Annotated in this window: 51 protein-coding genes and 1 tRNA gene (1 of these 52 running past the window's edge); 13 read left to right on the top strand and 39 right to left on the bottom strand. The window is 67.8% G+C overall.

Annotated elements, in window-relative coordinates:
* Positions 1-4 precede the first annotated feature (4 nt).
* The gene (locus AC1DGD_RS07960; RefSeq protein WP_476856449.1) at positions 5-1705 is read left to right on the top strand and encodes an NAD(P)H-dependent oxidoreductase subunit E; all 1701 of its coding nucleotides are present in this window, start codon (positions 5-7) and stop codon (positions 1703-1705) included.
* Complete coding sequence (fdhF, locus tag AC1DGD_RS07965; RefSeq protein ID WP_476856450.1) at positions 1693-4368, top strand: formate dehydrogenase subunit alpha; 2676 nt, start codon at positions 1693-1695, stop codon at positions 4366-4368. The genes AC1DGD_RS07960 and fdhF overlap by 13 nt, the downstream gene beginning before the upstream one ends.
* A gap of 17 nt (positions 4369-4385) precedes the next feature.
* Here fdhF and AC1DGD_RS07970 read toward each other — a convergent pair whose 3' ends face one another.
* The 12 genes from AC1DGD_RS07970 to dxr form a co-directional block, all read right to left on the bottom strand.
* Positions 4386-5798, bottom strand: coding sequence for a pyridoxal phosphate-dependent decarboxylase family protein (locus AC1DGD_RS07970; RefSeq protein ID WP_476856451.1), 1413 nt, complete (start codon positions 5796-5798; stop codon positions 4386-4388).
* A 67-nt stretch (positions 5799-5865) separates the two neighbouring features.
* Complete coding sequence (locus AC1DGD_RS07975; RefSeq protein WP_028277113.1) at positions 5866-6660, bottom strand: sulfite exporter TauE/SafE family protein; 795 nt, start codon at positions 6658-6660, stop codon at positions 5866-5868.
* 41 nt (positions 6661-6701) lie between these two features.
* Positions 6702-8513: a proline--tRNA ligase gene (locus tag AC1DGD_RS07980; protein WP_476856452.1), complete on the bottom strand. Its 1812-nt coding sequence runs from the start codon at positions 8511-8513 to the stop codon at positions 6702-6704.
* Between the two features lie 434 nt (positions 8514-8947).
* Positions 8948-9178, bottom strand: a complete 231-nt coding sequence (locus tag AC1DGD_RS07985) for a hypothetical protein (protein ID WP_476856453.1) — start codon at positions 9176-9178, stop codon at positions 8948-8950.
* The gene (locus AC1DGD_RS07990) at positions 9163-9717 is read right to left on the bottom strand and encodes a hypothetical protein (RefSeq protein ID WP_476856454.1); all 555 of its coding nucleotides are present in this window, start codon (positions 9715-9717) and stop codon (positions 9163-9165) included. The genes AC1DGD_RS07985 and AC1DGD_RS07990 overlap by 16 nt, the downstream gene beginning before the upstream one ends.
* Positions 9718-9759: 42 nt before the next feature.
* Positions 9760-10647 carry a GNAT family N-acetyltransferase gene (locus AC1DGD_RS07995; protein WP_223914221.1) on the bottom strand — a complete coding sequence of 296 codons (888 nt, stop codon included), beginning with the start codon at positions 10645-10647 and terminating at the stop codon, positions 9760-9762.
* Complete coding sequence (gene ispG / locus AC1DGD_RS08000; protein WP_476856455.1) at positions 10610-11776, bottom strand: flavodoxin-dependent (E)-4-hydroxy-3-methylbut-2-enyl-diphosphate synthase; 1167 nt, start codon at positions 11774-11776, stop codon at positions 10610-10612. Before ispG ends, AC1DGD_RS07995 begins: the two co-directional genes overlap by 38 nt.
* Positions 11777-11825: 49 nt before the next feature.
* A complete protein-coding gene (locus tag AC1DGD_RS08005; RefSeq protein WP_476856456.1) occupies positions 11826-12116 on the bottom strand; it encodes a YciI family protein in 291 nt (96 codons plus the stop codon).
* Between the two features lie 58 nt (positions 12117-12174).
* Entirely contained in the window at positions 12175-12681 is a 507-nt protein-coding gene (locus AC1DGD_RS08010) for a hypothetical protein (protein ID WP_476856457.1), read from the bottom strand.
* Positions 12678-13373, bottom strand: coding sequence for a MarR family transcriptional regulator (locus tag AC1DGD_RS08015; protein WP_476856458.1), 696 nt, complete (start codon positions 13371-13373; stop codon positions 12678-12680). The genes AC1DGD_RS08010 and AC1DGD_RS08015 overlap by 4 nt, the downstream gene beginning before the upstream one ends.
* A gap of 119 nt (positions 13374-13492) precedes the next feature.
* On the bottom strand, positions 13493-14824 hold the full coding sequence (locus AC1DGD_RS08020; RefSeq protein ID WP_476856459.1) for a M50 family metallopeptidase: 1332 nt from the start codon (positions 14822-14824) through the stop codon (positions 13493-13495).
* An 18-nt stretch (positions 14825-14842) separates the two neighbouring features.
* Positions 14843-16027, bottom strand: a complete 1185-nt coding sequence (dxr, locus tag AC1DGD_RS08025) for a 1-deoxy-D-xylulose-5-phosphate reductoisomerase (protein ID WP_476856460.1) — start codon at positions 16025-16027, stop codon at positions 14843-14845.
* Between the two features lie 164 nt (positions 16028-16191).
* Here dxr and AC1DGD_RS08030 point away from each other — a divergent pair, with 164 nt between their 5' ends.
* Positions 16192-17706, top strand: coding sequence for a lipase maturation factor family protein (locus tag AC1DGD_RS08030; protein ID WP_476856461.1), 1515 nt, complete (start codon positions 16192-16194; stop codon positions 17704-17706).
* 135 nt (positions 17707-17841) lie between these two features.
* On the opposite strand, the gene AC1DGD_RS08035 is transcribed toward AC1DGD_RS08030, so the two are convergent.
* Genes AC1DGD_RS08035 through AC1DGD_RS08045 form a run of 3 tightly spaced genes read right to left on the bottom strand, consistent with a single transcriptional unit; the run spans position 17842 to position 20967 of the window.
* Positions 17842-19374 carry a tripartite tricarboxylate transporter permease gene (locus AC1DGD_RS08035; RefSeq protein WP_476856462.1) on the bottom strand — a complete coding sequence of 511 codons (1533 nt, stop codon included), beginning with the start codon at positions 19372-19374 and terminating at the stop codon, positions 17842-17844.
* Positions 19367-19918 carry a tripartite tricarboxylate transporter TctB family protein gene (locus tag AC1DGD_RS08040; protein ID WP_230009576.1) on the bottom strand — a complete coding sequence of 184 codons (552 nt, stop codon included), beginning with the start codon at positions 19916-19918 and terminating at the stop codon, positions 19367-19369. Before AC1DGD_RS08040 ends, AC1DGD_RS08035 begins: the two co-directional genes overlap by 8 nt.
* 2 nt (positions 19919-19920) lie before the next feature.
* On the bottom strand, positions 19921-20967 hold the full coding sequence (locus AC1DGD_RS08045; RefSeq protein ID WP_476849412.1) for a Bug family tripartite tricarboxylate transporter substrate binding protein: 1047 nt from the start codon (positions 20965-20967) through the stop codon (positions 19921-19923).
* Between the two features lie 172 nt (positions 20968-21139).
* Between AC1DGD_RS08045 and AC1DGD_RS08050 the strand changes: the two genes are divergently transcribed.
* The gene (locus AC1DGD_RS08050) at positions 21140-22720 is read left to right on the top strand and encodes an ATP-binding protein (RefSeq protein WP_476856463.1); all 1581 of its coding nucleotides are present in this window, start codon (positions 21140-21142) and stop codon (positions 22718-22720) included.
* Positions 22717-23445: a response regulator gene (locus tag AC1DGD_RS08055; RefSeq protein ID WP_476849410.1), complete on the top strand. Its 729-nt coding sequence runs from the start codon at positions 22717-22719 to the stop codon at positions 23443-23445. The genes AC1DGD_RS08050 and AC1DGD_RS08055 overlap by 4 nt, the downstream gene beginning before the upstream one ends.
* A gap of 888 nt (positions 23446-24333) precedes the next feature.
* Here AC1DGD_RS08055 and AC1DGD_RS08060 read toward each other — a convergent pair.
* The 7 genes from AC1DGD_RS08060 to AC1DGD_RS08090 form a co-directional block, all read right to left on the bottom strand.
* Complete coding sequence (locus AC1DGD_RS08060; protein WP_476849409.1) at positions 24334-25176, bottom strand: HpcH/HpaI aldolase/citrate lyase family protein; 843 nt, start codon at positions 25174-25176, stop codon at positions 24334-24336.
* Entirely contained in the window at positions 25173-25745 is a 573-nt protein-coding gene (locus AC1DGD_RS08065; protein WP_476856464.1) for a MaoC family dehydratase, read from the bottom strand. The genes AC1DGD_RS08060 and AC1DGD_RS08065 overlap by 4 nt, the downstream gene beginning before the upstream one ends.
* The gene (locus AC1DGD_RS08070; protein ID WP_476856465.1) at positions 25742-26503 is read right to left on the bottom strand and encodes a CoA transferase subunit B; all 762 of its coding nucleotides are present in this window, start codon (positions 26501-26503) and stop codon (positions 25742-25744) included. Before AC1DGD_RS08070 ends, AC1DGD_RS08065 begins: the two co-directional genes overlap by 4 nt.
* A 2-nt stretch (positions 26504-26505) precedes the next feature.
* The gene (locus AC1DGD_RS08075) at positions 26506-27306 is read right to left on the bottom strand and encodes a CoA transferase subunit A (protein ID WP_476856466.1); all 801 of its coding nucleotides are present in this window, start codon (positions 27304-27306) and stop codon (positions 26506-26508) included.
* A gap of 19 nt (positions 27307-27325) precedes the next feature.
* On the bottom strand, positions 27326-28489 hold the full coding sequence (locus tag AC1DGD_RS08080; RefSeq protein WP_223914042.1) for an acyl-CoA dehydrogenase family protein: 1164 nt from the start codon (positions 28487-28489) through the stop codon (positions 27326-27328).
* A 104-nt stretch (positions 28490-28593) separates the two neighbouring features.
* Positions 28594-30819, bottom strand: coding sequence for an acetyl/propionyl/methylcrotonyl-CoA carboxylase subunit alpha (locus AC1DGD_RS08085; RefSeq protein WP_476856467.1), 2226 nt, complete (start codon positions 30817-30819; stop codon positions 28594-28596).
* Positions 30820-30826: 7 nt separating this feature from the next.
* Entirely contained in the window at positions 30827-32434 is a 1608-nt protein-coding gene (locus tag AC1DGD_RS08090; RefSeq protein ID WP_476856468.1) for a carboxyl transferase domain-containing protein, read from the bottom strand.
* Between the two features lie 160 nt (positions 32435-32594).
* Here AC1DGD_RS08090 and AC1DGD_RS08095 point away from each other — a divergent pair, with 160 nt between their 5' ends.
* The gene (locus tag AC1DGD_RS08095; protein ID WP_476856469.1) at positions 32595-33266 is read left to right on the top strand and encodes an SACE_7040 family transcriptional regulator; all 672 of its coding nucleotides are present in this window, start codon (positions 32595-32597) and stop codon (positions 33264-33266) included.
* Positions 33267-33495: 229 nt separating this feature from the next.
* Here the strand turns inward: AC1DGD_RS08095 and AC1DGD_RS08100 are convergent, their stop codons facing one another.
* The 3 genes from AC1DGD_RS08100 to pdhA are packed head-to-tail and all read right to left on the bottom strand — an operon-like array spanning position 33496 to position 37093.
* Complete coding sequence (locus AC1DGD_RS08100; protein ID WP_476856470.1) at positions 33496-34908, bottom strand: dihydrolipoamide acetyltransferase family protein; 1413 nt, start codon at positions 34906-34908, stop codon at positions 33496-33498.
* Entirely contained in the window at positions 34905-35915 is a 1011-nt protein-coding gene (locus AC1DGD_RS08105; protein ID WP_476856471.1) for an alpha-ketoacid dehydrogenase subunit beta, read from the bottom strand. The genes AC1DGD_RS08100 and AC1DGD_RS08105 overlap by 4 nt, the downstream gene beginning before the upstream one ends.
* Positions 35915-37093 carry a pyruvate dehydrogenase (acetyl-transferring) E1 component subunit alpha gene (gene pdhA, locus AC1DGD_RS08110; RefSeq protein ID WP_374706662.1) on the bottom strand — a complete coding sequence of 393 codons (1179 nt, stop codon included), beginning with the start codon at positions 37091-37093 and terminating at the stop codon, positions 35915-35917. The genes AC1DGD_RS08105 and pdhA overlap by 1 nt, the downstream gene beginning before the upstream one ends.
* Before the next feature lie 195 nt (positions 37094-37288).
* On the opposite strand from pdhA, the gene AC1DGD_RS08115 reads away from it, so the two are divergent.
* Both AC1DGD_RS08115 and AC1DGD_RS08120 read left to right on the top strand, forming a co-directional pair.
* Complete coding sequence (locus AC1DGD_RS08115) at positions 37289-37762, top strand: Lrp/AsnC family transcriptional regulator (protein ID WP_026266622.1); 474 nt, start codon at positions 37289-37291, stop codon at positions 37760-37762.
* Positions 37763-37897: 135 nt separating this feature from the next.
* Positions 37898-38611, top strand: coding sequence for a hypothetical protein (locus AC1DGD_RS08120; RefSeq protein ID WP_476856472.1), 714 nt, complete (start codon positions 37898-37900; stop codon positions 38609-38611).
* 84 nt (positions 38612-38695) lie between these two features.
* Here AC1DGD_RS08120 and AC1DGD_RS08125 read toward each other — a convergent pair whose 3' ends face one another.
* A complete protein-coding gene (locus AC1DGD_RS08125) occupies positions 38696-40312 on the bottom strand; it encodes a solute symporter family protein (RefSeq protein WP_476856473.1) in 1617 nt (538 codons plus the stop codon).
* Positions 40309-40689: a DUF485 domain-containing protein gene (locus AC1DGD_RS08130; RefSeq protein ID WP_476856474.1), complete on the bottom strand. Its 381-nt coding sequence runs from the start codon at positions 40687-40689 to the stop codon at positions 40309-40311. The genes AC1DGD_RS08125 and AC1DGD_RS08130 overlap by 4 nt, the downstream gene beginning before the upstream one ends.
* 260 nt (positions 40690-40949) lie before the next feature.
* Here AC1DGD_RS08130 and AC1DGD_RS08135 point away from each other — a divergent pair, with 260 nt between their 5' ends.
* From AC1DGD_RS08135 to AC1DGD_RS08150, 4 genes are all read left to right on the top strand, one after another.
* Positions 40950-42167, top strand: a complete 1218-nt coding sequence (locus tag AC1DGD_RS08135; protein WP_476856475.1) for a sensor histidine kinase — start codon at positions 40950-40952, stop codon at positions 42165-42167.
* A 41-nt stretch (positions 42168-42208) separates the two neighbouring features.
* Complete coding sequence (locus AC1DGD_RS08140) at positions 42209-42928, top strand: LytR/AlgR family response regulator transcription factor (protein WP_476856476.1); 720 nt, start codon at positions 42209-42211, stop codon at positions 42926-42928.
* The gene (locus AC1DGD_RS08145) at positions 42925-43347 is read left to right on the top strand and encodes a DUF485 domain-containing protein (RefSeq protein WP_230012025.1); all 423 of its coding nucleotides are present in this window, start codon (positions 42925-42927) and stop codon (positions 43345-43347) included. The genes AC1DGD_RS08140 and AC1DGD_RS08145 overlap by 4 nt, the downstream gene beginning before the upstream one ends.
* Before the next feature lie 91 nt (positions 43348-43438).
* Positions 43439-44905 carry a sodium/solute symporter gene (locus AC1DGD_RS08150; protein WP_476856477.1) on the top strand — a complete coding sequence of 489 codons (1467 nt, stop codon included), beginning with the start codon at positions 43439-43441 and terminating at the stop codon, positions 44903-44905.
* Positions 44906-45026: 121 nt separating this feature from the next.
* On the opposite strand, the gene AC1DGD_RS08155 is transcribed toward AC1DGD_RS08150, so the two are convergent.
* The 6 genes from AC1DGD_RS08155 to rpsB all read right to left on the bottom strand — a co-directional run bounded on the left by AC1DGD_RS08155 (position 45027) and on the right by rpsB (position 50077).
* Positions 45027-45653, bottom strand: coding sequence for a DivIVA domain-containing protein (locus AC1DGD_RS08155; protein WP_051082302.1), 627 nt, complete (start codon positions 45651-45653; stop codon positions 45027-45029).
* Between the two features lie 31 nt (positions 45654-45684).
* Entirely contained in the window at positions 45685-46605 is a 921-nt protein-coding gene (locus AC1DGD_RS08160; protein WP_079551459.1) for a phosphatidate cytidylyltransferase, read from the bottom strand.
* Positions 46605-47162 carry a ribosome recycling factor gene (frr, locus tag AC1DGD_RS08165; RefSeq protein WP_018774548.1) on the bottom strand — a complete coding sequence of 186 codons (558 nt, stop codon included), beginning with the start codon at positions 47160-47162 and terminating at the stop codon, positions 46605-46607. Before frr ends, AC1DGD_RS08160 begins: the two co-directional genes overlap by 1 nt.
* Before the next feature lie 133 nt (positions 47163-47295).
* Complete coding sequence (pyrH, locus tag AC1DGD_RS08170; RefSeq protein ID WP_018774549.1) at positions 47296-48033, bottom strand: UMP kinase; 738 nt, start codon at positions 48031-48033, stop codon at positions 47296-47298.
* A 174-nt stretch (positions 48034-48207) separates the two neighbouring features.
* Entirely contained in the window at positions 48208-49044 is an 837-nt protein-coding gene (gene tsf / locus AC1DGD_RS08175; protein WP_026538253.1) for a translation elongation factor Ts, read from the bottom strand.
* 133 nt (positions 49045-49177) lie between these two features.
* Positions 49178-50077, bottom strand: a complete 900-nt coding sequence (gene rpsB, locus AC1DGD_RS08180; RefSeq protein WP_476849393.1) for a 30S ribosomal protein S2 — start codon at positions 50075-50077, stop codon at positions 49178-49180.
* 476 nt (positions 50078-50553) lie between these two features.
* Here rpsB and AC1DGD_RS08185 point away from each other — a divergent pair, with 476 nt between their 5' ends.
* Positions 50554-51291, top strand: a complete 738-nt coding sequence (locus tag AC1DGD_RS08185) for a M23 family metallopeptidase (RefSeq protein ID WP_476856478.1) — start codon at positions 50554-50556, stop codon at positions 51289-51291.
* A 90-nt stretch (positions 51292-51381) separates the two neighbouring features.
* Here the strand turns inward: AC1DGD_RS08185 and AC1DGD_RS08190 are convergent, their stop codons facing one another.
* The 6 genes from AC1DGD_RS08190 to AC1DGD_RS08215 all read right to left on the bottom strand — a co-directional run.
* Complete coding sequence (locus AC1DGD_RS08190) at positions 51382-52572, bottom strand: acyl-CoA dehydrogenase family protein (RefSeq protein ID WP_223914058.1); 1191 nt, start codon at positions 52570-52572, stop codon at positions 51382-51384.
* A 213-nt stretch (positions 52573-52785) separates the two neighbouring features.
* Positions 52786-52859: transfer RNA gene (locus tag AC1DGD_RS08195), tRNA-Ile, on the bottom strand.
* Between the two features lie 194 nt (positions 52860-53053).
* On the bottom strand, positions 53054-54250 hold the full coding sequence (locus AC1DGD_RS08200) for a glycosyltransferase (protein WP_476856479.1): 1197 nt from the start codon (positions 54248-54250) through the stop codon (positions 53054-53056).
* Positions 54251-54355: 105 nt separating this feature from the next.
* Positions 54356-55258: a DMT family transporter gene (locus AC1DGD_RS08205; protein WP_223914060.1), complete on the bottom strand. Its 903-nt coding sequence runs from the start codon at positions 55256-55258 to the stop codon at positions 54356-54358.
* Positions 55258-55881 (bottom strand): CDP-alcohol phosphatidyltransferase family protein, encoded by a 624-nt coding sequence (locus AC1DGD_RS08210; protein WP_476849388.1) that lies wholly within the window; start codon positions 55879-55881, stop codon positions 55258-55260. The genes AC1DGD_RS08205 and AC1DGD_RS08210 overlap by 1 nt, the downstream gene beginning before the upstream one ends.
* 55 nt (positions 55882-55936) lie before the next feature.
* Positions 55937-56584, bottom strand: partial view of a phage holin family protein gene (locus tag AC1DGD_RS08215; RefSeq protein ID WP_476856480.1) — the 3' portion only. The gene runs 231 nt beyond the window's last position; 648 of the gene's 879 nt are visible here — the last part of the coding sequence; the start codon falls outside the window, past its right edge; its stop codon occupies positions 55937-55939.

A 56584-nucleotide genomic window follows, 5' to 3' on the forward strand; every position in this document is an offset into this window, starting at 1 on the left:
ACACATGCACGAACCCCGTGGCGGGCGCTCAGCCGCCGAACCTGCCGGGCAGGAGGGTCGGGACAATGACGATCCTTTCCTCCGGTATGCCGCCCGCTTCGAGCGGCCCATCGTGGAGATCAAGAGTATGCTCCGCGGCTCCGTTACCTCCCCGGCCGAGATCGCCCGTGCGCTCGGCTTGCCCGCCGCAGCGGCCGAGGGACCGGCATCGTTTTTCGCCGACTTCTCCGCTCCGCGCGGAACCCGGCACATCCGGGCCTGCGGTGCAGCCGCCTGCTTCGCGGCGTCCGGCGGCAGGCACATGGCGGAAGTGGAAGCGGCGCTGGGAGTGGAAGCGGGGAGCCGAAGCGCGGACGGCGCCGTATCGCTCCAGGAAGTGCGCTGCCTGGGCTACTGCTTCGGCGGACCGGCAGCCCTCGACGGCGGGGACGCGTGTGCTGGGCCCGACCTGGCGGCCCAGTTGCAGGGAACGTCACCGCGGAAGGCGCCGCCCATCCCGGTGTCCTGTGACAGTGCGTACCCTGTGGTGACCGCCGGGCTGCTCGGAGCATCGACGCCATGGTCGGCCTGGCCCGGGGTCGTCGCCGCAGGAACACCTGAAGATGTCCTCAGCCAGGTCGAATCCGCCCGGCTGAAGGGACGGGGCGGAGCCGGCTTCCGCGTCGCCGCCAAATGGCGGGCCGCACTGGAACACCCTGCACCGCGGGTGGTTGTGGCCAACGGTGATGAGGGCGACCCCGGTTCCTTTGCGGACCGCTTGCTCATGGAACAGGACCCGCACCGTGTGCTCGAAGGCCTCGCCCTGGCCTGCTTCGCTGTCCGCGCGGAAACCGGCGTCGTGTTTGTCCGCTCAGAGTATCCCGACGCCGTCGCCCGCCTGCAGGAAGCGCTGCTCGAGGCACGCGCTGCCGGGCACCTCGGCCCGGACGCGGGAGGCAGCGGATTCAGCCTGGAGATCCACGTAGCTGTTGGCGCGGGGTCGTATGTCTCCGGCGAGGAAACGGCCCTGTTGAACGGGCTCGAAGGCCTGCGCGGCGTCGTGCGGCCCCGCCCGCCGTTTCCCACCGCACGGGGGCTCCACGGACGGCCCACCGTAGTCAACAACGTGGAAACACTCAGTGCGGTGCCGTGGATAGTGCAGCACGGCGGAGCCGCATACGCGGCGATGGGGACCGCGGACGAGGCCGGCACGGTGGTCGCCTGCCTGTCCGAACGGTTTCTGCGGCCCGGCGCCTACGAGGTGGAGATCGGCACGCCGGTCCGGCGGATCGTGGAAGATCTCGGCGGCGGGCTTCGGGACGGGGCAGCGATGCGTGCACTGCAAATCGGCGGCCCCCTGGGCGGCTTCCTCGGCCCCGCCGACCTGGACGTGCCCCTGAGCGATACCGCCCTCACCAGCCGGGGAGCGGCCCTCGGCCACGCAGGGATCGTCGCCTTCGATGACAGGCTTTCGGGCGAGCAGGTGCTGCGGAACCTGTGGGACTTTGCGGCAGCGGAGAGCTGCGGGCAGTGCTCGCCCTGCCGGGTGGGGACATGGCGCGGCCGGGCCCTGTCGGAGCGGCCTGACGGGCCGGATATCCGCCGGGAACGCGGCGAGGTGCTGCGCACGTTGGCGGCGGGCAGCCTGTGCGCTTTCGGCCGGCGGGTGCCGTCCGCGGTGTTAAGCCTCGCCCGCGTCTACGGCCTGGACGGATGGCCGTCGTGAAACTCGTTGTCGACGGCCGACTGGTCGAGGTCGCGGCCGGAGCCACGCTGCTCGATGCTGTGCGGGCGGCCGGCCTGGCCCTCCCGACGTTGTGCCACGATGACCGGCTCACCACCGTGGCCTCGTGCCGTACGTGCCTGGTCGACATCACCGGCCGGGGCCCGGCCGCCGCCTGCAGCACCCCGGCGGAGGACGGATTGCGCGTCGCCGTCGAGGCGTCCCGGGCGTTGCGGCGGGATGCCCTGCGGGCCATCGTCGCGGGGCTGCCGACGCGGGCGCTGGACGTCCCGGCCGACCGCAGCGAACTGGCCCGGCAATGCGCCGACTACGGGGTGACTGCACCGTCTGGTGCCGTCACGCCGCCGGAGCGCGGACTTGACCACTCCCACCCGTACGTCAAGCTTGACCGCGATCTCTGTATTGCCTGCGGGCGGTGTGTCCGCGCCTGCGCGGAGATCCAGGGCACGTTCGCCCTGACCCTCACGGGCCGCGGAGCCGGCACGGTGGTGGCGCCGGGCACCGGTGGTCCCTGGGCGGAGTCCGACTGTGTCTCGTGCGGGGCGTGCGTGGATACGTGTCCCACCGGCGCCCTGTCCGAGCCCGGGCTGCTCAACCTGCTGCCGATCGAACGGCAGACCCGGACCACCTGCGGGTATTGTGGCGTCGGCTGCACCCTGGAGGTCTCCACCCGTGACAACGTGATCATGACCGTCCGGCCCGCCGGTGAGGGCTCAGTGAATCGCGGCCACGCGTGTGTCAAGGGACGGTTCGCCCACGGGTTCCTGGGTTCAACAGACCGTCTGACAACCCCGCTGATCCGCAGGAACGGAACCCTGGCGCCCGCGTCGTGGGAGGCCGCAACGGGTTACGTGGCCGCCAGGCTTGCCGGGATCCGGGACGCGGACCCGGGCGGATTCGCCGTCATCTCCTCGGCCCGGGCCACCAACGAGGAGAACTATCTGGCCCAGAAATTCGCCCGGGCAGTCATGGGGACAAACAACGTGGACAACTGCGCCCGGCTCTGTCACGCCCCCTCGGCGGCCGGCTTGGCCGCCACGTTTGGCCTGGGCGGCGGCACGAATGCATTCGATGACCTCGACCGGTGCGACGTGATCCTCCTGGTTGGCGCGAATCCGACGGCGGCGCACCCCGTTGTCGGTTCACGGATCTTCCAGCGGGTCATGGACGGCGCCCGCCTGCTGGTGGTGGATCCCCGGCGCACGTTCCTGGCCCGGCACGCCGACGTCCACCTGCGGCCCCGGCCGGGAACCAACGTGGCCGTGTTCAACGGCCTGGCCCACGTCCTGGTCCGCGAGGGGCTCGTGGACTCCGCCTTCCTTGATACCCACACCAACGGCTATGACGAGCTGCTCGGGTTGCTCGAGGACTACCCGCCGGAACGCGTAGCCGAAATCTCCGGTGTCCCGGCGCACGACCTCGTGCGCGCCGCCGTGATGTACGGTCAGGCACTGGTCCCGGCGATCTTCTACGGACTCGGCGTGACCGAACACCGGCACGGCACGGACGGTGTCCGGACCCTGTCCAACCTGGCACTCCTGCGCGGTGCCGTCGGGCCGGGTGCCGGCGGTGGGGTGAACCCGCTGCGCGGGCAAAACAACGTCCAGGGTGCGTCTGACATGGGGGCTCTGCCTGACCTGCTGCCCGGCTACCAGAAGGTCTTGGACCCGGCAGCGCGGACCCGCTGCGCCGAGGCCTGGCGGGCCGATGTGCCGTCGCGGCCAGGGCTTCGGATCCCGCAGATGTTCGCGGCCGCCCGGGACGGGGCGTTGCAGGCGCTGTGGGTGATCGGGGAGGACGTGCTCGCCACCGATCCTGACAGCGCTTCGGTGCGGGCGGCCCTGGCTGCCTGCCCGCTGGTGATCTGCAACGATCTGTTCCTCTCCCCCACGGCCGCCGCAGCGGACGTCGTCTTTCCCGTGGCCGCCTGGCTCGAGAAGGACGGCACGTTCGTCAACTTCGACCGGCGCTTCCAGCGGGTCAGGGCCGCCGTGGCGCCCCCGGCCGGCGTCCGCACAGACTTCGCGGTGCTGCACGCCGTCGCGGCCGTCATGGGGGCGGACCTTGGATGCCCCACACCGGAGGAGGCCATGGCGGAGTGCGCCAGCCTGGCGCCGCTGTTCGGCGGAATATCCCACGCACGCCTGGACCGGGACGGCCCGCTGCATTGGCCGTGCGGGTCCGCCGTTTCCCCCGGAACACCTCGGCTCTATCAGGACCGGTTCGCCACCCCGGACGGTCTGGCACACCTGGCCGCGCGGCCGTACCTGCCGCCGGGCGAGCAGTGCGACGCGGCCTATCCGTACCTTCTCGTCACCGGGCGCAGGGCGGAGCATTACAACTCCGGCAGCATGACCCGCCGGACCGACAACCTGGTCCTGCTCCCCGACGAAACGATCGACGTCGAGCCCGGGGACGCGGCGGCGCTGGGACTGAATGATGGCGATACTGTCCGGCTGGACAGCCGGCATGGAATGGCGGTCCTGCGGCTCAGGATCACGGACGATGTGGAACCCGGTCAGGTGTTCGCGGGCTTCCATTTCCCCGGCGCAACAGTCAACAGCCTCACCTCTGCCGTGGAGGACGAGGTAACGGGGTGCCCTGAATACAAGGTGACCGCGGTCCGCATCTCCGCGCACGCGTAACTCGCTAACCCCCGCAGTCAGCCCCGCACCGCCGCCAGCGCGTCGCGGACGGCGTCGACGGCGACTCTGACGTCGGCGTCGTCCGTGCTCCAGTTGCTCACCGAAATCCGCAGGATATCGCGGTCCTGCCAGCGTGACCCGGACATCCAGACCCGGCCATCAGCCATGACCCTCTCCGTCACGGCCCGGGTCACGGCGTCGTCGCCAAACGCCAGGGACACCTGGGTGTAGTCGACGTCGTTGAGCACCTCCACGCCGTCCAGCGCCCCGAGCTGCTCGGCCAACTGCGCGGCCCGCTGCACGAGCGTGCGGACCTGGCTGGCGACGCCGTCGCGGCCCAGGGATTTCAGCGCCGCCCACACCGGGACGCCCCGCGCGCGGCGGGAGAGCTCAGGCACGGACTCGAACGGGTCCCCGGCACCGTCCGCGGCCTGGATCAGGTAGCTGGTGTGCAGCCCCATCGCCGACCGCAGGGCCTGGGCGTCGCGCACGATCACGATCCCGCAGTCGTACGGGACGTTGAGGGTCTTGTGCGCATCCGTCCCCCACGAATCGGCCAGCCCGAGTCCCGCGGTCAGGGCGGACAACTCGGGCACGGCGGCCGCCCAGAGTCCGAAAGCCCCGTCCACGTGCACCCAGGCGCCGTGCGCCTTCGCGACGGCGATGGCCTCGGCGAAGGGGTCGAAGGCGCCCGAATGCAGGTTGCCGGCCTGCAGGCACACCAGGGCCGGGACCGGGCGGCCGTCCTCCCCCGCACGGAGCGCAAGGTCCAGGGCGCAATCCAGCTCGGCCGGGATGATGCGCCCCTGGCGGTCGGACGGCACCACGGTGGGACGTCCCAGGCCCAGGTAGCGCAGGCCGAGGTCGATGGTGTCGTGCCGTTCCTGCCCCGCAAAGCAGCGGATCCGGGGCGCACCGGCGAGGCCGTCGCCGTCGAGGTCCCAGCCGGCGTCGGCCATGAGCCGCCAGCGGGCGGCGGCGAGGCCGGTGAAGTTGGCCATGGTGGCGCCGGTGGCGAAGCCGACGTCGGACTCCCCGGGCAGACCCAGCAGCTCAAGGATCCATTTGCCGGCGGCTTCCTCGATCGCGGCGGTGGCGGGCGTGGCGAAGCGCAGCCCCGCGTTTTGGTCCCAGGCGCTGAGCAGCCAGTCGGCCGCCAGCGCCGCCGGCAGCGTGCCGCCGATGACCCAGCCGAAGAACCGCCCGGACGGCATGGCCATCAGCCCGGGTTCGGCCTTGGCCGCAAGATAGTCCACCACTTCCGCCGCCGGCATGCCCTCTTTGGGCAGCGGTCCGCCGAAGTCGGCCGCCAGCTCGGCCGCCGTGACCTGCGGCCCGATTCGGCGTGTTCCCTGGCTCTCAAGCCACCGGCGTGCGTGTCCGGCCGCGGCCTCGAGGGCATCCCGGTAGCGTTCCTCACCTGCTGACATAGCTGCATGCTACGCCCGGGGCCAGCGGACCGGGAGTCCCATGCGGGTTGCCGCGGAACCAAGCGGCTTAGGACAGGTTGTCCTGCCAGACGTCGGAACCGAGCTTGATGATCAGCGCGCCCACCACCACCAGGAACACGATCCGGATGAACTTGCTCCCCTGCCGGACCGCAGTCCGGGCACCGAGGTAGCCGCCGGCCATGTTCGCCATGCCCAGCAGCAGCCCGAGCCCCCACAGCACGGCGCCGTGCGGAACAAAGAACAGCAGGGCGCCGGCGTTGGTGGCCACGTTCACGATCTTGGCCTTGGCGCTGGCCTCCAGGAAGGCGTAGCCCATGGCCGAGACGAGGGCGATGATCAGGAACGAACCGGTGCCGGGACCGATCAGGCCGTCGTAGAAGCCGATCACGCCGCCGATCAGGCAGGCCACCACGTAGTGCCGGTGCCCCTCGTGGCGCAGCTTGGTCAGCTCACCGATGCCGGGCTGGAAGGCGGTGAAGAGCGCGACGGCGATCAGCGCCAGCACGATGATCGGCTTGAACACGCTGGCCGGCAGGTTGGCGGCCAGCGCCGCACCGCCGTAGCTGCCCGCCAGCGCGATCGCTGCCATGGGCAGGGCGGTGCGCAGATCGGGCCGGACGCGGCGGTAGTACGTGGCCGCGCTGGTGCTGGTGCCGAAGATGGACCCCATCTTGTTGGTCGCCAGTGCCTGGACCGGGCTGATGCCCGGCACCAGGAGCATCGCCGGGAGCTGGATGAGCCCGCCGCCGCCGACGACGGCGTCGACCCATCCGGCCGCCAGGCCGGCCACGACGATCAGGATGACAGTTCCGAGCTGGATCGATTCGAGTCCGGAGACCATTACTTAGTACGGCTTAGTACGGCGCCCGGGACGGCGCGGCATCAGCTGTTGCGCACGGCGTTGACCACGTAGTCAACAGCCTTGTCAACGGCTACATTCTCGGCACTGCCGCTGCGGCGGTCCTTGATCTCCACGACGCCGTCCACGAGTCCGCGTCCGACGGCGAGGATGGTGGGGACGCCGACGAGTTCGGCGTCGCCGAACTTCACGCCGGGGGAAACCTTGGGGCGGTCGTCATAGATGACGTCCAGGCCGGCAGCCTCGAGCTCCAGGGACAGTTTTTCGGCGGCGGCGAAGATCTCCTCGCCGCGGCCCACGGCCACAACGTGGACGTCGGCGGGGGCGACGGCGCGCGGCCAGACCAGGCCCCGGTCGTCGTGGTTGGACTCTGCCAGGGCCGCCACGGCGCGGGTGACGCCGACGCCGTAGGAGCCCATGGTCACCACCACCTGCTTGCCGTTCTGGTCCAGGACTTTCAGGTCCAGGGCGGCGGCGTACTTCCGGCCCAGCTGGAAGATGTGGCCCATTTCGATGCCGCGGGCGGTTTCGAGGGGACCGGAACCGTCGGGAGCCTCGTCGCCGGCGCGCACCTCGGTGCACTCGATGACTCCGTCCCAGCCGAAGTCGCGTCCGGCGACGAGGCCGAAGACGTGCTTGCCGGCCTCGTTGGCGCCGGTGACCCAGGCAGAGCCGCTGACGACGCGGGGATCCACGAGGTAGAGCAGCTTTGCGGCGCCCTCGCTGCCCAGCAGCGGCGCGTCCAGGGACATGCCGGGGCCGAGGTAGCCCTTGACGATCAGGGGCTGCTTCTTGAGGTCGTCCTCATTGGCGGCTTCGAGCGTGATCTCGCCGGCAATCGGCAGGAAGGACCCGATGTTCGCCTCGACGCGCTTGAGGTCCACACCGCGGTCTCCGGGGAGGCCGATGACGACGATCTGGCGTTCGCCGGTGAGCAGCGTCACGGCGAGGACGACGTTCTTGAGCGTGTCGGCGGCGGTCCAGGGGCCGCCGTCGGCCTCTGTGCGCGGAACCAGCACGTTGGCGGCGTCGACGAGGGTTTCGATGGTGGGGGTGTCCGGGGTGTCCCGGACTTCGGCGGCCGGGGCGTTGCTGAAGTCGATGTCCGCGGGGACCACTGTGGTGACGGCCTCGACGTTGGCCGCGTAGCCGCCGGCCGAGCGCACGAAGGTGTCCTCACCGATCTCGGTGGGGTGCAGGAATTCCTCGCTCTTGGACCCGCCCATGGCGCCGGCGGTGGCAGCAACCGGAATCACTTCGAGGCCGAGGCGCTCGAAGATCTTCAGGTACGCGCCGCGGTGGGCGGCGTAGCTGTCGTCCAGGCCGGCGTCGTCGACGTCGAAGGAGTAGGAATCCTTCATGATGAATTCGCGGCCGCGCAGCAGGCCTGCGCGCGGACGCGCCTCGTCGCGGTACTTGTTCTGGATCTGATAGATGCTCAGCGGCAGGTCCTTATACGAGGAGTACAGGTCCTTGACCAGCAGGGTGAACATTTCCTCGTGCGTGGGGGCCAGAAGGTAGTCGTTGCCCTTGCGGTCCTTGAGCCGGAAGATGCCCTCGCCGTATTCGGTCCAGCGGTTCGTGGCCTCGTAGGGTTCCTTGGGCAGCAACGCCGGGAAGTGGACTTCCTGGGCTCCGATGGCGGTCATTTCCTCGCGGATGACCTGCTCCACCTTGCGCAGCACACTGAGCCCCAGCGGCAGCCAGGTGTAGATGCCGGGCGCGGCCCGCCGGATGTAGCCGGCGCGGACCAGGAGCCGGTGGCTGGCCACCTCGGCGTCGGCGGGATCTTCGCGCAGGGTGCGCAGGAACAGCTTGGAGAGTCGAAGGACCACAGGTGGGGTATCCGTTTCTGGGGAAGTGCGGGCAAAGCCTAAGAAAAGCATCTAGGTACTAATCTACCGTCCGGAGCGCACCGCTTTGCCGCGCCGGCCCCGCTGCGGCCCCGCTTCTCCTCCGCTTCTCCCCCGCTTCTGCGGAGCGCGGCGCATGGAAGAGCCACGCCATAACTGATGGAAGCCCCTGGCCGTTTTCCGGCTGGTCATCCCGTCATGGCGTGGCTCCGTGGCCCCAGCACCCCCAGATCTCAGGCTGCGAGCTACTTGGTGTCGTCTCCAGGCGTTGTCTTCCCCGGAAAATGCGTTGGGGAGTGTGCGCGCCTATGCGACACGGCTAGGTAGAACCTATGTGACATGCGGCCGGGAAGCAATAGTCTGCAACCGGATATTTTCGACATGTCGTTGCGGATCCATGCGCGGCGGCAATCGGGCTACTTCCCGACGAGCGCGGCGGCCTGATCCAGTAATTTTCCGGCCCGGGAGATGGCGTCGGCCTCGCTGCCGCCACCTGCCGCGCTGACGGTGATGAGAACGCCGTCCTGGATCACCTGTCCGGTGATCGCAGATTGCTTCCGGCCACCCGGCAGTGCGGTGTCTGTCCGGTACGCGACGGTGCCCGGGGTTGAGCCGACTCCGGCCAGCTTGGTCAGTTTGAGGTCCACTTTGGTGCCATTGGTCGTGAATGAAAGGGCTGAGCACTTATTGAGTCCTCGCCCTGGGCGAGTCCCTTCTTGAGGAGCTTGGCGTCAGCCCGGAACGCCAGGGAGACACCCGTGGAAGCGCCCGTCCCGGCATCTTGGGCCACCCCCGCCGCGACCGCCGTGCCCTCGGTCGAGGCTGCCTGGCCACCAAGGGCCAGAGCCGCGCACTCCGCGGGTTCCACCGAGATCGATGCCAGCAAGGACTTTGCCTGTTCGACCGACTTCTTGAGATCGGCAAGCGGCATCACGGTGAGCGGCTTGCCGTGCGCATCCTTCAACTGTGCCACGAGGGCCGTCAGTTCATCGCTCGTGTAAGCCTTGGCTTGCGTCTGGGTGGGAGTAGGCGTCGTGGCCGCGCTGGGAACCGTGGTTGCGGCCTGGGCTTGCGCACTCTTGGCTGTATCCGGCGAGCCGGTGGGCGTGCCACATGCGGCCAATCCCATGGCGCCCCAGGCGAGGAGCGCCGAGGCCCCGAAAATGCGCAGCACTGATGTCTTCATGTTTCCCCCAAAAAACTAGACCGGCCAGCCGGCATTTGCCCGCTAGAAGAGCACTGTAGCGAACGTGCCCACCTGGCGAAAGCCCACCCGATCGTAGGTGGCGCGTGCCTTGGCGTTGAACCCGTTGACGTACAGGCTGGTCACCGGCGCGAGGGTCTGGGCGAGGACGACGACGGCGGCCATGTAGCCCGCGCTCAGTCCCAGTCCGCGGAAGTCGGGATTCATCCAGACGCCCTGGACCTGGGTCACTTCCGGCGTGACGGCGCCGAGTTCGGCCTTGAAGACGACATCGCCGGCGGCGTTCACGTGCACGAGGGAATGGCCCTGGCGGATGAGGCTCTTGACGCGCCGGCTGTAATACTCCCTGCCGCCGAGGTAGGGCGAATAGCCCACTTCTTCCTCAAACATTGCGGCGCATGCGGGCAGGATCTTGTCGAAGTCAGCCAGCTGGCCAAAGCCGAGTGCGGGCTCGGGCCGGACGGCGGGCGGCCCCGCAATCGTCAGCAGGGGCTGGTGGTCCCGGACTTCGTGGGCCGTCTGGCCGAGCTGCTCCAGCGCCGCGTAGAGAGCCAGCACAGTTTCGGCGGGGCCAAAGATCGAGGCGTAGCGGCGCCCGGAGCGGTGCGCGGCCATCGCAATGAGGCCGGCGAGCTCGGGCGCCAGCTCGATCGGCACCAGGTTGGCACCGGCCCAGCAGGCACCGAGGAGGGTGCCGCCGTCGAACACGCCAAGAATGCTGGCGCCCCCGGCCGTGGGAGACGCCGTACCGGCGGTCTCCAGGTGCGAGAGGATGAAGACATTGGCGACGGCGTCCCGGTGCGCCAGCGCCAGCAGTTGTCCGGTGTCCGCGCCGCCAAGGACCCGGACGACGACGCCGGGAGCGGCGTCGTCCTTACGAGACGCTAACCACGGGGCTACCCTTGACAGCATCTTCGCCATCGGCGTCCCCCATCTCTTCTGCGATACGCATGGCTTCTTCGATCAGTGTCTCAACAATCTGATCCTCCGGGACAGTCTTGATGACCTCGCCCCTGACAAAGATCTGGCCCTTGCCGTTGCCGGAGGCGACGCCGAGATCGGCCTCGCGGGCCTCGCCGGGACCATTGACCACGCAGCCCATGACTGCCACGCGCAGCGGGACTTCCATGCCTTCCAGGCCAGCGGTGACCTGCTCGGCGAGCGTGTAGACGTCCACCTGGGCGCGGCCGCAGGACGGGCAGGAGACGATTTCCAGCTTGCGGGGGCGCAGGTTGAGCGACTGCAGGATCTGGTTGCCCACCTTGATTTCCTCGACCGGCGGGGCCGAGAGGGAGACGCGGATGGTGTCGCCGATCCCGCGGGAGAGCAGGGCGCCAAACGCCGTGGCGGACTTGATGGTGCCCTGGAAGGCCGGTCCGGCCTCGGTGACGCCGAGGTGCAGGGGCCAGTCGCCCTTTTCGGCCAGCATCTCGTAGGCGGCAACCATGATGACCGGGTCGTTGTGCTTGACGGAGATCTTGAAGTCGTGGAAACCGTGCTCCTCGAAGAGGGACGCCTCCCAAACGGCGGATTCCACGAGGGCTTCCGGGGTGGCCTTGCCGTATTTCTTCATGATGCCAGGTTCCAGGGATCCGGCGTTGACGCCGATCCGGATGGAGGTGCCGTGGTCCTTGGCGGCGCGGGCGATCTCCTTGACCTGGTCATCGAACTTGCGGATGTTGCCCGGGTTCACGCGCACGGCGGCACAGCCGGCCTCGATCGCGGCGAAGACGTACTTCGGCTGGAAGTGGATGTCCGCGATCACCGGGATCTGGGACTTCTTGGCGATGATCGGCAGCGCCGCGGCGTCATCGGCCGACGGGCAGGCGACGCGCACGATGTCGCAGCCGGAGGCCGTGAGTTCCGCGATCTGCTGCAAGGTGGCGTTGATGTCGGTCGTCGGCGTCGTGGTCATGGACTGGACGCTGATGGGCGAATCGGAGCCGACGCCGACTGATCCCACCTTGATCTGGCGCGTCTTGCGGCGGGGGGCAAGGACGGGGGGCGGTGCTGACGGCATTCCCAGGCTGACCGAGGTCACATGGACTCCCTTTTAGAATTCGAAGTTGCGAAGGTGCGGGCGGGACGGGCTAGGCGTGCTCGGCCAGAAGACCGGTCAGCGGCGCCCACACGGTGGTGCGGGTGCCCGAGATGGCACCGGCGGCTGCGAAGGGGTCCTGCCGCAGAAGGTCATTCAAGGCCGCCTCATCGGCGGCCTTGAAGATGAGCAGCGCGCCTGCACCGTCGCCGTAGGGGCCGCTGGCCAGCAGGGCGCCGTCACGGGCAAGATCCGCGGTCCATTCGCGGTGTGCCGGGCGGCTGGCATCGCGGACCTCGGATGATTCGGCGTCGTACACGTACTCCACAGCAAAAACAGTCATATGGATACACTATCGCCCTGTTTGCCCGGTTCCCATCCGGAGGCTCCGGGGCACGCGGTCAGCCGAGGAAGAGGACCTTGGCCAGGGCGGCGACACCGGCTGCCCAGAGCATGGAGGTGAGGGTTCCGATGATGAACCGCTCGGCCGCCACCGGGGTGGCTTTCAACTCGGCAAACCGGCCGAGGCCCTTGATGGCCACGACGTAGGCGATGGCGACGGGCTGGCCGGCCAGGATCGCCAGGCACACGGCGAACCGTTCCAGGATGCCGATAATGGCGCCGCCGCGCAGGATGCGCACGCTGCTGACGGTCTCGGCGGGCGGCGCGGCGGCCGCCGCTGCCGGGGTAGGCGCTGCTGCGTCCGGCCCGGCCGGCTCCGGGGCCGCCTGGAGGTCGGGGTCCGTGGTGGAGTCGGCGGCGGGGTCCTCGGCCGCGTCCCCGCCGGCGCCGACGCCGGCGCCGGCCCGGTCATCAATGGTGCGGGCGAGGCGGAACACCCAGGCAGTGACCGGCCAGCCGACGAATCCTGCGGTGAGCAGGGCCAGCGTGATCCACAGGGCGTTCACTTCTCTCCTTCGGTGCTGTCGTGGGCGAGGGTCAGCAGCAGTTCTGCGGCCGGCCTCGCGGCCCATTCTTCCTGCCAGCCCGAGCGGAGGACTGCGCGGCTCACCGACTGCTCCGTGATTCCGAGTTTCTGTGCCGCTATTTTTTGGCTGCCGTGGGTTCCGTGGGTGTCTTGCCGCACCGAGCGCAGCACGTCCACCACCTTCCATTGCGCCGCGGTCCGGTCCTGGACCAGGCGGCCAATCAGGCGGAGCACCGCCTCCGCATTGGCGCAGGCCCTGGCCCCCTGGGATCCGCTGGCGCCGTCCGCGGCCGTGGTTGCCGCATTTGCATTTGCCCGCCGGCGGTCGCGGCCGGCAACCACGGCGAGGGGAACATGGGCGGCCGCCCCCTTGGCCCGGTCGACGGCGGACCGGGCCGCCACGAAGGCGGGACCGGAGCCTTCGCGCGGGCTGGCGGGCAGCGGCAGGTCCACCTCCCCCACTCCGATCCCGACATACCAGCGGCCGCTGCGCAGGGCGTGAAGGGCGATCTCCACCACCTCGTCGGCCCGTTCCACGACGCCCTGGACCTCGTCGCCCACCGAACGCTCAAAGCGCCCGGCGGTGGAGAGTGCGCTGAGCCCCTTCAGGAGGCCGGGGACCCGGTCGATGTCGCCCGTGCTGCCGCGCTGGTCGATTGTCATGACGTACATGACCCCAGCCTAGGGAGCTGATCCGGAATAATCAACCGTTTTCAACTGATTACTTAAAATCAGCCTAAATAGGCTTATGAATGATAGTCAGCGGAATTTGGCTGAAATACCAGCCGGGCCTATCCGAAGAGGTTGACCGGCTTGACGATGTCGGCGTAGATCAGCAGCGCGCCCATGCCCATCAGCAGCACCGCCACCACATACGTCACCGGGAGCAGCTTGGCGATATCGAAGGCGCCGGGATCCGGGCGGCCGAACAGCTTGGCGATCTGGCGCCGGGCCCCCTCGTACAGCGCGCCCGCGATGTGGCCGCCGTCGAGCGGCAGCAGCGGAATGAGGTTGAAGACGGCCAGGGCGAAGTTGAGTCCGGCCAGCAGACCCACCAGGGCGGCGAAGCGGGACTGCAGCGGGACTTCCTCCATCGCGGCGACCTCGCCGGCCACGCGGCCCACGCCCACCACGCTGATGGGGCCGTTGGGGTCCCGGGGTTCCTCGCTGAAGGCTGCCTTGGCCACACCGGCCACGCGCTCCGGCAGGTTCACCACCACACCGGCGACCTGCTTGATGTTCTCCCCCGCCATCGGCAGCACGGCCGACGCCGGCTGCTGCACGAGTGCCGTCTGGGCGCCGATGCCCAGGAAGCCGACGTCCTGGTATTGGAGGCTTCCGTCAGCGGCCTTGGCCTGGCGGCCGTCGGGACCGAGAACCGGGCGGGCGGAGAGCACGGGCGTGACGGTTGTCGAGACGGTGGCGCCGCCGCGCTCCACGGTGATGCTCACCTGCCGGCCCGCCGAGGCGCGGATCCAGCCGGTGAGTTCGTCCCACCTGGTGACGGCCTTGCCGTCGAAAGAGGTGATGGTGTCATTCGGCAACAGGCCCGCGGCCGCGGCCGGGGTGGGCTTGCAGTCGGCGGAGTCCGGGTCCACGGTCTCGCCGGCCTTGACCTGGCATTTGGAGACGTCCGCGATCGTGGTGGTCTGGCTGGCGGTGCCGAATCCCATCAGCAGCACCGCGGTCAGCACGACGCCGATCAGCAGGTTCATCGCGGGCCCGCCGAGCATGATGATGATCTTTTTCCAGACCGGCAGCCGGTAGAAGACCCGGGTTTCGTCGCCGGGGCCGATTTCCTCGTGGGCCAGGGAGCGGGCATCGGATGCCAGTGACTGGAACATTCCGGTGCTGGAGGTGCGGACGGTGCCGTCTTCCTTGTTCGGCGGGTACATCCCGATCATGGACACGTAGCCGCCCAGCGGGATGGCTTTGAGGCCGTACTCGGTTTCGCCCCTTTTCTTCGACCAGACGGTGGGTCCGAACCCGATCATGTATTTGGTCACGCGGACCTTGAAGAGCTTGGCCGGGAGCAGGTGCCCGACTTCATGCAGGGCAATGGACACGGCGATGCCGATCGCCACGAAGACGACACCGAGGACAAAGAGGAGGACGGGGCTCATACTGTGATCTGCTGCTTCCTAGACGCTTCTTACGGCTAAACGTTCGTGGGTGCGGGCGCGTGCCCATCTTTCAGCATCCAGTACGGACTCCACCGTCAGCCCGGAGGAGCCTGAGTGTTCGCTGAGGACGGCATCGATGGTGTCCACAATGTCGGTGAACCGGATCTGCCCGGCGTGGAAGGCCATCACCGCTTCCTCGTTCGCGGCATTGAACACGGCCGGGAAGGTGCTGCCCTGCGTGGCGGCCGCCTTCGCGAGGTCGACGGCGGGGAACGCCACGGTGTCCAGCGGCTCGAACGTCCAGCTGGTGGCCTTGCTCCAGTCACAGGCCCTGGCGGATCCGGGGACCCGGTCCGGCCAGCCGAGGCCGAGGGCGATGGGCAGGCGCATGTCCGGCGGCGAGGCTTGGGCGATCGTGGAGCCGTCGACGAACTGGACCATGGAATGCACCACAGACTGCGGGTGGACCACGACGTCGATCTTCTCCAGGGGGATGTCGAAGAGCAGGTGCGCCTCGATCACCTCCAGGCCCTTGTTGACCAGGCTGGCGGAGTTGGTGGTGACCATCAGGCCCATGTCCCACGTGGGGTGGGCCAGGGCGTCCTGCGGTGAGACGTCGTGCAGTTCGTCCCGGGTCTTGCCGCGGAACGGCCCGCCCGATGCCGTCAGGATCAGCCGGTCCACTTCCGCGGCGGAGCCGGAGCGCAGGCACTGTGCAATGGCCGAGTGCTCCGAATCCACGGGGACGATCTGCCCTTCGCGGGCCGCGGCCTTGACCAGGGCGCCGCCGACGATCAGGGACTCCTTGTTGGCCAGTGCCAGCGTTGCCCCGGAGGCGAGGGCGGCCAGGGTGGGGGCAAGTCCGATGGAGCCGGTGATGCCGTTGAGGACGACGTCGGCGGTGATTTCCGCGACCCGGGTGGAGGCGTCGGGGCCGGTGATGAGTTCGGGGCTGTACCCGATGAGTCCTGCCGCGCGGGCGGCGTCGTCGATCATGTCCCGGAGGGCGGAGGCATCCCCGGAGGCGACACCGACAGCCTGGGCGCGGGTGTGGACGGCCTGCCGGGCCAGGAGTTCGAGGTTGCCGCCGCCGGCGCTGAGCGCGACGACCTCAAAAAGGTGCGGGGCGCCGTCGACGACGTCAATCGCCTGTGTGCCGATGGAACCGGTGGACCCGAGGAGGACGATTTTGCGCGGCTGCATGATTCAAGTATCCCGCACCGCGCCGGTGCGCCGCGTTCGCCTCGAGGTGGCACTTCACGGCAGTCGCGGCGTGCAGCAGTGCCGTGAAGTGCCAGCTCGACGCCGTCGGGTTGAGTCTTCCGCCGCTCGTTGACGCAGCAGGGCGGAGGCGTAACGTGGAAAACGTGGAGTGGACCGCGTGGTTCGACGCGCCGGAGTACGAGTTCGCCCGGCAGGTGCTGCAGCGCAGCACCGCCACCCTGTATTTCGTGGCCTTCCTCTCCTCGCTGAACCAGTTCCCGGCCCTCCTCGGCGAGCGCGGCCTGTTGCCGGTGCCGGCGTATCTCGAGGGCTTCAACCGTTTGGGCCGGCCCAGCCTGTTCCGCTGGCGCTACTCGGACCGGCTGCTGCGGACGGTGTGCTGGAGCGGCATGGCCATTGCCGCCACGCTCATCGCCGGGCTGCCGCAGCTCGGGCCGCCGTGGGTTCCGCTCATCGCGTTCCTGGCCCTGTGGCTGTTGTACATGTCGATCGTGAACGTGGGGCAGACGTTCTACGGCTTCGGCTGGGAAATGCTGCTGCTGGAGGCCGGGTTCACGGTGGCCTTCCTCGGTTCCGACCAGACTCCCCCGCCCCGGACCATCCTGATCCTGCTGGTCTGGCTGGTGTTCCGGCTGGAGTTCGGGGCAGGCCTGATCAAGATCCGGGGAGGCCAGGAATGGCGGGACCTGACGGCGCTGTACTACCACCACGAGACCCAGCCGATGCCGGGGCCGCTGAGCCGGCAGGCCCACCTGCTCCCCAAGGCCTGGCACCGGCTGGAGGTCCTGGGCAACCACTTCGCCCAACTGGTGGTGCCCTTCTTCCTCTTTGCCCCGCAGCCCCTGGCCAGCGCCGCCGCCGGAATCATCATCTTCACCCAGCTGTGGCTGGTGGCGAGCGGAAATTTCGCCTGGCTGAACTGGATGGCGATCATCCTGGCCTTCGCGGCGGTCAGCGATCCCGTGGCGCACGCCGTGATTCCGGCGATCCCGCTGGACTGGCATGCGGCGTCCCCGTCCGCAGGAACCGGAGCAGGAGCGGCGGTGGGCGCAGCCGGGGTGGGCAGCCAGGCGCCGGTTCCTTGGCTGGTGGTGGTCCTGGTGGCCACCGTGCTGCTGGTGGTGCTCAGCTACCGGCCCATCGAGAACCTCTTCTCCCACCACCAGTTGATGAACGCATCCTTCAACCGCTGGCAGCTGGTCAACACCTACGGCGCGTTCGGCACCGTCACGAAGCGGCGGATCGAGATCGTGGTGGAGGGAACCCTCGACGAGGACCCCGGCGACGACGCGGACTGGCGGGAGTATGGGTTCAAGGGCAAGCCCGGCGACGTCCGGCGCATCCCGCGCCAGTACGCCCCATACCACCTGCGGCTGGATTGGCTGATGTGGTTCCTGCCGCTGCGTACCGTGCACGAGGAGTGGTTCTACGCGTTTCTGGCCAAACTGCTGGCGGCGGACCGGCCCACGCTGCGGCTGCTGCGCGACGACCCGTTCGCCGGCGGACGGCCGCACTGGATACGTGCCACCAGCTACCTCTACCATTTCTCCACCCGGGCCGAGTTCCGCGCGACGGGCCAGCGCTGGATCCGGACCCCGCTGTATGTCGTCATCCCGCCGTCCCGGCTCCCGGCGCCGCGCCCGACGTCGGAGGCGTGAGGCCCGGCGTCGTGAGGCCCGGCGCGGTGCGTTGCGGCCCGGGGCGGTGCGTTCCCGTGGGCCCGTTTACCGCAAATGGCCGGAATGAGTGTCGTCATTCCGGCCATTTGCGGCAATTCAGTTCAACGCCCGCGCTTAGACGGACACCGCTTCCTTCGCCGGCGCAGCCTCCAACGTTGCCTGGCGGCGGCGCAGCCACCACGAGGCGGCGAAGATCAGTGCCATGGAGACGTACACCACCAGGGCGAACGGCGAGGCGAACAGGGCCGTGGGGTCGTTTTGCGAGAGCTGCAGCGAACGCCGCAACTGCACCTCGAACATCGGCCCCAGGATCATCGCCACCACCATGGGCGCCACGGGATAGCCGTAGCGGCGCATGAAGTAGCCCAGGATGCCCACTATCAGCAGGATGCCGACGTCGCTCGGGGAGAAGTTCACCGAGAAGGCGCCGAGGGCGGCGAAGACCAGGATGCCGGCGTAGAGGTAGGGCCGCGGGATCTGCAGGATCTTCACCCACAGGCCCACCAGAGGCAGGTTCAGCACCAGGAGCATGAGGTTGCCGACGTACAGCGACGCGATCAGGGTCCAGACAAGCGCGCCCTGGTTTTCGAACAGGAGCGGGCCGGGCTGGATCTGGTAGCGCTGGAACGCCGTGAGCATCATGGCCGCCGTCGCCGTCGTCGGGATTCCGAGGGTCAGCAACGGCACCAGGACACCGGCGGCCGCGGCGTTGTTGGCCGCTTCCGGTCCGGCGACGCCTTCGATCGCGCCTTTGCCGAACTGGGCCTTGTTGGCGCCCTTGGCCAGCTTCCGCTCGGCGGCGTAGGACAGGAATGTGGAGACGTCCGCGCCGCCGGCCGGGACGGTGCCGATCGGGAACCCGATGAAGGTTCCGCGCAGCCACGGCTTCCAGGACCGCTTCCAGTCCTCCTTGGACAGCCAGGCGTTCTTGCCCTTGCTGACGGGGATCAGCTCCACCGGGCCGTGCCGCAGCTTCGATGCGACATAAAGCGCCTCGCCGAGGGCAAAGAGGCCCACGGCCACGAGGACCATGTCGACGCCGTCAACCAGGGTGGGGTTGTCGAACGTGAAGCGCTGCTGGGCCGTGCTGTCATCGATACCGATCAGGCCGATGAACAGCCCGAGCGCCAGGGATGCCAGGCCGCGCAGGACGGAGGCGCCCAGCAGCGCACCGACGGTCAGGAAGGCCACCACCATGAGGGCCACGTAGTCCACGGGGCCGAGGCCGACGGCGAAGTCGGCCACGACGGGCGCCAGGAAGGTCAGCAGGACCGTCGCGATGGTGCCCGCGATGAAGGATCCGATCGCCGCCGTCGCCAGGGCTGCCGCTCCCCTGCCGGCCTTGGCCATCTTGTTTCCTTCGAGCGCCGTGACGATCGATGAGGACTCGCCCGGCGTGTTCAGCAGGATGGAGGTGGTGGAACCGCCGTACATGCCGCCGTAGTAGATCCCGGCGAACACGATCAACGCAGCCGCGGGGTCCAGGGCATAGGTGATGGGCATGAGCAGGGCCACGGTCATGGCGGGGCCAATGCCGGGCAGCACGCCGACGGCGGTGCCGACGAAGACCCCGCCCAGGGCGTAGAGCAGGTAGACGGGCTGGAGCGCGGTGGAGAATCCTTCGAGCAGGAGCATGAAGCTATCCATGGAAGAACGGCACCCCCTCGAACAGCGGCCCTGGCGGCAGGGAAACACCGAGCAGGCCGCCGAAGACGTACTGCAGCACCAGCGCCAGGATCACGGACACGGCGATCGCCTTCCAGAGGGGTTTGGCGTCCAGGGACCAGGCGGCACCGCTGAAGAGCACGGCGGCGGCCACCGGCCAGCCGGCCGGCTCGATCAGGAAGATGTGCAGCACCACGAAACCCACGAGTTTGGCCAGGGCCACCCAGTCGGTCTTGGCGGTCACGTCCAGGTCTTCGCTGTCCTCGGCCTGCCCGACTTTGCCGCGGAGGACCTGCAGGACCACCCCGGCGCCGCACAGCACCAGCAAGCCGCACACGATGTAGGGGAAGGCACGCGGGCCGATGCCGGTCTCCGACGGCGGGATCGGAATGGATCCCGCCGTCGCCAGGCCCGCGACGCCCACGCTGACGAACACGAGGGCGAACAGGATCTCCCCGGTCGGCCGCTTGGCGGGCGCCGCAGGGGGCGCCGCGGCGGGTGCAGACGTTGATGCGAGGTCAGACACTGTTACTTGACCAGGCCGATCTGGGTCAGGGTGGTCTTGACCTTGGCGATGTCCTCGGTCAGGAAGGTCTTGAAGCCGTCACCGGCCAGGAACGCGTCGTCCCAGTTGTTCTTGGTCAGGGTGGACTTCCAGGCCTCTGACGCGTGCAGCTTGGTGACGACGTCGGTCAGCTTCGCTCGCTGGGCGTCGTCGATGGACCCGGGGGCCACCACGCCGCGCCAGTTGGTCAGCACGACGTCGATCCCCTGGTCCTTGAGCGGCTTGATCCCGGGAAGCGCCGGGGCCTCGGCCTTTCCGGAGACGGCGAGCGCCCGGACCTTGCCGGCCTTGACCTGTTCGGCATACTCGCCCACGCCGGAGATGCCGGCCTGGACCTTGTTGCCGAGCAGCGCCGCGATGGACTCGCCGCCGCCGGAGTAGCCGATGTAGTTCAGCTTGTCCGCCTCCACGCCCTGGGATTTCAGGATCTGCCCGGCCAGGATGTGGTCCGCGCCCCCGGCCGAGCCACCCGTGATGGCCACGCCCTTGCCGTTGGCCTTGATGTCCGCGACGAGGTCGGCGACCGACTGGTATTTCGACGACGCCGGCACCACGAGAACCAGCGGCTCTTCAGTGAGCCGCGCGATCGGGGTGGTGTCTTCGAGCCGGGTCTTGGCGCCATTGGTCTCGACCGCACCCACCATGACGTAGCCCATCACCATGAGGGTGTTGACGTCCTTCTCGGTGGCGAGCTTGGCGAGGCCGTTGGTCCCGCCGCCGCCGCCAATGTTGGTGACCTGGGCGGAGGAGACGAGCTTGTTGGTCTGCAGGTCCTGCTGCATGGCACGTCCGGTCTGGTCCCAGCCACCGCCGGGGTTGGCCGGGACGATGATGCTGAGCTTCTTGATCGGATCGGCGCCCGCGGACCCGCCGGCAGCGGTGCCGGTTCCGCTTCCCGCGCAGGCGGACATGGCCAGGACGACTCCGGCGGCGCCGGCAATGAGGGCGGCGCGACGTGTGTGGGTGGGACGCGTGAAAGCGGGCCGCGTGAAAAAGTTCTGGGAAGTCATGGTTTCTCCTAGGGCGAATGTGATGCACATCATTGGAATCACGTCACTGACCCTAGGAGCGCCCGCCGAACGGCAACAGCATTTGGCCGTAGAGGTAGTAGTGGTCATATTGGTCACGGCCCCGGCCGTCTTTTTGGCGGGCGGGCTGCGCCCCCAATGGGAAACTTGTGACATGTTTCACAAGATTCCCCTTCGGTTCCAGCTGGTCGCATTGCAGCTGGGCATCGTGCTGGCTGTCCTCACGGTGGTGGGGGCCGTGACCATCCGGATGCAGGAACAACAGCTCCGTGACGCCTACAAGGGCCGGCTGATCGGCGTCGCCGAAAGTGTTGCCCAGCTGCCCTCGGTCATCAACGCGTTCGGCACATCGTCGCCGGCCCAGACAATCCAGCCGATCGCGGAAGTCATCCGGCAGGCATCCAACGTCACCTATGTGGTGGTGACGGACCGGCACGGGGTCCGTCAGTCGCACCCCAATCCGGCGGAAATCGGCCGGCCGGTCTCCACCGATCCGTCCGTGCCGCTGTCCGGGGAGATCTACGTGGGTACCCAGACGGGCACGCTCGGTGAGTCCTGGCGGGTGAAGGTTCCCATCTTCGATGCGGCCGGCGCCGTGATCGGCTCCGCATCCGTGGGGGTGCTGGAGAGCACCCTGGCCGCCGACCTCCATGAGGACATGCCGCAGCTATTCGGCTGGCTGCTCGGGGCGGCACTGCTGAGTTCGCTGGGCGCGATGTATGTCTCGAAACTGGTGTGGCGGCGGATCTACAAACTCGAGCCCGAGGACATCGCTGCCCTGCTCGAAACGCGCGACGCCATGCTCCACGGCCTGGGTGAAGGACTCGTGGCGGTGGACGCCGACGGCAGGGTCGCGCTGGTCAACGATGAGGCACGCCGCCTGCTCGCCCTGGCCGGGGACATCACCGGGACCCCTGCAGCGGCAAGCCTGGAACCGGCGGTCCTCCGCTTGCTCTCGGCCGGGTCCGCCACGGAGGAACTGGTGCTCTCGGGTGAACGGATTCTGCTGGGCAAGGTCAATGCGGCCACCGTCGACGGCCGCGAAGTCGGCAAGGTGCTGATCCTGCGCGACCGCACGGAGCTCCACACCGTCCTGCGTGACCGCGACGGCGCCGTGGACGTGACGCAGGCACTCCGCGCCCAGGCGCACGAATTTGCCAACAAACTGCACGTCATCTCCGGGCTGCTGGAGCTCGGAAAGCAAGACAAAGCCATCGAATACCTGGGCCGCAGCCACAACGACGCCGTCTTCGCGAACCGGCCGCTGGCGGCCGGAATCACCGACCACGGGGTCCAGGCGCTGCTGATCGCCAAGTCCACGGTCTGCGCCGAGCGCGGCATCGAGATCATCGTCAGCCCGGATTCGCTGTGCTCGGTTGATGACTCGGGCGACGTCATCACGGTGCTGGGCAACCTGATCGACAACGCTGTGGACGCTGCGGGTTACGACAGCACTGTTGCCATCCGGCTGGGCGAGAGCGCCGACGGCGGGCGGACAATCGTGGTGGAGGACGACGGACCCGGCGTCCCGGTTCCTGAACGCGCTAAAGTGTTCGAGCCCGGCGTGACCAGCAAGGAGTCCGAGGGAATCAACAGCCGCGGGTTTGGGCTTGCCCTGGTCCAGCGGGTTGCCCTCCGGCGCGGAGGCCGGGCGGCAGTATCCTCATCGGCGTTGGGCGGAGCCTGCTTCTCGGTAGTGCTCAGAACAAAAGAGGCGGAACTACAAAACCAATGAACGCCATACGCACCCTCATCATTGACGATGACGTAGCAGTGGCCGGGATCCATCACGGGTTCCTACTGGCACGCGGCGGATTCGACGTCGTGGCCATGGCCCACACCGGGCAGCAGGGCATCGATCTGGCCGCGGAGCTGGGCCCGGAGCTGGTGTTGCTGGACATCCATCTGCCGGACATGTCCGGCCTGGACGTCCTGCAGCGGCTGCGCGCGCGCCGGCGGCCGGTGGATGTCCTCGTGATCACCGCGTCCCGGGAGCTGGACACGGTCCGCGGCGCGATGGCCGGCGGGGTGCTGCACTACTTGGTCAAGCCCTTCTCCTCGCAGGCATTGAATGAACGGCTCGACGAGTACGTCATGCTGCGGGACGATCTGGCCTCCGGCGCTTCCGGGCCGCTTGACCAGGCGAGCATCGACCGCCTTGTCGCGCCCTCCCGCCGGTCCGCGGTGGCGGAAACCCCGGCGGGTCAGCCCGCCCAGCCAGACCAGGCCGCCGTACGGCTGCCCAAGGGACTGTCGCGCCCCACCCTGGACGCGGTCATCGAGGCACTGAAGGCCAGTCCGGAGGACGTCTCCGCGGCCGGCCTGGCGCTGCAACTGGGCCTGTCCCGGGTCAGCGCCCGCCGCTACCTCGAGTACCTCGTGGTTCACGGCCATGCCCGGCTGACGCCCCGGTACGGAGCCGCGGGCCGGCCGGAGAACCGTTACCTCTGGCGCCGCTGAACATGTCCGGTTCTTGGAGGCAGCAATGAGCAAGTCCAGTTCATGACGGCCACACAGAGCATGTCCAGTTCATGACGGCCACACAGAGCATGTCCAGTTCATGACGGCCACACAGAGCATGTCCAGTTCATGACGGCCACACTGAGCATGTCCAGTTCATGACGGCCACACTGAGCAGGTCCAGTTCATGACGGCCACACGGGACACGTGGCACAAATGCGGGGCACGGGCCTGGGGTTGCGCGGCACAGGGCACCCATTTGACGCAGATGGCCGCAATACGATCAGCCAATCCGGCCATCTGTGGCGAATCGGCGAAGTCCAGCCCGGCAGAGTCCCACCTCGGCACCCACGAAGTTGCCCGGCGCCAGCCCCGGGACGCCGGCAGCCGCCCAGGGACCCATCGGCACAAGGCCTCGGAGAATGGTCGAGGATTCAGAGCCACAGGGCACCCAATTGACGCAGATGGCCGCAATACGATCAGCCAATCCGGCCATCTGTGGCGAATCGGCGAAGTCCAGCCCGGCAGGATCCCACCTCGGCACCCACGAAGTTGCCCGGCGCCAGCCCCGGGACGCCGGCCACCCAGGGACGCATCGGCACAAGGCCTCGGCACCCACGAACATGCCCGGCGCCAGCCCCGGGACGCCGGCCACCCAGGGACCCATCGGAACAAGGCCTCGGAGAATGGTCGAGGATTCAGAGCCACAGGGCACCCAATTGACGCAGATGGCCGCAATACGATCAGCCAATCCGGCCATCTGTGGCGAATCGGCGAGTTTCACACGGCAGAGCTTCACCCGGGCACACGCTGGTGGGCACACGCTGGTGGGCACACGCTGGTGGGCACACGTTGGTGGGCACGTGTCGATGGGCAGCCGGCCCGCGGTCAGGACCCGACGCGGCCCGCGCGGCGCAGTGTGGACGCGGCGTGCTTGAGGATGGGCCCGTCGACCATCTTGCCCTTGAACTGGAAGACGCCCGAGCCTGCCGCGGAGGCGGCATCGAGCAACTCCGCGGCTGCCGAGACGTCGGCCTCCGAGGGTGCATAGGCTTCGCGGACCACGGCCACCTGGTCCGGATGGATGCAGGCCTTGGACGAGAATCCGGACGCCACCGCGTCACGTGATTCAAGTGCCAGTCCGGCCAGATCCGGGATGTTGACGTAGACGGCGTCGATCGCGTCCTTGCCGAAGGCGCCGGCGGCCAGCAGCACGCTGGAACGGGCGTGCAGCGCGACGGCCCGGTAGCTGCCGTCCTCCGCCCGGCTGGAGGTTCCGCCGAGCGATGCCAGCAGGTCCTCCGCACCCCACATCAGGGCCACCACATTGGGCTCGGCGGCGATGGCGGCGGCGTTGAGGACGCCGGCGGCCGTCTCGCAGAGGGCAATCACGCTGTAGCCCTCGAGTTCCCTCAGCTGGGCAGCGCTCTCCGCCTTGGCCAGCATGATGTGCCGGTACGGCGTGTGCTTGAGGCAGTGCATGTCCTTCTCGAACTCGTCCGTGCCGGCCGGGTTGACCCGGACGATCGTGCGGGACGGATCCAGTTCCGGGACGTCGCCGGTGGCGCCAAGCTGGGCAAGGATGGCGCCGCGGGCCCGCTGCTTGTCGGCAGGGGCGACGGCGTCCTCAAGGTCCACGATCACGGTATCGGCGCGTTCCGCGGCTTTTTGGTACCGCTCGGGGCGGTCGGCGGGGCAGAACAGCAGGGCAGGGCCCATCAGGAAACTCATGTCTCTATTCTCCCCTTTTGCGCCGCTTCCAGCTCGGCAGCGGCGTGGGCCTCGCGTGTCCACATCAGGCAGCTGCGGGCGGCGAGCGCCACCACGTCCCCGTGCTGGTTCCGTCCGGTGTGCTGCATGGTCACGATGCCCTGCCCCGGGCGGGACGCGGACAGCCTCTTCCCGGTCACCACCGTCTCCGTGTACAGGGTGTCCCCGTGGTACAGCGGGTGCGGAAAAGACACATCCGTCAGGCCGACCTGGGCGATGATGGTGCCCTGGGTCAGCTGCGGCACGGACTGGCCCACCACGGTGGCCAGGGTGAACATCGAATTCATCAGCCGCTGGCCGAAGGGCTGCCCGGCGCTCCAGGCCGCGTCGAGGTGCAGGGCCTGGGTGTTCATGGTCATGGTGGTGAAGAGGACGTTATCCGTCTCCGTGAGCGTCCGGCCCGGCCGGTGGGCGTAGACCACGCCCTCCTCCAGCTCATCGAAATATAGCCCGCGCTGCTCGATCACCCGGGGGGTGCCGGTACCCGGGTGTGCGCCTGTGCCCGGTGAAGTCGTGCCTGCATCACTCATACGGTCAGTTCCTGGTCTTCCTCAAAGAGTTCGGCTCCGGTGGCCGCCACGACGTCCTCCACGGACACGTTCGGCGCCAGTTCGCGCAGCACCAGCCGGGACTTCCCGCCCTCGGTCACGACGTCGATCACGGCGAGGTCGGTGATGATCCGGTCCACGCAGCCCTTGCCGGTCAACGGCAGCGTGCAGGATTCCACGATTTTCGGCTTGCCGTTGCGGTCCACGTGATCCATCATCACGATCACCTTCTTGGCCCCGAACACCAGGTCCATCGCGCCGCCCATGCCCTTGACCATCTTGCCCGGGATCATCCAGTTGGCGAGGTCGCCGTTGACGGCGACCTCCATCGCGCCGAGCACGGCCACGTCGACGTGGCCGCCCCGGATCATGCCGAAGGAGGCGGCGGAATCGAAGAACGCCGCGCCCTTGTTGACCGTGACGGTTTCCTTGCCGGCATTGATCAGGTCCGGGTCGACTTCATCCTCGGCCGGGTACGGCCCGACGCCCAGGATGCCGTTTTCCGAATGCAGCACCACCTCGACGCCGGCCGGAATGTAGTTGGGTATCAGCGTCGGCATGCCGATGCCGAGGTTGACGTACTGGCCGTTGTGCAGTTCCTGCGCCACGCGGGCCGCGAGTTCATTGCGGGTCCAGCCCTTGCCCTCAGTACCGGCGGCGTGTTCGACCGCGGAGCGCCGGTATTCGTGGCGCACGGCCTCGGGACGGGGCGGGGCCTCTGCGGCTTTGTTCGTTTCCACGGCTAGGCTCCTGCCTGCTCTGGCGACAGTTTTGGTGCGCCGGAGGCACCGGTGGCCACCGCAACCGTCCGCTTCTCAATGCGTTTCTCGCCCTGCGGGGCAAGAACCACGCGCTGGACGAAGATCCCTGGGACGTGGACGTGCTCCGGGTCCAGCTCCCCCGGCTGCACGAGCTCCTCGACCTCGGCGATGGTGATCTTCCCTGCCATGGCGCACAGCGGGTTGAAGTTCATGGCCGTGGCGTGGAAGACGAGGTTGCCGTGGCGGTCACCCTTCCAGGCGTGCACGAGGCCGAAGTCCGGGGTCAGCGATTCCTCCAGCACGTACTCGGCGCCGTGGAAGCTGCGGACTTCCTTGGGCGCGGAGGCAATCGCGACGTTGCCCTCGGCGTCGTACTTCTGCGGCAGGCCGCCGTCGGACACCTGGGTGCCGACGCCGGCCGGGGTGTAGAACGCCGGGATACCCGCGCCGCCGGCGCGCAGCTTTTCGGCCAGCGTGCCCTGAGGGGTGAGGACCACCTCCAGCTCGCCGGAAAGGTATTGCCGGGCGAACTCCTTGTTCTCCCCCACGTAGGAGCTGATGGTGCGCCGGATCCGGCCGTCCTTGAGCAGGATCCCGAGGCCCCAGTCGTCGACGCCGCAGTTGTTGCTGACGGTTTCCAGGTCCGTGGCACCGCGCTCATGCAGGGCCTCGATCAGCGTCACGGGAATGCCGCACAGCCCGAACCCGCCGACGGCGAGGGAGGCGCCGTCGTGAATGTCCGCGACAGCCTCGGCGGCGCTGGCAACAACTTTGTTGATCATCGGTGATCCTTCCGGCCGGCTACAGTCCCAGTTCGCGGGCGATCAGCATCAGCTGGACCTCCGTGGTGCCCTCGCCGACTTCAAGGATCTTGGAGTCGCGGTAGTGGCGCGCCACGGTGAATTCGTTGATGAAGCCATAGCCGCCGAACACCTGGGTGGCGTCCCGCGCGTTGTCCATGGCTGCCTCGCCTGCGACCATCTTAGCGATGGCCGCCTGCGTCTTGAACGGCTTGCCGGCAAGCATCCGGGCGGCCGCGTCGTAGTAGGCCAGGCGGGCCGTGTGGGCGCGGGCTTCCATCCGGGCGATCTTGAATGCGATGGCCTGGTATTTGCCGATGTTCTGCCCGAACGCGCTGCGTTCCTTGGCGTATTTCACCGACTGGTCCACGCAGCCTTGGGCCGCGCCGACGGCCAGGGCCGCGATCGCGATCCGGCCTTCGTCCAGGATGGAGAGGAAGTTGGCGTAGCCGCGGCCCTGGGTGCCGAGCAGGTTTTCCTCGGGGACGTGGACGTTGTTGAACGTCAGCGGGTGGGTGTCCGAGGCGTTCCAGCCGACCTTGTTGTAGGCCTTTTCCGCGGTGAAGCCCGGAGTGTTGGTGGGCACCAGGATGGTGGAGATTTCCTTCTTGATGCTGCCGTCCGCGCGTTCCTCCTGGCCGGTCACCGCGGTGACGGTGACGAGCCTGGTGATGTCCGTGCCGGAGTTGGTGATGAACTCCTTGTTGCCGTTGATGACCCACTCACCACCGCCCAGCTTGGCGGTGGTCTTGGTGCCGCCGGCGTCCGAACCGGCTTCCGGCTCGGTCAGGCCGAAGCCGGCGAGCGCCTTGCCGGAGGCCAGCAGCGGCAGCCATTCCTGCTTCTGCGCCTCATTCCCGAAGCGGTGGATCGGCATCGCACCGAGCGAGACGCCGGCCTCGAGGGTGATCGCGACAGACTGGTCCACCCGGCCGAGCTGCTCCAGGGCCAGGGCCAGGGCGAAGTAGTCCCCGCCCATGCCGCCGAACTCCTCCGGGAACGGCAGGCCGAACAGGCCCATGTCCGCCATCTGGGAGACGACCTCGTAGGGGAAGCTGTGCTCTTCGTCGTGCTTGGCGGAGACCGGGGCCACCACTTCGTCGGCGAATTCGCGGACGGTGTCGCTAAGGATCTGGTAGTCCTCGCTGAGTTCAAAATCTGCCATGGGGTGACTCCTGTTTCTGAGGTACATCTGTGGTCTGTTGAAAGGTGTTGGGTGCGCCGGGGTTGGTGAGCCGGGGTGGCGGCGGTGAGATCAGTGCGGTTCCGTCATTCGGCCGCGCCCATCGCGATGACGGCTTCCTCGATCGTGTCCTCCGCTTTCGAGGGTTCAGTCGGAACAGCGGGGTGGATCGTTGCCACCACCTGATCGGCCTTGACGAGGTCGCCGGAGCCGACGCTGATGTGGACAGTTCCGTCCAGGGGCGCCACGAGCTGGTGCTCCATCTTCATGGCTTCCACCGAGAGCAGGACCTGGCCGGCCTCCACGGCGTCGGCGTTGCCGACGGACACCGACACCACGGTGCCGGGCATCGGCGAGCGCACCGCCGGGTCGGCGGCGCCTTCCTCGCGTTCGATCGCGGCGAGCACCCGGGCGAGCCGGATCTCCCGGGTGAGCACCTCGAGCCGGCAGGACCAGCCCTCGTTGCCGAGGAACACTTCCGTTGGCATCGGGTTGCCGGGGCCAGGGGGGACGGGCCCGCGGTGGACAGGCGCCAGCGCGTAGCTGCGGGATTCGTCGCCCAGAGTCAACTCCGCGGCGCCTCGCTTGGTGGACCGAAATGATGCCGGGCGTCGCGGGCCGCCGTTGACCGCCACGGCCGCCGTCCCCCGCGCCAAGGAGCCGGATACCTGCACCGTGGCGATACCGCCGTCGGGGGTCCCCAGGCTGATCCGGCGCGGGGCAGCTGCACCGAGCCGCCACCCGTTACCGAGATGCCAGGGGCCTGTCCCGGCGTCCTGCGTTTCATGCTCGTGCATCGCAGCGGCGAAGACGGCAGCAGCGGCCACCTCGAAGTCGCCCGGGTGCCGGAAGGAGAACTCCGGCATTTTCCGTTCGATCAGGCCGGTGTCGAGCCGTCCGGCGCGGACGTCGGCGTCGTTGATCAGCAGCCGCAGGTATTCGACATTGGTGTCGATGCCCAGCGCGGTATACCCGGCGAGCGCCTCATCGAGGGTGTCCAAAGCCTCAGCCCGGTCCTCGCCCCACGCGATGACCTTGGAAATCATCGGGTCGTAGCTGCTCGAGATTTGGAGGCCCTCCAGCAGGGCCGAGTCGACACGGACCTTGCCACTCGCGGTGTCCGGCAGTTCGTCCAGCAGCACGACCTGTCCGATGGACGGCAGGAAGTTCTTCTCTGGCACCTCAGCGTAGACGCGTGCCTCCACCGAGTGGCCGGTCAGCACGACGTCGGCCTGGGTCACCGTGAGTTCCTCGCCGGCGGCGATGCGCACCTGCCATTCGACGAGGTCAATGCCGGTGACCATCTCGGTGACGGGGTGTTCGACCTGCAGGCGGGTGTTCATCTCCATGAAGAAGAACTCGTCCGGGGCGGCGTCCGAGACCAGGAATTCCACGGTCCCGGCGCCGGAGTAGTGGACGCTGCGCGCGGCCTGGCAGGCGGCTTCGCCGATCCGGGCGCGGATCTCCGCCCCGTCGGGCAGGGATTCCAGCAGCGGGGACGGTGCTTCCTCGATGACCTTCTGGTGGCGGCGCTGCAGCGAGCACTCGCGCTCCCCGAGGTGGATGACGTTGCCGTGATTGTCCGCCAGGATCTGGACCTCGATGTGCCGCGGGGTGAGCACGAGCCGTTCCAGGAACAAGGTGTCGTCGCCGAAAGCACTCGCGGCGACCCGGCGTGCGGTGGCCAGGGTGGCTTCCAGGTCCTCGGCGCGTTCGACGATGTGCATGCCCTTGCCGCCGCCGCCGGCGGAGGGCTTGATCAGCAATGGGAAGCCGACGCCGGCCGCGGCCTCGATCAGCTGCGCGTCGGTCATGCCGGGTTCAGCGATGCCCGGGACCACGGGGACGCCGTAGCCGGTGACGTGGTTCTTGGAGCGGATCTTGTCGCCCATGACGTTCAGGGATTCGACGCCGGGGCCGATGAACGTGATGCCGGCGGCTTCGAGGGCGCGGGCAAAGTCGACGTTCTCGCTCAGGAAGCCGTAGCCGGGGTGCACGGCCTCGGCGCCGGTGTCGCGGCAGGCCTGGATGATGGCCTCGATCTTGAGGTAGCTCTCGGTGGCCGCGGCGGGCCCGATCCGGACCGCCAAGTCGGCTTCCCGCACGTGCCGCGCGTCGGCGTCGGCGTCGGAATAGACGGCGACCGAACGGATGCCGAGGGCGCGCAGGGTCCGGATGACGCGGCAGGCGATTTCGCCGCGGTTGGCGACGAGCACGGTGCCGAACAGCGGGGTGCCGGTTGTGGGGGTGGCTGGAGGGGTGGCCACGGAAGGCGTGGTGGGCGAAGAGATGGTCGGCGAAGAAAGATTCATGGCTGGCTCACATCCGGAAGAGGCCGAAGGAGGTCTCCGGCAGCGGGGTGCGGGAGACGACGTCGAGCGCCAGTCCCAGGACGGTGCGGGTGTCCGCGGGGTCGATCACGCCGTCGTCCCAGAGGCGGGCGGTGGAGTAGTAGGGGCTGCCCTGGTCCTCGTATTGGGCCTTGATCGGGGCCTTGAAGGCTTCCTCGTCCGCGGCGGACCATTCCTCGCCGCGGGCCTCGTACTGGTCCCGCTTCACGGTGGCGAGCACGCTGGAGGCCTGGTTGCCGCCCATGACGGAGATCCGCGACGCCGGCCACATCCAGAGGAAGCGCGGGGAGTAGGCGCGTCCGCACATTGAGTAGTTGCCGGCGCCGAAGGACCCGCCGATCACGACGGTCAACTTGGGGACCCTGGCGGTGGCGACGGCGGTGACCATCTTGGCGCCGTTCTTGGCGATGCCGCCCTGCTCGTAGTCCTTGCCGACCATGAAGCCGGAGAGGTTCTGCAGGAAGATCAGCGGGATCCCGCGCTGGTCGCACAGTTCGATGAAGTGCGCGCCCTTGAGCGAGGACTCGCTGAACAGCACGCCGTTGTTCGCCACGATGCCCACCGGGTGGCCGTGCAGCTTGGCGAAGCCCGTGACCAGGGTGGTGCCGTAGTTCTTCTTGAACTCGTGGAACCGGCTGCCATCGACCAGCCGGGCGATGACCTCACGCACGTCGTACTGGGCGTTGACGTCCGTGGGCACGGCACCGTAGAGCTCATCCGGGTCGGCAACGGGCTCGACGACGGTGTCCACGTTCCAGACTGGCGCGGAGGGCTTCGGCAGGGTGGAGACGATGTCCCGGACGATCTGGAGGGCATGCTCATCGTTCTCGGCCAGGTGGTCCGTGACCCCGGAGATCTTCGAGTGCACGTCGCCTCCGCCGAGTTCCTCCGCCGTGACGATCTCGCCGATCGCGGCCTTCACCAGCGGCGGGCCGCCCAGGAAGATGGTGCCCTGGTTGCGGACAATCACGGTCTCGTCGCTCATCGCGGGGACGTAGGCGCCGCCGGCGGTGCAGGAGCCCATGACCGAGGCGATCTGCGGGATCTTCGCCGCGGACATCCTCGCCTGGTTGAAGAAGATCCGGCCGAAGTGTTCCTTGTCCGGGAAGACCTCGTCCTGCTTGGGCAGGAACGCCCCGCCGGAGTCCACGAGGTAGATGCAGGGCAGCCGGTTCTCCAGGGCGATTTCCTGCGCGCGGAGGTGCTTCTTCACCGTCATCGGATAATAGGTGCCGCCTTTGACCGTGGCGTCGTTGGAAATGACCAGCACCTGGCGGCCGTGCACCAGCCCGATGCCGGCAATGACGCCGGCACCGGGCGAGTCGCCGTCGTACATGCCGTCCGCGGCCAGCGGGGCGATCTCCAGGAAGGGGCTGCCATCGTCGAGCAGCTGGTCAATGCGCTCGCGCGGCAGGAGCTTGCCGCGCGCCACGTGGCGTTCCCGGGACTTCGCGGGCCCGCCCAGCGCGGCGGTGGCGAGCCGTTCCCTCAGCTCGCCGGCCAGCCCCAGTTGGGCCTCCCGGTTCGCGGCGTAGGCGGTGCTCGTCGCATCCACCCGGCTGGCGATTGTCTCCATTGACTGTTTCCGTTCCCTGACCTGCGCGGACTTGCGCGCCGGAGCGGCAACTCAGGCCGCCCGACTATTTCGGTTAGTACCGCATAACTGAGATTTAGGTTAGTCTCTATTAACTGTGATGTCCAACACAGGGATCATTTTGTAAAGAGGGGATGCGCCGGTGACCGAGCCCAGCCAGACTGCCCAGCTTCCGTCAGCGCAGGCAGCCCCGCCCCAGGCAGCCTCAACCCAGCGCAGCCAGGCCAAGGCGAACAGACGGCAGGCCCTCCTGTCCGCCGCCGCTGCGCTCTTTGCCCTGGAGGGCTTCAACCGCGTTTCCCTGGAGGATCTCGGGGCCGCGGCCGGCGTCAGCGGACCGGCGGTCTACCGTCACTTCGCCGGCAAGCAGGCCGTCCTCGGCGCCCTGCTGCTCAGTGTCAGCCAGGACCTGCTCGACGGCGGCCGCAGGGTGGTGGCCGATTCCGACGGCGATCTGGCGGCGTTGGGCGGGCTGGTGGCCTTCCACGTCGACTTTGCGCTGAGCAACCCGGACGTCATCCGGGTCCAGGACCAGGACTTCAGCAACCTGGCCGGCGAGGACCAGGCCGAGGTCCGCACGCTTCAGCGCAACTATGTTGAACTCTGGGTGGACGTGCTGGCCGGACTGCACGAGGGCACGGAGGCCGCCGAACTGCGGATGCGCGCGCATGCCACGTTCGGGCTGATCAACTCGACCCCGCACTCGGTGCGCAGCCACGGGCGCCGGATCGGGGTCCGCCGCGCGAGGCCGCTGCTGGAAAGCATGGCGCTGGCCGCGCTCCTGGCACCGGCTCCCACCGAGCCGCTCGGCTAAGCAACTCCCCCCGCCCCGGGCGCCCTCCCGGGTCCACGTGTCCACCGCCCACGTGTCCACCCCATGGCGACTTAGGCACGGAGACGCCGTCAACGGGGCCGCCGCCGTCGAAATTGTCCTCCATGCGCCCCGGGACGGCGACAACCCCGCCCAAAGGAGCCCGCACACCACGAAGCTGCCGGCTGCCCCTTCCTTTCGGACGGGGCAGCCGGCAGCTGTGTAGAGGGACCTAGACCATCGCGAGGACCATGCCCGGATCGGCCAGCATGGCGCCGAGGTCCTGGAGGAACCGCGAGCCCTGCTCGCCGTCGACCAGACGGTGGTCGAAAGACAGGCTGAGCGTCATGACCTGGCGCAGCGCGACCTCGTCCTTGTACTCCCACGGCATCTTCCGGACCGCGCCGAGGGCCAGGATGGCTGCCTCGCCCGGATTCAGGATGGGCGTGCCGGCGTCAATGCCGAAGACGCCGATGTTCGTGATGGAGATCGTGCCGCCGGAGAGCGCCTCAGGGCTTGTCTTCCCGGCCCTGGCCGTGTCCGTCAGTTCCGTCAGGGCCAAGGAGAGATCCATGAGGGACATCCGGTCCGCGTCCTTGATGTTCGGAACCGTCAGCCCCCGCGGGGTCGCGGCCGCGATGCCCAGGTTCACGTAGTTGAACTGGACGATCTCCTGGTTGGCCTCGTCCCAGCGGGCGTTGAGGGTCGGGTGGTTGCGCAACGCAATCAGCACGGCCTTGGACACGAGCGTCAGCGGGGTGAGCTTGTACCCGGCGAACGCGCGACTGGCCTTGAGCCGTGCCAGCAGCTCCATCGTGGGCGTGACGTCGACGGTCAGGAACTCGGTGACGTGCGGCGCGGTGAAGGCACTGGCCACCATGGCGGCGGCCGTGAACTTCCGCACGCCCTTGATCGGCGTGCGGGTCTCGCGCTCGCCCGGGGCCTGGACAAGCCCTGCGGCCTGCGCCGTCGCACCGGCGGGCTCCTGGGCGGCCGCGGGCAGGTCCCCGCCGCCGACGAAGTTCAGCACATCGTCGCGGGTGATGAGCCCGCGCTCCCCGGTACCGGGCACGGCCTCAAGGTCGACGCCGAGATCCTTGGCCAGCTTGCGCACCGGAGGCGTGGACCGCGGGCGCTCCCCCGGCGCGGATGCCGCCGAGGTTTCGACCGCCTTGGATTCGGCCGGCTCGGCCGCGCGGACTGGTGCCACCAGCTCGGCCGCGACGGCCGGAGGGGCCGCTGGGGCCGCTGGGGCCGCGAAGGTGCGGGCGCGGCGGGCCGGCCGACCGGAGGCTTCCAGGACGGCGCCATAGCCCACGAGGTTCGGCTCACGCTTGCCGCCTGCGGCCCCGTCCGCACCAACACCGCCGCCGGAATCGGCGGCGCCGTCGTCGCCCTCGATCTCGAAGGAGACGATCGGCTTCCCGACCTCAACAACGGTGCCGGGCTGTTCGTGCAGGGCCGCGACAACGCCGGCAAACGGCGAGGGCAGCTCGACGACGGCCTTGGCCGTCTCTACCTCGGCGATAATCTGGTTGAGGGTGACGGTATCCCCTACCGCGACCTTCCAGGCGACGATTTCCGATTCCGTCAGTCCCTCGCCGAGGTCCGGGAGCCTGAATTCCTTGATCATGGTGGCGCTCATCCTTCCAGCCCGCTGAGGGAGTTGGGGCGGCCGAGGGCACGGTCGACGCCGTCGAGAATCCTGTCAAGGCCCGGCAGGTGGTGCATTTCCAGCTTGGAGTAAGGGTAGGGAACATCGAAGCCGGTCACGCGGACGGGAGCGGCCTCGAGGTGGTAGAAGCAGCGCTCGGTGATGCTCGCGGCGACTTCGGCGCCGAGGCCGCCGGACTGGCTGGCCTCGTGCGTGATGACCAGACGGCCGGTCTTGCGGACCGAGGCCTCAAGGGTGGCGAAGTCCAGTGGTGCCAGCGAGCGCAGGTCGACGACCTCAACCGAGATGCCTTCGTCGGCGGCCGCCATGGCGGCGTCGCGGGCGGTCTTGACCAGCGGGCCGTAGGCCACGAGGGTGACGTCCGTGCCCTCGGTGACAACACGGGCCTTTTCCATGGACAGGGCAGAGCTCAGGTCGACGCTCTCGTCCACCTCGCCCTTGTCGTGGTAGCGCCGCTTGGGCTCGAAGTACAGGACGGGATCGTCGGAGGCGATGGCTTGCTGGATCATGGTGTAGGCGTCCTGGGGGTTGGACACGCTGATCACGCGCAGCCCCGAGGTGTGGGTGAAGTAGGCCTCGGGCGATTCCGAGTGGTGCTCCGGCGAGCCGATGCCGCCGCCGAACGGGACGCGGATGGTGATGGGCATCTTGACCGCGCCCTGGGTGCGGTAGTGCATCTTGGCGACCTGGCTGACGATCTGGTCGAACGCCGGGTAGATGAAACCGTCGAACTGGATCTCCACCACCGGACGGTACCCGCGGTATGCCAGGCCGACGGCGGTGCCCATGATGCCGGACTCGGCGAGCGGGGTGTCCACGACGCGGTGCTTGCCGAAGTCTTTCTGCAGCCCGTCGGTGACACGGAAGACACCGCCAAGGGCGCCGATGTCCTCGCCCATCAGGACCACCTTGGGATCGTTTTCGAGGGACTTGCGCAGGCCCGAATTGATGGCTCGGGCAAAGGTCATCTGCGTCATCAGCGTGCACCTTCTTCAGAAGCGGCTTCTGCGGGATCGCCGAAGGAAGCCAGGTAACGGGAGTAGTGCTCCTGCTGGCGGTCCAGCCAGGAGTTGGGCGTGCTGTACACGTGCTTGAAGATATCCAGCGGCTGCGGCTCGGGCATGTTGATGGTGCCGGCCCGGAGTTCCTTGGCCACTGCGTCAGCTTGCGCGGCGACGGCGGCCTCGAGGTCCGCGGTCAGCAGTCCCTTGCGCTCGAGCAGCGACTTCATCCGGCTGATCGGGTCCTTGGCGGCCCAGTCTTCGAGTTCGTTGGCATCCCGGTAGCGGGTGGGGTCGTCCGCCGTCGTGTGCGGGCCCATCCGGTAGGTCACGGCCTCGATGAAGGTGGGGCCGCCGCCGCGCCGGGCACGGTCCAGGGCAATGCGGGTGGCTGCCATGACGGCGAGGACATCGTTGCCGTCGACCCGCATGCTGGGGATGCCGAAGCCTGAGGCGCGGTCCGCGAGCTGGATGTGCGACTGCAGCCGGACGGGTTCGGAAATGGCCCAGTGGTTGTTCTGGCAGATGAAGACGACGGGCGCCTGGAAGCTCGCGGCGAAGACCATGGCTTCGTTGACGTCGCCTTCGCTCGTGGCGCCGTCGCCGAAGTAGGCCACGGCGACACAGTCGGCGCCGTCGTTCTGGATGCCCATGGCGTAGCCCGTGGCGTGCAGGCTCTGCGCGCCGATGATGATCTGCTGGGTGGCAACGTTGACGGTGAACGGGTCCCAGCCGGCGGAGGCGTTGCCACGCCAGGCACGGACGAGGTCCTCCGGCTTCACTCCCCGGCAGTAGGCGACACCGTTGTCGCGGTAGCTCGGGAAGACAAAGTCGTCCTCGCGGAGGGCGCGGGCCGAGCCGATCTGGGATGCTTCCTGGCCGAGCAGTGGCGGCCACAGTGCCAGTTCGCCCTGCCGCTGGAGGGCCGTGGCTTCAGCATCGATCCGGCGGATGACCACCATGTCCTCATAGAGCGCGCAGAGCTGCTCATCGCTGACGTCCTGGAGCCAGGGATCGAACTCGGGATGGCTGATGCGCTCGCCCGCCGGGGTGATGAGCTGGACGAGGTCGCCGCCCGTCCGCCTCATAGAATTTTCACTGTTTCCGGGGCCCCCGGCGGCAATGCCGCCCTTGCCCGCGTCGTCGGTAAACACTGTTGTCCGCACCTTCTGACGTCGTCTGACCGGAACTCGCAGGACTCGTGATCCCGCGGCGCGCCAGCCGCCCGGGCGCCGTTGCCCCGGATAATTGTGACCCTACTCACAATGCTCATCGGGTACAACCACCCGCAAAAATATTGAGCATTATGCCCTGTTTGGTGTCCGCCAACCGTGCTAATCTTGCGCATTATGCAAACCTTGGATGGCACTGACACCCGCCTGCTTTCGGCCATGGCGCGGGACCCCCGCCGGACCGTGGTTGCCCTCGCCCAGAAGCTCGGACTCTCGCGCAATACGGTGCAGGCCAGGATGGCCCAGCTGGAGAAGAAGCACGTGTTCCTCTCCTTCGAGCGGCGGATCAACCCGGTGTCCCTGGGGTACCCGCTGATGGCTTTCATCTCCGTCCACGTCCAGCAGCAGAAGCTCGGCCCCCTCGCCGTCGAGCTCGCCGGGATTCCGGAAATCCTGGAGGGCTACGGCCTGACGGGCTCGGCGGATCTGCTCCTGCGGGTGGTGGCGCTCGACGCCGAGGACCTGTTCCGGATCAACGGCAAGATCCTGGCGTGCGACGGCGTGGACCGGACCGATACCGCACTGGCGATGGGCGAGCTGATCCCGTTCCGGATCCAGCCCCTGCTGGAGCGCGGATCCGCCGATAACTGATCCGCTTTTCGTCTGTGCCGTGGGCGGCCGCGGCGCTAGGCTGTGTCCGTTGGGTCCCCCTGAGTCCTTGGGTCCGCGCACGCGGCCCAGTGCAACAGGCAGTGGCTTGTCTGGACTGCCGGAAAGGCTTGAACCGTGAGCAGTCCCGAGGAACCACACCGCCCCGTACCGCCGCAGCCCGGGCATGAGCCTGCAGCCGGCCACCCGGCGCCCGGCCAGCCGCCCGTTCCGTACTACGCCCCGCCGCCCGGGCCACCCGCCGACGCCGCGGTGCCCAACTACGCGGCACCCAGCTACCCGCCACCCGCGACCGGCGCGGCACCCAGCTACCCGCCACCCGCCGACGGCGCACCTCCGTACTACGGCGGTCCGGGGCAGCCGCCGCCCTACTACGGCGGCGCCGCCCTGCCGCCCCCGAAAAAGAGCCGCAAGGCCCTGTGGATTGTCCTCGGGATCGTCGGCGGTGTGCTCCTGCTGGTAAGTGCCGGCGCCGTCGTCCTGCTCAACGTGGTGGGCGGAGCCACCAACCAGGCACGGGGCATCGCTGACGATTTCACGAAGATGCTCATCGCCGGTGAGGTCAGCACCGCCTACGAGAAGTACCTGGATCCGGCCCTCATGCGGAAGATTTCGCCGGAGGAGTTCGCCGCGGGGGTGCAGAGCCTGGAGCTTGACGGCAGCTGTAAACCGAACTTTTCAAGCCTCAACGTCAGCTCCAACAACGGCTCCAACGCCGCCGACGTGGCCGGAACGATCGACTGCGACACGAAAAGTGTGGAGCTGGCCTACCGTTTCGAGGGCCACGACGAGCTGAAGATGGTGAACATTCGGCTGAGGCCTCAGCGCTGACCTCGAAAAACCCTGTCGAAGCGCCCATCCACAAGAGAAGCTCCCGTGCTGCTGCACGGGAGCTTCTCTGCTGGTGCAGCCTTCCTAGTGGTTGGTAGCCTTTTCGGCGCCCACCCCGGTCAGGGAACGGACCTCCATTTCGGCCTGCTTTGTGGCGTCTTCCTTCCGCTTGTCCAGGACGGTGCCCAGCCAGCCCAGGAAGAACGCGAGCGGGATGGAGACGATGCCCGGGTTGCTCAGCGGGAAGATGGCGAAGTTGGCGCCGGGGATCATCGACGTCTTGGCCCCGGAGACCACCGGGGAGAGCGCAATTAGGATGATGGCCGCGGACAATCCGCCGTACATGCTCCACAGGGCTCCCTGGGTGGTGAACCGGCGCCAGAACAGCGAGTAGAGGATGGTCGGAAGGTTGGCGGAGGCAGCCACGGCGAAGGCGAGCGCGACGAGGAACGCGACATTTTGTCCGTTGGCGAAGATGCCGCCGGCGATGGCCAGCAGCCCGATCACCACCACGGTGCGGCGGGCAACCTTGACCTCGGTGGCGGCGTCGGCCTTCCCCTTGGCGATGACGCTGGCGTAGATGTCGTGGGCGAAGGATGCCGCCGCGGTGATCGTCAGGCCGGCGACGACGGCCAGGATGGTCGCGAAGGCCACCGCCGAGATGAAGCCCAGGAGCAGCGGACCGCCGAGGTGGAAGGCGAGCAGCGGCGCAGCCGAGTTGACGCCGCCCGGGGCTGCCTTGATGGTGTCGGCACCCACCAGCGCAGCTGCGCCGTAGCCCAGGACCAGGGTGAACAGGTAGAAGATGCCGATGAGCCAGATGGACCACACCACCGACTTGCGGGCTTCCTTTGCGGTCGGAACCGTGTAGAAGCGCATCAGCACGTGCGGCAGGGCTGCGGTGCCGAGCACCAGGGCCAGGCCGAGGGACAGGAAGTCGACCTTGGAGGTCTCCGTCTTGCCGTACTGCAGTCCCGGGTTGAGCAGGTTCGGGTTGCCCGAGGTTTCCACCGCGCCGCCCAGCAGGTCGGAGAGGTTGAAGCCGTAGATCGCGAGGACCCAGAAGGTCATGACTGCCGCGCCGGCGATCAGGAGCATGGCCTTGATGATCTGAACCCAGGTGGTGCCCTTCATGCCGCCGATCAGGACGTACATGATCATCAGGGCGCCGACGACGATGATCACCAGGGCTTGTCCGCCCCAGTCGCTGATGCCCAGGAGCAGTGAGATGAGGCTGCCGGCACCGGCCATCTGGGCCAGCAGGTAGAAGAAGCAGACGGCCAGCGTGGAGATGGCTGCCGCGATGCGCACGGGGCGCTGCTTGAGCCGGAAGGAGAGGACATCGGCCATGGTGAACTTGCCGGTGTTGCGGAGCAGCTCGGCGACGAGCAGCAGGGCGACGAGCCAGGCGACGAGGAACCCGATGGAATACATGAAGCCGTCGTAGCCGTTGATGGCGATGGCTCCGGTGATGCCCAGGAAGGACGCTGCGGAGAGGTAGTCGCCGGCGATGGCGGTGCCGTTCTGCGGGCCTGTGAAGGAACGTCCGGCCGCGTAGTAGTCGGCCGCCGTCTTGTTGTTGCGGCTGGCCCTGATCACAATGACCATGGTGATCGCGACGAAGAGGGCGAAGATGCCCATGTTCAGCAGGGTGGTGTCCTTGAGATCCGCAACGTTTACTGAGGGAACCATGAATGTCATTTTGCTGTCCCCCCAACCGGGTTGCCGTGCTTGTCGAATTCGTGCCCCTCGATTTCCTGGCGGATCGCGGAGGCAATGGGGTCCAGCTTGCGGTTCGAATAGCTGACGTACCAGCCGGTGATCGCGAACGTGGAGACAAACTGCAGCAGGCCCAGGATCAGGCCCACGTTGATGTTGCCCCAAAGCTTGATCGACATGAATCCGACCGCGTAGTCGGCCAGCAGGACATAGGCGAAGTACCAGAGCAGAAAGGCAATGGATAGCGGGAAGACAAAGCTGCGGTGACGGGTGCGCAGTTCCTGGAACTGCTCCGTCGACTGGACTTCCTTGAAGTCCACGGCCGCCGCAGCGTCCGTTTCTTGGGCGTCGTGACCCATCGGTTCCTCCTCATTGAGACTGGTGAGTCCACACCGGTTGCCGTGGTCTGCGCGGGACGCACCCTGCAACCCATCCTGCCGATGTGACTGCAATCACTGTGCACCGTGACGTGGGCTACCTACCACAGCCGGGGCAGCCTGCGTCGCTCAGCGGTCCCGGCGCTGCGCCAAACGGCGCCCGATACACCTGTTTCGCGGCCATCGGTGTCCGGGCACGTGCCAGAGCCGTCAGCCCCGGCACCGGCGGTAGGCTGGGCATCATGCCGGACTCTCCCCTGTTCACCGCCGCCGCCGTCGCGGTGATCGCCATGGCGATCACGGTGGTTGTCGCCGTCGGGCTCCAGGTCCTCCGCTCCTTCCGCGACCTCGGCACCGATGCCGAGCGCGCCACTTACACGACGCTCCACGCCGCGTCCCGGGCCGGCCAGTACCTGCGGACCGGCCTGAACCCTGCCGGTGCGGCCAAGGCCAGCCGGCAACTGCGCAGCATCCTGGGCTGCGATGCCCTCGCCATCACCGACACAACCGGCGTGCTCGCGTGGGACGGCGCCGCCGAGGAGCTCAAGCCTGCCCTGATGGGGCTCGCGTCAAAAGTGTTCGACGGCGGCCACCTCGCCGTCATTCCGGCGGGCGAACTCCAGCTCCTGGCCGCTGGCGTCGGCGGCATGACGCTGGCGCCGGAGGTGGAGCGCGCCGTCGTGATCGCCCCGATCAAAACCGGCACGCGTGTGGTGGGTGTGGTGGCCGCCTTCGCGCCGGCCGCCGGGGCGGGACTGGTCCGCGCCACCGGGGAGGTGGCTGACTGGGTGGCCACGCAGGTGGAACTGGCCGAGCTCGACGCCTCCCGCACGCTCCTGATGGAAGCCGAGGTCCGCGCCCTCCGCGCCCAGATCAGTCCGCACTTCATCTACAACTCGCTCAACGCGATCGCATCCTTCATCAACACGGATCCGGTCCGGGCGCGCGAGCTCGTGGTGGAGTTCGCCGATTTCACCCGCTACTCCTTCCGCCGCCACGGCGACTTCACCACCCTGGCCGAGGAACTGCGCTGCATCGACCGCTACCTGCTCCTGGAGCGGGCCCGGTTCGGGGACCGCGTCCAGGTCAGCCTGCGGATCGCTCCCGAGGTGCTCAGCACCGTGATCCCCTTCCTGAGCCTGCAGCCGCTCGTGGAAAACGCGGTCCGGCACGGGCTGGAGGCCAAGGAGGGCCCGGGCCACATCTCCATCACTGCGAATGACTCCGGTGCCTTCGCGGAAGTGACGATCGAGGACGACGGCGTGGGCATGGACCCCGACCAGCTGCGCGCTGTCCTTGCCGGGCACAGCGACGGCGACCACGTCGGGCTGCGCAACGTCGACGCCCGCCTGCGCCAGGTGTACGGCGACGACAACGGCCTCGTGATCGAGACCGCGCCCGGCGAAGGCACCCTGATCACGATGCGCGTCCCCAAGTCCCAGCCCCGGCACGATGCCTGATTCCGGTCGGGCAAGAATGCCTGCGGCAGTACGCTAGAGCCATGATTAACGTCCTCGTCGCCGACGACGAGCTCCCCGCCGTTGAGGAACTGGCCTTCCTGCTCGGCCGGGATGACCGGATCGGCGCCATCCACCGGGCGTCCTCAGGCGCCGAGGCCCTGCGTGCCCTCGAGGCCGAAGACGTCGACGCCGTGTTCCTCGACATCCACATGCCGGCGCTGTCCGGGCTGGACATTGCGCGGGCCATCTCCCGCAGCGCCCGCCCGCCCGCCGTCGTTTTCGTCACTGCCGACGAGGACTGCGCGCTGGAGGCCTTCGAGCTCGCGGCCGTGGACTACCTCCTCAAGCCCGTGCGGGCCGAAAGGCTGGCAAAGTCGATCGGACGCATCAGCGAACTGCTCAAGGATGGTGCCCCTGCACCCGAAATGATCACCGTGGACCTGGGCGGGACCACCAAAATGATCCGTCGCGAGGACGTGACCTACGTCCAGGCGCAGGGTGATTACGCCCGGCTGCACACCGCCGATGCCAGCTACCTCATCAGGGTTCCGCTGGCGGACCTCGAACAGCAGTGGGCCGACGCCGGATTCGTCCGCATCCACCGCTCCTACCTGATCGCGCTGAGCCACGTCAGCCACTTGAAGCTCGCCGCAGCGCGGCCCAGCGTCACCGTGGCTGGAGCTGAACTGCCTATCAGCCGCCGGCACCTGCCTGCTGTCCGGGAAAAGCTCGGCGCAACCCGTATCCGGCCGCAGGCATGACAAGGGTCCGGGTCACGGCGCCGCGCAGCGTCACACCAAACAGCGCCACACCAAACGGCACCGCACCAAACAGCACCGCAGCAAACAGCGCCGCCCTGAACGGCGGGCGCTCCGCGGCAGCCTCCCGCGAAGCGGAGGAGGAGACCGACGCCGGGCAGTTGTTCGTCCGTTCGCTCATCCGGTCCCAGCTCCGGCTGGGCCTCGTGGTGGCCCTGGGATTCCTGCTGATCATGCTCGCCTTCCCGCTGATGCTGGGGCTGGTCCCCGGCCTGGCGGACTCCACGATTGCCGGCCTTCCCTTCGACTGGGTCCTGCTGGGGGCCGGGATCTATCCCGTGATCGGCCTCAGTGCCTGGCTGTACGTGCGGACCGCGGCCAGGAACGAGGCCCGCTACCGGGACCTCGCCGGCGACAAATGACCGAACAGGTGAGGACCCACGTGAACGGCCCGGCGGGCGGCCACGCACGGGGCCCGGTGGGCGGCCACCCACGCGGCCGGGTGAACGGCCGGTGAACCCCGTCGTCGGCGTCGCGGCGTTCGCCGCCGTCTCCCTCGCCACGGCTGTGATTGGTTTCTACGGGTTACGGATCTCGCGCACCACCGGGGACTTCTACGTGGCGTCCCGGACGGTCAAGCCGTGGTGGAACGCCTCAGCAATCGGCGGGGAGTACCTCTCGGCTGCGAGCTTCCTGGGGGTCGCCGGGCTCATCCTGCTCTCCGGTACCGACGCCCTGTGGTATCCGGTGGGGTACACGGCCGGATACCTGATGCTGCTCTTGTTCGTCGCCGCTCCCCTGCGCCGCTCGGGCGCCTACACGATCCCTGACTTCACCGAGGCGCGCCTCGATTCGCGTGCCGTCCGCCGCGTCACAAGCCTGGTGGTGGTCCTGGTCGGCTGGCTCTACATCGTCCCGCAACTCCACGGCGCCGCCCTGGCCATCCGGATCACCACCGGGCTGCCGGCGTGGGTAGGCCCGGTGGCGGTGGTCGCCGTCGTCTGCATCACCGTGGTGGCGGGCGGGATGCGCTCCATCACGTTTGTCCAGGCGTTCCAGTACTGGCTGAAACTGACGGCGGTGGCGGTGCCCATCGTGTTCATGCTGCTGGTGCTGGGCGGCAACAGCTCCCCGGCGGAGGCAGCCCCCGCGGTGAATCCGACGGCGCTGGCACCCTCAGGCCCCTATCAGATCATTTCGTTGCTCGTGGCCCTGCTCTTCGGAACCCTCGGCCTGCCGCACGTGCTGGTCCGGTTCTACACAAATCCGGACGGACAGTCGGCCCGCCGCACCACCCTGATTGTCCTGGGCCTGCTCTCGGTCTTCTATCTGTTCCCCACGGCCTACGGCATGATCGGCCGGGCCTACGCCCCCGACCTCGCCCAAAGCGGGCCGGCCGATGCCCTGGTGCTGCTGCTGCCTGGCCGCCTGGTGGGCGGGGCGGCCGGCGACCTGCTCTCTGCGCTGGTGGTGGCGGGGGCGTTTGGGGCGTTCCTGTCGACGACGTCGGGCCTGGTGGTCTCTCTGGCCGGCGTTATCAGCCAGGACGTGTTCGGCGGCAGCGTGCGGGGCTTCCGGCTGGCAGCGCTGATCTCGGCGCTGGTGCCTCTGGGAATCGCGTCGATGACCGAGTCGCTGGCACTGGCCGGCAGCGTGGGGCTCGTGTTTGCCTTTACCGCGTCCACGATCTGCCCTGTCCTGCTGCTGGGCATTTGGTGGCGGGGACTGACGGACGCCGGGGCAATCGCGGGCATGGCGACCGGCGGCGTGCTCTGCGGCAGCGCGATGGTGGCCGGTTCGGTGCTGGGGGCGGCAGAGACGCCGTCGTGGCTGGCGCAACCGGCCGCGTGGACGGTACCGGCCGCGTTCGCCGTCACGATCCTGGTGTCGCGGGCCACGCGGGGCCGGGTGCCGCGGACAATGACGCGGCTGATGACCCGGCTGCACACCCCGGAACGGCCGCTCGCGACGGAACGGTGACCCTGGCGGGGCTCCGGGCGGGGCTCCGGCAACGCTGAACCTGCGGTCGCGATCCGGCGTCGGTGACCCGGGCGGGTGGTTGGCCGGTGGGGCTCCAGGCGTGGGTCCGCGCGGGGCCTGACTAGTCGATGGCCGCCATGAGCTCGACGGCGCGCTCCAGGAATGCGTCGACCTGGCTTTCCTCGTAGCCCTCCCGGCCCACGGCGGGACGGAACACGGCGCGCCGGACGTTGTCCACGCTCAGCGGCTGGTCCTCCTCGAGGTAGCCGATCAGCTCGTGGCAGAGGTCGTCGACGTCGGTGGTGTTGTAACTGCGGGCCTTGGGCTTGGACGGGCGCCGGAAGCGTTGGCCGTCCGGGCGGTGCAGGCGGCCGCGCAGGACGCCCGCGAGCCGGCCGATTTCGCGCAGCCAGGCATCTTCGCCGCGTTCGGCAACGAGCTCATCGCGCTCGCGCCGGGCGAGGGCGTCTTCGAGCCGGTCCAGCGCGGCGTCCACGCCGGCGGCGGCGTAGCCGCCCTTCACGGGATCGAAGGACACGGCGCGGACGTCCGAGCTCTTGATGGCGCGGGAGGCCGAGGACGGAGCTTCGAATGACACCCGTGCGCGCTGCAGGAAATCGTCGACCTGCCTGGCGTTGTAGCCATACTGGTTCCGCTGCACGCGGTCAAAAGACGCAGGAATCTGCCGTTGAATGTCCACTGTTACTTTGTTCCTTTGATGCCGTTCGGCTGGTTTGCTCGGCACCATTCTAGGCGCCGGAAGTGCTGGTCCGGTGCTTCTAGGCGGCGGTGAGGGCCGAGAACAGGATGAACGCCACCGGCGAGGCGAAGACAATCGAGTCCAGCCGGTCCATGACGCCTCCGTGTCCGGGGAGGATGCTGCTCATGTCCTTGATGCCGAGCTCGCGCTTGACCATGGATTCGGCGAGGTCGCCGGCGGTGGCGGCTGCCACCATGCCCACGGCGAGCACAACGCCGAACCACCACGGTTCGCCCAGCACGAAGATCATGGCCAGCACGCCCACGACGACGGCCCCGGCGATCGAGCCGGCGAAGCCTTCCCAGGTCTTTTTGGGGCTGATCTTGGGGGCCATCGGATGCTTGCCCAGGGAGGCGCCCACGAGGTAACCGAAGGTGTCGTTGGCCACCACCAAAAGCAGCAGGGTCGCGATTTCCCACGCACCCGCCGGAATCACCCCGTCAGGCCACAGGCCTACCGGCGTCTCGCCGTCGGCGGTGTGCAGCAGCAGCGCCGCAAAGCTGATCAGGAACGGCACCCAGGACAGGGTGAAGACCCCTGCGAAAATGCTCCGCGCCGAACCGGCGGCGCCCTCCAGGGTCCGCCACAACAGCACCGCCACGCTGCTGACGAGCATGGCGAAGAGCAGGCTTTCGAGGCCGCCGAAGTAGGCGGCGATCGGCATGGCGACCGTGCCGACCATCACCGGCACGATCGGCAGGCGGGTGCCTGCGGCCTCCAGCGCACGGAAGATCTCCCAGACGCCGAAGATCGCAAAGGTGGCGGTCACCAGGACGAAGCCCAGCGGGAGGAACAGCAGGCCGCCGAGGACGCACACCAGCATGCCAACGCCCACCACGGTAGCGGCGGGCAGGTTCCGGCCCGCTTTGGGCGTTGGGTTCTCGCGCTGCTTCCCCCGCCTCCGGGCGCGCGGCCCGGAGGCCTCCTGTGCCTGATTCATCAGACCTCGAGCAGCTCAGCTTCCTTGCGCTTGAGCAGCTCGTCGATCCCGTCCACGTGTGCCTTGGTCATGGCGTCGAGTTCCTTCTCACCGCGCGCGCCTTCGTCTTCGCCGGCGTCGCCGTCCTTGACGAGCTTGTCCAGCGTTTCCTTGGCCTTGCGGCGGATGTTGCGGATGGACACCTTCGCGTCCTCACCCTTGGACTTGACGATCTTGACGTATTCCTTGCGCCGTTCGGACGTCAGCTCGGGAATGGTGATCCGGATGACGTTGCCGTCGTTGGACGGGTTGGCGCCGACCTCGGAGTCGCTGAGGGCACGTTCGATGTCGCGCAGGGCCGTCTTGTCGTACGGGGTGACGAGGATGGTGCGGGCATCCGGGACCGCGAAGGAGGCGAGCTGCTGCAGCGGCGTCGGCGTGCCGTAGTACTCGACAATGACCTTGTTGTACAGGCCAGGCGTCGCGCGGCCGGTCCGGATCGAGGCGAAGTCTTCCTTGGCTACCTCAACTGCCTTGTCCATCTTGTCCCCGGCTTCGAGCAAGGTTTCTTCGATCACGGTCTCTCCTCAGAAATTGGTGCGTCCCGGGGGCCGGGGCGCGGCACGTCTTCTTGTGCGCCTGCCGTATTCCGCCGGGCGCTTTTGTCTTCCGCCTGGCGGCGGAAAGGTCCTGAAAACATCCTAGCCGCTGCTAGGGGGTGACGACGGTGCCCAGGTCTTCGCCCCGGATGGCGCGGGTGACGTTGCCCTCGCCTTCCATGCCGAAGACCACCATTGTGAGGTTGTTGTCCTTGCACATGGTCATCGCGGTCTGGTCCATCACGCGGATGTCGCGGCGGAGCGCGTCGTCGTAGCTGAGGCGGTGCAGTTTCTCCGCCGTCGGGTCCTTCTTCGGGTCGGCGGTGTAGACGCCGTCGACCCCGCTCTTGGCCATCAGGACGACGTCGGCGTGGACCTCCATGGCCCGCTGGGCGGCCACGGTGTCCGTGGAGAAGTACGGCAGGCCGGCGCCGGCGCCGAAGATGACAACCCGGCCCTTTTCCATGTGGCGGATGGCGCGGCGGGGGATGTAGGCCTCGGCAACCTGGCCCATGGTGATGGCGCTCTGCACGCGCGTTTCCACCCCGGCCTGCTCAAGGAAGTCCTGGAGCGCGAGGCAGTTCATGACGGTTCCGAGCATGCCCATGTAGTCGGCGCGGGAGCGGTCCATGCCGCTCTGGGACAGTTCGGCTCCGCGGAAGAAGTTGCCTCCGCCAACGACGATTGCGACCTCCACGTCGGGAACTGCTGCGGCGATCTGCTTGGCCACGCCGCGGACGGTATCCGGGTCGACGCCCAGTTTCCCACCGCCGAAGACCTCGCCGGAGAGCTTCAAGAGGACGCGGCGCCTGTTCTTCTTTGGCTGGGCTGAAGTGGTGACGGTTTCCATGGTGCCTTCCCGTTGGTGAACTCTGAGTTAGGTTATCGTGCTGGGCGCCCAAGGCGGCATTCCGGCCGTGACCGGAAACGGTGCCTCACGGGTGCATGCAAAAGGGGTGGCCACCGTGGTGACCACCCCCTTAGCGTGTCTGGCTAGTGCCTGACTGGTGTCTGGCCAGTCTGACTAGGAACCGACGCGGAAGCGCGTGAAGGCAGTTGCCTTGACGCCGGCTTCTTCGAGGACCTGTGCGACAGACTTCTTGGCATCCTTGGCGAATGCCTGGTCAACGAGGACCTCGCCCTTGTAGAAGCCGGTAACGCGGCCTTCGACGATCTTGGTCATCGCGGCTTCGGGCTTGCCCTCGGCCTTGGCCGTTTCCTCGGCGATGCGGCGCTCGGACTCGACGAGCTCGGCCGGAACGTCCTCACGGGTGAGGTAGTTCGGAGCCATGGCGGCGACGTGAACGGCGACGTCGTGGGCTGCGGTGGCAGCCGCTTCGCCTTCGCCGTCAACAGCGAACAGCACGCCGACCTGGGCCGGGAGGTCCTTGGAGGTCTTGTGCAGGTAAGCGTCGACCGTGGCGCCCTCGATGCGGGAGATGCGGCGGACAACAACCTTCTCGCCCAGAACGGCGCCCTCTTCGATGACGACCTCGGACAGCGGCTTGCCGTCGACCTCGGTGGCGAGCAGGGTCTCGAGGTCGGCAGCGCCGGACTCGACGGCCACAGCCAGGACCTTGTCGGCCAGCTGGATGAACTTGTCAGCCTTCGCGACGAAGTCGGTCTCGCAGTTGACTTCGATCATCACGCCGACGCCGTTGGCGACCTTGGCGGCAACCAGGCCTTCGGCGGTGGAGCGGCCTTCGCGCTTGGTGGCGCCCTTCAGGCCCTTGATGCGGATGATTTCGATGGCCTTCTCGGCGTCACCGTTGGCTTCGTCAAGAGCCTTCTTGACATCCATCATGCCGGCGCCAGTGCGCTCGCGCAGAGCCTTGATATCAGCGGCAGTGTAGTTCGCCATGTGAACCCCTCTGTCTAGAAATTTATGTGGTGTACGGACCGACAGGACGGCTGCTCACCGAGTGAGCGGCCATCCTGTCGGTACCCCCTATGCAGCTGAGCGCATGTGGGGAGATCCAGATTTACTTGTCTGACTACTTGGCTTCGTCGGCGGCCGGTGCTTCTTCAGCAGCCGGTGCGTCCTCAGCGGCCGGAGCAGCTTCGGCGGCCGGTGCTTCGTCAGCAGCCGGTGCAGCCTCAGCGGCGGGCGCTGCAGCAGCTTCAGCCTTGTTGCCTTCGAGGAGCTCGCGCTCCCACTCGGCCAGCGGCTCTTCCGGAGCTTCCGTGGTGCCGGTGGCGCGCTGGTTACGGGCGATGAGGCCCTCAGCAACGGCGTCGGCGACAACGCGGGTCAGCAGGTTGACGGAGCGGATGGCGTCGTCGTTACCCGGGATCGGGAAGTCGACTTCGTCGGGATCGCAGTTGGTGTCCAGGATGGCCACAACCGGGATGTTCAGCTTCTTGGCCTCGTCGACAGCAAGGTGTTCCTTCTTGGTGTCGACGATCCACAGCGCGGACGGCGCCTTGGTCAGGTTGCGGATACCACCGAGGTTGGTTTCCAGCTTGGTGAGTTCGCGGCGAAGGAGCAGCAGTTCCTTCTTGGTGTAAGCCGAACCGGCGACGTCGTCGAAGTCGATCTCTTCGAGTTCCTTCATGCGCTGGATGCGCTTGGAGACCGTCTGGAAGTTGGTCAGCATACCGCCGAGCCAACGCTGGTTGACGTACGGCTGGCCAACGCGGGTGGCCTGCTCGGCGATGGATTCCTGCGCCTGCTTCTTGGTGCCGACGAAGAGAACGGTGCCGCCGTGTGCAACGGTGGCCTTCACGAACTCGTAGGCACGGTCGATGTAGGACAGCGACTGCTGCAGGTCAATGATGTAGATACCGTTGCGCTCCGTGAAGATGAAGCGCTTCATCTTCGGGTTCCAACGGCGGGTCTGGTGTCCAAAGTGGACGCCGCTGTCAAGCAGCTGGCGCATAGTTACGACGGGCATGCCGACGCTCCTTCCGGCAGGTCATTCATGAGAGAGCCCATGGCCCTCTTACCCTGCCAATAGTTGACGGTTGTTTAGCATTCGCCCGGGGCGGGCGTTGCTCCTGGCATCCACTGCACTTCCCATCCGCGCCATATGGACATGCCATGTGGAACGGACCGCAGGAGGCGCAGTCCTCCGCACCGGAAGTTTCAGGCTTCTTTTGAGGAGGGCTGGATACGCGTAGTCAGCTGCTGCTCCCCCGCACCCCTGAATGAGGCGTGCCGGCTTCGGCAATCACGAATATCGCGACTTACAAGCGTGAGGGCACAGCAAACTGCTCCACCAAGTGTACTACAGCGACCCCGCCCAGGAGGACGGTTTTGCCACGGCAGCGGTGCGGGGTTCGGGGGCTTTGGCGGGGGCCGGCGGGCACCTTATCCACATAGCCATGGCGGGAGATTCCGCCCGGGGTGCTGCCTTGACAGGCTGGGGCCATGAAGCTCCCACTTGGCCTGCGGGCATTGCTCCTGGCAGCACAGCTCCTGGCGGCATTGTTCCTGGCCACGTTCCTGGCACCTCCCCCCATCACCGTCGACGCCGATGTCTCCGCCGCTGCCCATGTCTCCGCCGCCGACGCCGACGCTACAGACGCCGGCTACGCCGCCGCCCGCTCCGGCCCCACAGATGCCGGCTACTCCGCCATTGCCGCCCGCTCCGGCCCCACAGACACCGGCTACCCCGACATTACCGCCCGGGCTGCGATTTCCTCCGGCCGGGGCTCCCCGAGGGCGGGGCCGGTCCCTGCGTCCGCCTGGAGCTGGCCGCTGAGCCCGCGGCCGGCGGTGCTCCGCGCCTTCGATCCCCCGGCCAAGCCGTGGCTCAGCGGTCACCGCGGCGTCGATCTTGAGGCGGCCTTCGACGGCGCCCCGCTCAAGTCGCCCGCCGCCGGGACGGTGAGCTTTGTCGGGACGGTGGTGGACCGGCCGGTCATCACGATCGATCACGGCAACGGGCTGCGCAGCAGTTTCGAGCCGGTGGCGAGTTCACTGAGGGCGGGGTCCGCCGTGGCGGAGGGCGATGTCCTGGGGCAGGTGCAGACCGGCCACTGCGGCCCGGCCCCGCCCTGCCTCCATTGGGGCGTCCGCCGCGGCGAAGACTACGTCAACCCGCTGGCTTTCGTGATGGACCTTCGGCCGTCGGTTCTGCTCCCGCCCCTGAATCCGGGTCCGTGATGCAGCATTTGGCGCCGTCTTTGATGCGCGGATCGTCCATTGACGCCCGCGGGCAGCCGCGGCGACCGTTTGGCGCCCGTTTGGCGCCCGTCAGACGATCGCTGAAATGCCCGTGATAGCCCGGCCGGTGACGAGGGTGTTGATTTCGTGCGTGCCCTCATAGGAGTAGATGGCTTCGGCGTCCGCAAAGACTTTGGCCATCTCGAAGTCCGTCACGATCCCGTTCCCGCCGAGGATACTCCGGCCCAGGGCCACGCTTTCGCGCATCCGCGCGGTGGTGAAGGCCTTGGCCAGCGCGGACTGCTCGTCCTTCGCCTCCCCCGCGTCCTCCAGCTGGGAAAGCCTCACCATCATGCCCATGGAGCTGACCGCATTACCGAGGATCTGCACGAGCTGGTGCTGGATCAGTTGGAAGGAGGCAATCGGACGGCCGAACTGGCTGCGTTCCACGGCGTAGCGCCGGGCGACGTCGAAGGCCGCGAGCTGCTGGCCCACCGCTTGCCAGGCCACGGCCAGGCGGGTGACTTTCAGGACCTTGTTGGTGTCGCGGAAGCTGTTGGCGTTGGCGAGCTTGAAGAACTCCGGCACCACAACGTTGTCGAGCGTGATGTCAGCGTTCTGCACCGTGCGCAGCGAGATCTTGTTCTCGATTTTCACGGCACTGTATCCCTCGGTCTTGGTGTCCACGAGGAACCCTTTGACCTGGTTGTCGTCGACATCGCGGGCGTAGATGACCACCCAGTCGGAGAAAGTCGCGTTGCCGATCCAGCGCTTGGCTCCATTGAGGATCCAGTTATCGCCGTCGCGCCGTGCCGTGGTGCGCGTACCGCCGGCGACGTCGGAGCCGCCCAGGGGTTCGGTGAGGCCGAAGGCGCCGATCTTCTTGAGCGAGTAGATCTCGGGAAGCCAAGCGTCCTGCTGCTCCTGGGAGGCAAGGGCTTCGATGGAGCCCGTGAAGAGCCCGTCGTGGACGCCCATGAACGTCGCGATCGACGTGTCGGCGCGGGTGGCCTCCGCGTGCAGGATGCCTGCGAAGAGGTTCGAGTAGCCCTGCCTCCGGACGGGGCTGACCAGGTCGATTTCGGCGAGCTTCGGGATCAACTCCATGGGGAACTCCGCGCGATTCCAGCAATCGACGGCGATCGGCCGGACTTCGCGGGTGAGGAACTCGCGGACTTCGGCCAACCTGTCCTGCTCCTTGGCGCTGAGCAGCTGCTCGAACGCAAAGAAATCGCCATCGGCGTAGGGCAGGTTGTGGATGTCGATGGCAGCTTTGGACATGGTGTTCCTTCACTCGATCAGCGGGGACCAAAAGGGCGCGGGCTTCGCGCCGACAATATGTTACTGATCAGTAACTTATCTCAGTGTCGGGACGCCTGCAAGTGCCGGCCCAACGAAAACCCGACAAAAAGGGAGCCGCGGCCGACGTCGGACGTCAGCCACGGCTCCCGTGGTTGCGGACCCCGGATGAGGGGGCCGCCGCAGAAATGAAAGTAGGGCTACTCGGACTTGAACCGAGGACCTTAGGATTATGAGTCCCGCGCTCTAACCAGCTGAGCTATAGCCCCTTGCGCCCGGAGCCAGACCTGGCCCGCGGGGGCCGGATTGGTTCCGGGCAAAAATACTCTAGCAATAGTAGACGCATCACACGTGCCTGCCGCCACCGGCAGGCGGCCTGCCGGTGCTGACCCGGGTGCTCTTGGACTGGACGCCGTGGAACCTGCGGCGTTCGGAGGGGCTGCAGTTCTGCCAGGCGGTGTGCCTAGAGGACCAGGTCGTCGTAGCTCGCGCCCCGGTAGATGTCCTCAAACGTCTGCAGCGTGCGCGCGATACCGTGGCTTTCCACCATTTCTCGGCTGGTCTTGCCCATCGCATCACGCTCGTGGTCGGGCAGCGAGAACACGCGCGTCAGCTTGGCCGCGAGGTCATCGCTGTCGTTGGGGATAAAGAGATAGCCATTTTCCCCGTCGCGGACCAGGTGCGGCAGCGCCATGGCGTCGGCCAGCAGGACTGGCGTGGACGCCGACATCGCCTCCAGGGTCACGAGGGACTGAAGTTCTGCCGTGCCGGGCATGCAGAACACATCGGCCGTGATGTAGGCCTTGCGAAGTTCGGCGTCACTGGCCAGGCCGAGGAACCTCACCCTGTCCTTCAGTCCGAGCCGGGCGACCTGCGCCTCCAGGGCAGGGCGGACTTCTCCGCCGCCGACGATTTCGAGGTGGATGTCCAGTTCTTTGGGCGTCTTGGCGACGGCATCGATCAGGACGTCCACGTGCTTCTCCTCCGCCAGCCGGCCGGCGAAGAGGACCGTGGGGCTGGCGTGGCGTTCCACCGTTTCGTCGGGATGCAGCTCGTAGGCTGCGGCGTCGATGCCGTTGGAAAGGGGCAGGACCTGGCGGAGGAAGGCGTGCTGGTGCATGGCTTTGGCGGCAAGCGGCGTGGGTGTGGTCACGACGTCGGCTTGGCCCATAACCTTGCCCATGTCCCGCCAGGAGATCCGGCCCACAATGTCTTTGAACCACTGCGGGAACGGCAGGAAGGGGTTCAGGTTTTCGGGCATGAAGTGGTTCGTCGCCACCACCCGGATGCCGCGCTTCACGGCCTCGTACAGGACGTGCTCGCCGATCATGTAGTGGCTCTGGATGTGCACCACGTCCGGCTGAATGCGGTCGAACAACAGCCCGATTTCCTTCTTGATCTCCCAGGGGAAGGTGACCCGGAAGTACTCGTGCGTGGGCACCGAGTGGGAGCGCAGGCGGTGGACGGTAGCCTCGTCGCTGAACTCGCTGTAGCTCGGGCCCTTGCCCGGGCGGCACGCCAGGACGTGGACATCGTGACCCCGGGCTGTCATGCCCTTGGCGAGGCGGTAGCCGAACTGGGCGGCGCCGTTGACGTGGGGCGGGTACGTGTCAGCGGCAATCAGGATGGTCAGCGGGGGCTGGTTGTCGGACGTGGTCACGTGAAGAGCTCCTGGTGGTCGCTGTGCGGACAGCTGGATCAATGGCGGCCGGCTGGCAGTCGGCACAGGCGCGCCGGGCCTGCAGCCGAAGTCTGGACTGACGCCCTAGGACCTGCCCGCTGCCTTCCGCGCGTCCTTCTTGCGCTTGGTGACTTCCGGGTGGTGCCTGGAGAGGGCTATGACTCCCACGATAGCAAGCAATGCGGCCGTCCCCATGGCAATAGCCGTCACGGGTTGGACATCCGGACGCAGTTCTCCCAGAATCACGATGCCAATCGCGATGCCCACGATGGGGTCGATCACCGTCAATCCGGCGATCACGAGGTCAGGCGGTCCGCTGGAGTAGGCGTTTTGGACAAACCACGATCCCAGAGCGCCTGCAGCAATAATCGCAACGACGCTGTACCACGGCACATTCAGCAGGAACTGCCCATTTGGATCGAGCAGATGCCTGCCAATGATGCGGGTCAGCACAGCAACGAAGCCGAACAGGACGCCGGCGCCGAGGATGTAGACGAAGGCGCTCATGCGGTGCCTGAACAGGACCGCGAGCGTGCCAAAGGCCGCAACCGCAATGGCCAGGAGCAGCACGATTGTCAGCTCGTCCTCGCTGCTGACGTTGTGATTCTCCTGCGTGGCGGTGACGGCCAGCAGCACGAACAGCGCTGAGCCGGTCACGCAGAGCGAGATGGCCACGACGGTTGCCCGGTTCATGCTCAGGCCTTGGTCCTTGGTGTTGACCACGGTGGTGATGACCAGGGCGATCGCGCCGATCGGCTGCACCACCGTCAAGGGCGCCATGACGAGGGCGATCGCGTTCATTCCCATCCCGGCGCACAGCAGAAGGAACCCGAATACCCAGCGGGGGTTACGCACGAGCCGCAGCAGGCCGTGGGTGCTCAGCGCCAGGCCGCCGGTATCGGCCTTGACCGCACTGCCCTGGCGCTGTGCCCCAAACGCCAGGCAGAAGGCGCCGAGGACCGCAAGCAAAACCGCAACCCAGACCATCAGCGGGAGCCGCCGTCGTTGGCGCGAAGCTGCCTGCCCTTGCCGATGATGGCCCAGACGTAGTTGTAGGCCGCGATCCAGTGCCCCACGAGCCCCAATCCCAGGAAGATCCACGCGACCGTGGCATAGACGTCCGCGGCGGGCACCGGAAGCTTGGAGAGCACCAGCAGCGGCGTGCCCACCAGCAGCAGGCCCGTCCGGATCTTTCCGATGCGGCTCACCGGCAGATCCGGGTGGCCGTGGAAATAGAACACTGACAGAGCCAGCAGGACTGCGTCCGGGACCAGCAGCGCGGCGAGATACCACCACTCGACGACGCCTGCGATCACGAGGGTCACGGCGACGGCGATCAGGGAGAGCCTGTCCGCAATCGGGTCCATGACCCGTCCGAGGTTGGACATCTGATTGAAGCGGCGGGCGATGTAGCCGTCCACCCAGTCGGTACTGGCCATGACGGCGAGCACGAGGGCACCGTAGCCGTACTTGTGCTCCGAGAGGACCAGCCAGATGAATAGCGGAACGCCGAGGAAGCGCACCACGGTCAGGACATTGGGAACCGTGAAGACCGCGTCGCGGTGGACGAGGGGCTGCCCGGGGCGGGCGCCGGCGCCGATGAACTTCATCGATTCCCCCTTTCCGTGGACGGCAACGGTTTGGCGTTTAGGTTCAGGGATCTGTCTAGCCCTTTATCAGCCTGCGCACCAGGACCGCGAGGGCGGCCCCAGAGGCGGCGAGCACAGCCAGGGGCTTCCAGCGCCGCTTGATCGTGTCGGCCAGGCCCTGCCCGTCAGCGGATGCGGCCGACCCCGCCGAGGATCGGGCTGAGGCGCGGAAGCCTGCGATCTTGTCGCTGAGCTGCTCCTTTCCGTCCTGGAGCCGTACCTGGGCGGCCGCCAGCAGGGTTTGGGCCTGGGTCTTGACATCGAGTTCGCGGCCGAGGTCGTCGCGGACGCCGGTAAGGTGCGTGCGCCGCAGGTCCAGCCGGCGTCGGAGTTCAGCCTCTGTGGGCGGCGGCCCGAAGTCGGGCTTGGCGGCAGCCTTTGCTTCCTTTTCCGCCGTCGCCTTGGCGGCGGCGGCTTCCTTGGCGGCCTTCGCTGCTTTGTACTGCTCGGTGCTCGGGTCCAGGATCCTGGCGTCGAAGGCGGAGCCTTCCTTGGCGATGCCGAGATCGTACTTGAGCCCACGGATCGTGTTCTCGGGGACCAACGGCATGAGCTTCTTGAACTTGTTCTGCCCGATGAGCGCCCCGATCGCGGCGATAATCAGGCAGACGGCAGAGACCAACAAGGCGGCGAGCCACGCGGGCATGATGGTGGCCAGTCCCAT

The sequence above is a fragment of the Arthrobacter sp. 05T45 genome, assembly GCF_056395875.1.

Bases quoted from the DNA above. Each gene is read 5' to 3' on its own strand.
- AC1DGD_RS08140 (WP_476856476.1), top strand. From the start codon at position 42,209: ATGATTAACGTCCTCGTCGCCGACGACGAGCTCCCCGCCGTTGAGGAA.
- AC1DGD_RS08125 (WP_476856473.1), bottom strand. From the start codon at position 40,312: ATGACATTCATGGTTCCCTCAGTAAACGTTGCGGATCTCAAGGACACC.
- AC1DGD_RS08045 (WP_476849412.1), bottom strand. From the start codon at position 20,967: ATGACTTCCCAGAACTTTTTCACGCGGCCCGCTTTCACGCGTCCCACC.
- AC1DGD_RS08185 (WP_476856478.1), top strand. From the start codon at position 50,554: ATGAAGCTCCCACTTGGCCTGCGGGCATTGCTCCTGGCAGCACAGCTC.
- AC1DGD_RS07975 (WP_028277113.1), bottom strand. From the start codon at position 6,660: ATGGTCTCCGGACTCGAATCGATCCAGCTCGGAACTGTCATCCTGATC.
- AC1DGD_RS08145 (WP_230012025.1), top strand. From the start codon at position 42,925: ATGACAAGGGTCCGGGTCACGGCGCCGCGCAGCGTCACACCAAACAGC.
- AC1DGD_RS08130 (WP_476856474.1), bottom strand. From the start codon at position 40,689: ATGGGTCACGACGCCCAAGAAACGGACGCTGCGGCGGCCGTGGACTTC.
- pyrH (WP_018774549.1), bottom strand. From the start codon at position 48,033: ATGGAAACCGTCACCACTTCAGCCCAGCCAAAGAAGAACAGGCGCCGC.
- AC1DGD_RS07995 (WP_223914221.1), bottom strand. From the start codon at position 10,647: ATGCTGTCAAGGGTAGCCCCGTGGTTAGCGTCTCGTAAGGACGACGCC.
- AC1DGD_RS07970 (WP_476856451.1), bottom strand. From the start codon at position 5,798: ATGTCAGCAGGTGAGGAACGCTACCGGGATGCCCTCGAGGCCGCGGCC.
- AC1DGD_RS07960 (WP_476856449.1), top strand. From the start codon at position 5: ATGCACGAACCCCGTGGCGGGCGCTCAGCCGCCGAACCTGCCGGGCAG.
- rpsB (WP_476849393.1), bottom strand. From the start codon at position 50,077: ATGCCCGTCGTAACTATGCGCCAGCTGCTTGACAGCGGCGTCCACTTT.
- tsf (WP_026538253.1), bottom strand. From the start codon at position 49,044: ATGGCGAACTACACTGCCGCTGATATCAAGGCTCTGCGCGAGCGCACT.
- AC1DGD_RS08155 (WP_051082302.1), bottom strand. From the start codon at position 45,653: ATGGTGCCGAGCAAACCAGCCGAACGGCATCAAAGGAACAAAGTAACA.
- AC1DGD_RS08065 (WP_476856464.1), bottom strand. From the start codon at position 25,745: ATGAGTGATGCAGGCACGACTTCACCGGGCACAGGCGCACACCCGGGT.
- AC1DGD_RS08105 (WP_476856471.1), bottom strand. From the start codon at position 35,915: ATGACGCAGATGACCTTTGCCCGAGCCATCAATTCGGGCCTGCGCAAG.
- AC1DGD_RS08190 (WP_223914058.1), bottom strand. From the start codon at position 52,572: ATGTCCAAAGCTGCCATCGACATCCACAACCTGCCCTACGCCGATGGC.
- AC1DGD_RS08210 (WP_476849388.1), bottom strand. From the start codon at position 55,881: ATGAAGTTCATCGGCGCCGGCGCCCGCCCCGGGCAGCCCCTCGTCCAC.
- AC1DGD_RS08100 (WP_476856470.1), bottom strand. From the start codon at position 34,908: ATGAGCGCCACCATGATCAAGGAATTCAGGCTCCCGGACCTCGGCGAG.
- AC1DGD_RS08135 (WP_476856475.1), top strand. From the start codon at position 40,950: ATGCCGGACTCTCCCCTGTTCACCGCCGCCGCCGTCGCGGTGATCGCC.
- AC1DGD_RS08090 (WP_476856468.1), bottom strand. From the start codon at position 32,434: ATGGAGACAATCGCCAGCCGGGTGGATGCGACGAGCACCGCCTACGCC.
- AC1DGD_RS08005 (WP_476856456.1), bottom strand. From the start codon at position 12,116: ATGACTGTTTTTGCTGTGGAGTACGTGTACGACGCCGAATCATCCGAG.
- AC1DGD_RS08205 (WP_223914060.1), bottom strand. From the start codon at position 55,258: ATGGTCTGGGTTGCGGTTTTGCTTGCGGTCCTCGGCGCCTTCTGCCTG.
- AC1DGD_RS08050 (WP_476856463.1), top strand. From the start codon at position 21,140: ATGTTTCACAAGATTCCCCTTCGGTTCCAGCTGGTCGCATTGCAGCTG.
- AC1DGD_RS08035 (WP_476856462.1), bottom strand. From the start codon at position 19,374: ATGGATAGCTTCATGCTCCTGCTCGAAGGATTCTCCACCGCGCTCCAG.
- AC1DGD_RS08020 (WP_476856459.1), bottom strand. From the start codon at position 14,824: ATGAGCCCCGTCCTCCTCTTTGTCCTCGGTGTCGTCTTCGTGGCGATC.
- AC1DGD_RS08160 (WP_079551459.1), bottom strand. From the start codon at position 46,605: ATGAATCAGGCACAGGAGGCCTCCGGGCCGCGCGCCCGGAGGCGGGGG.
- AC1DGD_RS08115 (WP_026266622.1), top strand. From the start codon at position 37,289: ATGCAAACCTTGGATGGCACTGACACCCGCCTGCTTTCGGCCATGGCG.
- AC1DGD_RS07990 (WP_476856454.1), bottom strand. From the start codon at position 9,717: ATGAAGACATCAGTGCTGCGCATTTTCGGGGCCTCGGCGCTCCTCGCC.
- AC1DGD_RS08060 (WP_476849409.1), bottom strand. From the start codon at position 25,176: ATGAGTTTCCTGATGGGCCCTGCCCTGCTGTTCTGCCCCGCCGACCGC.
- fdhF (WP_476856450.1), top strand. From the start codon at position 1,693: ATGGCCGTCGTGAAACTCGTTGTCGACGGCCGACTGGTCGAGGTCGCG.
- AC1DGD_RS08080 (WP_223914042.1), bottom strand. From the start codon at position 28,489: ATGGCAGATTTTGAACTCAGCGAGGACTACCAGATCCTTAGCGACACC.
- AC1DGD_RS08075 (WP_476856466.1), bottom strand. From the start codon at position 27,306: ATGATCAACAAAGTTGTTGCCAGCGCCGCCGAGGCTGTCGCGGACATT.
- AC1DGD_RS08085 (WP_476856467.1), bottom strand. From the start codon at position 30,819: ATGAATCTTTCTTCGCCGACCATCTCTTCGCCCACCACGCCTTCCGTG.
- AC1DGD_RS08055 (WP_476849410.1), top strand. From the start codon at position 22,717: ATGAACGCCATACGCACCCTCATCATTGACGATGACGTAGCAGTGGCC.
- AC1DGD_RS08015 (WP_476856458.1), bottom strand. From the start codon at position 13,373: ATGTACGTCATGACAATCGACCAGCGCGGCAGCACGGGCGACATCGAC.
- dxr (WP_476856460.1), bottom strand. From the start codon at position 16,027: ATGCAGCCGCGCAAAATCGTCCTCCTCGGGTCCACCGGTTCCATCGGC.